This is a genomic window from Lancefieldella parvula, from assembly GCF_963547875.1.
Classification (GTDB): domain Bacteria; phylum Actinomycetota; class Coriobacteriia; order Coriobacteriales; family Atopobiaceae; genus Lancefieldella; species Lancefieldella parvula_D.
This window is the reverse complement of the sequence record NZ_CAUUSI010000008.1, coordinates 1-57671: the sequence shown is the minus strand read 5'-3', so window position 1 is coordinate 57671 and position 57671 is coordinate 1. Positions and strand designations below refer to the sequence as shown.

Below are 57671 nucleotides of genomic sequence, written 5' to 3'. Positions count from 1 at the left end.
CGAACACATCAGAAAGTTCAATTACTAAGCGCTCTGCCTTCTTTTTACCAAGGCCAGAGACACTCTTAAGACGATTTCCGTCATTGGTAGCCACAATTACCGCAAGTTGCTGTGGCGTAAACGTAGAAAGCACAGAAAGAGCCAATTTAGGACCTACTCCAGAAATTGCACGTAAGCGATCAAAGAGCGCGCGCTCTTCTCGCGAAGCAAAACCAAAGAGTTCCATTGAATCTTCTCTGACCACCATACGAGTTAAAACGGTAACGCCTGCTTCACCCGCTTGTGGAAGCGCAGCAGCTGTTGAAGCTGATATACCCAGCTCATACCCAACGCCATTAACGTCGAGAACAGCAACTGAAGGAGTAACGGATACAAGTGTGCCCGTAAGCTGGACAATCATAGTTGTATTCTTCCCTTTCCAAGCGAGGTGGTTCTTACAAGATTAGCGTGACAAACTGCAGCAGCTAAAGCGTCAGCCGCGTGATCTGGATGAGGCTGATGGTCCAAGCACAATATGTTTTGAACCATATACATAACCTGCTGTTTATCAGCAGCTCCTGTACCAACAACAGCTTGCTTTATCTGCATTGGAGTATATTCTCCAACCGTAAGACCTGCTTTAGAACAAGCGACAATAGCAGCACCGCGAGCATGTGCAGTAGGAATAGCAGATTTAACGTTTTGTCCAAAGTAAATGCTCTCAATAGAAAGAGCTTCTGGTGAAAACTTATCTATAACCTCAACAATCTGGTTATAGATTCTTCCCAAGCGCATATCTATTGGTTCATCTGCGGTTGTAGTTATGCATCCATAGGCGCGTGCACGGCATTCAGAACCCCTTGTCTCTACAATTCCCCATCCAGTGTGAGCAAGACCAGGGTCTATTCCAAGAATTACCATTGCACCTCCTAATATAGAACGTTCGTTCTATATTATCACAGAGTATGCGCAAACGATGCAACTAATTTTCTGAGAAAGGGCCTCTCCACATTTTGGGGTCAACCATGCCAATTTGTGCATCAGATTCTTGTGCCAGCTCTTTTAAAAGCTCCAGCATATCCTTAAAGCCCTCCTGAGCCTCTGTTGGATCAACTGACAACTCAGGTAGATGCATAGAAGCTCCTTGAATTTCTCGCAAAGAATTTCGCAAGGACTCTACCAGGTCAGATTCGGAAGCCTTTGTATCTCTAATTTTGTCTTGCCAGACTGATGCGTGTGGAATTTGGGCATTTGTGAGGCTTTTTGAAGACATTTCCAGAACCTCAGTGGTGTTTCTGCGGTCTTTTTGGCGAGCGTGAAGCCTAGAAATAATTGCTTTGACCTCGTCAACCTTTCCCATTTCTTCCACAATGGCAGAAATGCTTTTATTCCACTCAAGATAGCTGGTAAGCACATAATCAACAAACTCAATGCGTTCTTGAGGCGTTGGCGCGGCATTTTCTAGCCCATCAGTTACAACCTCAGAGATATTCTCGAGAACTGCATGGTCAATAGCTGGTGAGAAGGTATTTCTTACCCTAGCAAGGTCAACAATGTCTGCATGATACATATCACCAAGAGGCCACAGAGAATGCGCACTAGAAATCTCTGTTCCCTTGAGCGCAAGAATGGTTTTATCGGCAGTCTCAAGCGTTAAATAATTGTGCTGGTCAGCGTATGCATAGCCGTATGCACTCACCAATTTTGTATCGGTCAATGTCGAGAAAACCGTGCTATTCACAGCAACTTTATTAACTCGAAGTCTTGCGGTAAGCAACTCTGCAGCACTTGTTTCTCGAGAATCTTTGTTTGGAAGCAACAGTACGTGGACGCGCATAGGACCTAAAGCGTCTGAGGCAAGCGCAACGGTGACAAGAGAATTGAGCGAACCGTCAACTGCAATAAACACGCCGTCAAAGCCCGACTTTACCGTGTAGTCTCGCACTCCTGTAGCTAATACACCCCAGGTAGTAAGCGCACTGTTATAGACACCCGCAGTATCTTCTCTATCAAAGTTTTCAATAGTATCTTGGTCAACCTCGCAGACAACCATGTCTTCTGAGAATGAGGCTGCTTGTTTGACTAAATCTCCTGAAGGAGACAAGAAGAAGCTTGAACCACAAAACACCTGGTTACCATAGGCGCCAACAGCGTTTGCAGCGATAAGCCAGCTATCAAACTCCTCAACATCTCCCAGATAGCGGCTTTCTGCCACCGCCATGCCCATGGCGGACGACGAATCATCAACAGCAAAACCAAAATACGGCAGGTAAATGACGGCATCTAACGAGTCGTCGACATCTTGCCACGCGTCAAGATCGTCGTAGGTAAAAGCAACGCCAAACGTAAGGCCGCCTGCTTCAAATTTTGCGAGCTCAAAGGTATTCTCGCCAGATGTTTGTGCAGAGCTAGCAGAACGAGCAAGAGCGCTCATGTGCGCTATCTGGGCAGTCAATTTCAGCGGGGTTACGGCTCCATTTCTAACGAGAAGGGCCTCGCTCGCTGCACTTCCATCAAACTCTGTTACAACAGGAATAAGGGCCGCAATTGGAAGCTTTTCCGAAAGCGAATTGATAATCTCCGAGAGGTCTGCAAAAAGTCCTTCTATGTCAGCCTCTGGCACGCTTAGCAGCCCTGTAAGAGTTGGCGCAGGATAAATGACTAGCTCAGCACCTTGCTGTTGAGCTCTCTGAGCATATTCCAGCATGGTCTGAGCGGTAAACTCGAAGTCTCCGGCCTGAGTATTCATTTGTGCAACTGCTATGCGCATACCATTCCTATCATAAAGTGCTTAATTTGTTTTTACCCAAAAACAAACAGGTGTAGTAAGAAAAAACGGAGCTGCAGGTAGCAGCTCCGTTCAGATTCACAGATTAGTCTTGCTTGTTGAATAAGCAACCAGTCTTAGAGAGAAGCCTTCCAAAGACCATGAAGGTTGCAATACTCATAAGCCTCTGCCTCAACACCCTCTTCAAGAGTGAAGGTAGCAACTGGCTCCTGGCCAGGTTTAAGCTGTGCAAACTGAGCGCCGTTCTCAGAAACAAGAGCAATGAACTCAATGTAGTGCTCTTCGAGCATTGGATGAGCAACCTCACCAACACGGACGGTAACGGTGTTGCCCTCACGAGTAACAAATGGAACGTGCTTCTCAGCTGCACCGTCAGTAACGCCAGCCTGGAGAAGCTCAAGGTCTGCTGCCTCTACGTTGCCTGCGACACCGTAAACAACAGCGCCTGTCTCCTTGTTACGATAAAACTTTGCGTCGATCATTTTTTCTCCTCTCACGACATCCGAAGATGTCAGAATTTCTTAGCAAGTGCTACTTAAATAGTAACAGTTATTACTTAAGAGTAACCTGCAAATTTTGAATCGACAAAATCTAAACAATCTGTGCGTATCCGCTTTGACCAATAAAATCTTTAAGCTCGGTCAAAAGAACCATGCTACGTCCATCAATCCTGGTAGGAATCTCCATGCGCATAACATCGCCCATGTCTGTTTCTACCCTAATCTCAATACAGTCCATGCCGGGATAGCGCGAGAAGATCTGTCCAAGTGTCTCGATAGCCTGTCTTTGAAGTTGAGAAGCAGGCATATGAATAACGAGTGTCTTTGGTGTGTTGTTAGCACTGTTAAGCTCAATAGGATTAACCTCTTGAGCAATAACCTGGTCTCCTCTATCAGAGCGCTCAAGCTTTCCAAGAACAGAAATGAAGATGTCGCTCTGGCTCTCACCAGTCTCTGGGTCAACATCTCCAGCAAGAAGTCTTGCAGCCTTCTTGTAGAGCTTAGGGAACATGACAATAGTGATGCTACCCTCCATGTCTTCAAGCGTAACAATTGCCATTGGGTCGCCGTTTTTAGTAGTGCGCTTCATAACATTAGTAACCATGCCCGCAAAGCGAATAGGTTTGCCTTCTGGAACTTTAAACTGCTGAGACATAGCACCGTTAGGAAGCTGAACCTCTATATTCTCTTCAATTTCTGCAAGGGCATAATCTCTGCTCTTAGCGAGGGCATACTCGTATGGACGAAGCGGATGATCAGAGACATAAATACCTAAGACTTCGTACTCTTTAGTAAGCTTGAATCGCCTATCCCACTCAACACCATCTGGCTCTGGGACACTATCACTAAAACCGGAACCCTCTACTTCTGCAAACATATCAAACATAGAGAACTGGCCAACAGCCTTATCTTTTTGACGCTTAGTAGCAGCATCAATAATGTTTTGTGGGTTGTTCTTATCCACAAAACTCATCATCTGCATACGGGTATAGCCTGTTGAGTCAAAAGCTCCTGCTTTGATAAGAGCTTCAACAACATTGCGCTTTGCCTGACTTGCATCAACACGATCGACAAAATCATGAATGTTGGCAAAAGGACCACCTTTTTGGCGCTCAAGCATAATGGCTTCACCAACACCAGCTCCTACGCCGCGGATTCCCGCAAAGCCAAAACGAATACCCTCTTTAGTAGCCGTAAAGTCTTTACCGGACTCGTTGATATCTGGTGGAAGAATCTTGATGCCCTCATGACGGCAAGCGCTTACGTAGTGAACAATCTTATCCGTCTTGCCCATGTACGAGGTAAGAACTGCTGCCATAAACTCATGTGGATAATGCGCTTTAATCCATGCGGTCTGCATAACAAGAATTGCATAGCCAGCAGAGTGAGACTTGTTGAATGCATAAGATGCGAACTCAAGAACATCGTCCCAAATGCTTTCTGCAACCGAACGATCAAATCCATTACGAACTGCGCCGTTTTTCCAGTGAGCCTCCATGGTCTCATCAGTACCGTCATCCCAGTGCTGGACAACTTCCTGCATGAGTTTGATCTTCTTTTTTGCTACTGCTTTTCTGACCTTGTCAGACTCGCCTGCGGTAAAACCAGACATCTTCATAGAAATCTGCATAACCTGCTCTTGGTAGACCATGGTTCCGTAGGTTTCTTCCAAGATATCGTGAAGACGTGGATCGTAATCTTTGACTTCTTCTCTACCGTTCATACGGTTGATATAGCTGGTAACCATACCTGCGTTAAGAGGACCAGGACGATAAAGAGCGATAAGTGCGACGATGTGCTTATATTCTGTTGGTCTCATGCCCTTAATGGTTGCAGTCATACCTGCAGACTCAACCTGGAAAACACCAGCAGTTCTGCCTTCTCTAAGAAGTCTATAAATTTCTGGATCAGTAAACGGAATGTTATCTACATCGATATCAATACCGTAGTTATCCTTCACGTTTTTGATTGCACGAGAAATAACCGTTAGGGTTCTCAGTCCCAAGAAGTCCATCTTAAGAAGGCCCATGTCTGCGACAGAGTGGCCCTCGTACTGCGTAATTTCTACGCCGCCCTTGGTATCTACCTTGGTGGGAACGTGGTCATTTACAGGCGTAGGAGCAATCAAGACCGCACAAGCATGCACACCCTCACCACGATGCAAGCCCTCAATAGACAGAGCTGCATCAATGATTCTTCTAGCATCAGGGTCATTCTCGTACGCATCTTCAAAATCAGCAGAATACTGATCAGCGCCTTTTTGGCCTTCTTGAGCCTTATGAAGAACAAACTTAAGGTGAGCGTTAGGATCTCCTGGAATCATCTTAGAGAGGCGCTGACCCATATAAACGGGGTAACCCAGAACGCGGCACGCGTCATTTATTGCCTGTTTTGCCTTGATGGTCGAGTACGTAATAACGTGAGAAACACGCTCAGATCCATAAATCTGACGGACGTGCTCAACAACCTCAAGACGACGCTCATCGTCGAAGTCCATATCAATATCTGGCATCTCTGAACGCTGTGGAGACAAGAACCTCTCAAACATGAGGCCATTCTCAAGAGGGTCAAACGAGGTAATATCCATAGCGTATGCAACAATAGCGCCTGCTGCAGAACCACGACCAGGGCCTACGCCAATACCATTCTCTTTTGCCCAGCGAACATACTCCTGAACAATTAAGAAGTAATCTGCAAAGCCCTTTTTGCAGATGATGTCATATTCATACTCAAAACGGTCTTTAACGTTAATCTCGTTGATGACAACGTTTTGCCAATCATCTCCATAACGTCTTGCAAGACCAAGCTCACACTCTTTTCTAAAGCGTTCCTCTGAGGTCTCTCCCTCTGCCAAGTCTGGGAACTTTGGCAGATACATGTGAGTCCAGTCCAGCTCATAGTTGCACTTATTTGCAACCTCAATGGTGTTCTCGATAGCTTCTGGACACCACGAGAAGATCTGGCGCATTTCTTGCTCACTCTTAAGGTAAAACTCGCTGCCTGTCATGCGTTTGCGGTTCTCATCATCAACGCGAGCGCCTGAACCAATGCAGGAAGCAATATCTTGAACGCTTGCATCCTCTTTAGTGAGATAGTGGTTATCGTTGGTAGCAACAACCTTAATACCAAGGTCATGGCCCATCTTAACAATGCGCTCAGCAAGGGTTCTATCGGTATAGCCGCCCCAGCTTGGATCAGACAAACCGTGGTCTTGAATCTCTAGGTAGAAATCATCCCCAAAGATATCTTGGTAGATTTTTGCCCAACGCTCTGCTTCTTCTGGACGGCCTTCAAACAACATACGAGGAATGATGCCAGAAACACAAGCTGAAGTGCAGATAATGCCCTCATGGTAGCGCTTGAGCATCTCAAGCGTAGTGCGCGGCTTGTAATAGAACATATCTTTTGAGCCCGCCTCTGACATCATCTTCATCAGATTGACATAGCCGGTCTCATTTTTAGCAAGCAGAATAAGGTGATAACGTACCTGCTTAGTGCCCTTCTCAATACAATCATCAAGAATGAAATAAGCTTCACAGCCAAAAATTGGCTTAATAAGTGGAGAAGGTTTATTGGCTTTTACGGCCTCAATATTATGTGTTTGATTCCAAATTTGAACGTCAGAAGCCCACTGCGCATGAACCTTATCATGCTCACCAGCATTGGGATCATCTACAGGAGGTTCTTCTAAATCCCAACCCTTTTCAAAACATTCCACATCATGGCACCACTGGCCAAAGTCTTTAAGCGCCTCATTGTACTTACGGCATGCAAGGTCAAAATCTGGAATTCCAAAGAGATACCCATGATCAGTAAGAGCAAGTGCTGGCATACCAAACTCTACAGCTTTACTAACCATATCTGGGACACGGCTAGCTCCATCAAGAATGGAAAAATCTGAGTGGTTGTGGAGGTGAACAAATGCCATCTTTTTCTACGCTCTTCTCTTTGTGCTTCAAAATTTGTTCTTTTACCAAGGGCTCTTAATTTCTTTGTATAGTGTAGCCGATTCGCCGGACAATAACTACTAATACAAACATATGTTCTATGTGCTAATACTTCTATTGACGCTGGTAAATTGGATGAAAATATTTTCTCGCCAATTTCATAACATCGCAAAATCTCTCTTAGTTGGCGTAGGCCATCCGTTCAAAAATTTCTCAAAATAAAAGTTTCAAACTGGTAACTCTTAGACTAGGGACACCTTAATTGGGAATATAGTTTTTGTATTACCTATTCCAGTTAAGGAGATCACATGGATCAGATGAAAAGCATTTCCTTTGACGACATTACAGCGGCTCAGAAGAACTTTGAGTCCGACCGCGCTCACACAGTAGCTAAGAATGCTGCTACCAGCGCTGGTGTTAGAAAAGCAGCTCGTGTACCAGAAGGTGTTGCCCTTAATCCTCTTACTTTTGATGTTGAGGTAAAGCAGGGTGACCGCACTAATCAGAAGCGCTCTGGTCGTTGTTGGATGTTTGCATCACTTAATACGTTTAGATATCGCATCATCAAGAAATACAACCTCTCTACCTTTGAGCTTTCCCAGGCATACCCACTGTTCTGGGACAAGATGGAGAAGTCCAACTGGTTCCTTGAGAACATTCTGGATACCCTTGATGAGCCTCTGAATGGTCGTCTTGTATCCTTCCTGCTCACCGATCCAATTGGCGACGGTGGCCAGTGGGATATGTTTAAGAGCCTTGTAAAGAAGTACGGCGTTGTGCCAAAGAGCGCTATGCCAGAGACTGCTAACTCTTGCAACACCCACGAGATGGACGCGTATCTCACACGTTATCTTCGTAGTGCTGCAAAGCGTCTTCGTGAGACCGCAACAGCTGGTGAATCTCTTGAGTCTCTGCGCGAGATGAAGAAAGAGATGATGGAGGACGTCTATACACTGCTGGTAACTTGCTTGGGTCAGCCTCCTGTATCTTTTGAGGCACGCCTGCGCGATAAGGACGATAACCTCGTTCTTTCTGGCACTTTTACTCCTCAGGAGTTCTTCGCTGAGACTGTTGACATGAATCTTGATGATTACATCTCAATCATCTCTGCGCCAACCGCAGATAAGCCTTTCAACCACACCTACACCGTTTCCCGCTTGGGCAACGTTGTTGAGGGTGGCGGCGTTCGTTACCTCAACCTTGAGATTCCTGAGCTCAAGCGCCTCGCTGTGGCTCAGCTTAAGGACAACCTGCCTGTCTGGTTTGGTTGCGACGTTGCTCAGTCCTACCTTCGTGAAGAGGGCATCATGGACACCCGTGCGCTTGACGTTGACGGCCTCTTTGGCTTCCCTGTTGAGGGCGCACTTGACCGTGCTGAGCGCCTTGACTACGGCGAGTCTCTGATGACTCACGCAATGGTTCTTGAGGGCGTTAACTTTGACGCAGAGGGCAATACCACTCTCTGGAAGGTTGAGAACAGCTGGGGTAAAGACCACGGCCGCGATGGCTTTGACACCATCTCCGACCCTTGGTTTGACGAGTACGTCTACCAGATTGTTGTTGACAAGAAGTACCTCACTCCTGAGCAGCTCAAGACCTTTGAGATCGAGGAAGCAACTGTCCTCGAGCCATGGGACCCAATGGGCTCTCTTGCAACACTTCGCTAAGGTACAAACCATCTGGCGAGAAGATCGGTCTTCTCGCCAGGTTTTTCTAAACGCTACTAACAAAAGGAGCCGTAATGGCTGATCAGACCGTAAATCCACAATGGGCAAACGAGGAAACTGCTGCTTTTAGCGCAGACCGTGCTAACCGCGTTGCCCGCAACTCCGTAACCTCTATGGGCGTTTCCGCAGCCGCTCGCGATATCACCACCATGCGCACCTACGCTGACACCTACGGTGTTGCTGTTGCAAAGACCGGCGACGTCACCAATCAGCGTCAGAGCGGTCGCTGCTGGATGTTCTCTTCTTTCAACGTACTTCGCCAGGAGGCAATCAAGAAGCTTGACGTTGATACCTTTGAGTTCAGCCAGGCATATGGCATGTTCTATGACAAGCTTGAGAAGGCAAACTCTGCACTTGAGTACATCATTCAGACCGCTGACCAGCCAACCGATTCTCGTGTTGTCAACACGCTTCTGACTGAGGGTATTGGCGATGGCGGTTACTACTCATTTGCCATGAGCTTGGTTGAGAAGTATGGCCTGGTTCCTAAGGATGCTATGCCAGAGACTGCTTGCTCCAAGAACTCCACTCAGATGGATGAGCGCATTGACCGCCTGTTCAGAAAGAGTGCTGGCGAGCTCCGCGCAGCATACGCAGCTGGCAAGTCTCAAGACGAGCTTCGTGCGCTTAAGCAGGAGCAGCTCAAGGGTTTCCACCAGATCCTATCCGTCTGCCTTGGCGAGCCACCTCTGACCTTTGACTTTGAGTGCAAGGTTGGCAAAAACGCACAGGTAGATAAGGCAAAGCTCTCCCCTGTTGAGCCAAGTAAGGCTTCTGACAACAAGGACAAGAAGAACGGCGAGAAGGACGAGGAGAGCACCCAGATTCTTCGCGACTTTGGCATTACTCCTCTTGAGTTTGCTGAGCGCTATTGTGGCGTTGATCCTCGTGGCTATGTCCAGCTCATCTCTGTTCCAAGCAAGAAATACCCTTACGGCAAGGTGTATCACCCAACCTTCATCGATACCGTTTTGGGCGGCATTAAGACTCGCTTCTTAAACGTTGAGCCAGAGGTTCTTGAGGCAGCTACCATTGCTTCTTTGAAGGACGGCAACCCTGTCTGCATGGCCTGCGACGTTATGCAGGAGTTCCCTCGCCACAATGAGGACTTCAACTACGTCCTCTCAACCGACACCATGGATTACAACGGCCTTTTTGGCGTTGATTTTGACATGGATCGCGCCTCAATGATTGAGAACTATGAGACTTCCCTTACCCACGCAATGACCTTCCAGGGCGTTGAGCTTGATAAGGACGGCAAGGCTAAGCAGTGGCGCATTGAGAACAGCTGGGGTAAGGACTCCGGTAAGGACGGCTACCTCATCATGAGCGCAGACTGGTTCCGCCTCTACGGCGGCGAGGCTGATGTTCGTCGTCAGTACGTTCCAGAGGACCTGCTCAAGGTTTGGGACGAGGGCGAAGATGTCCAGATTGATTTCTGGGAGAACCTTGGCTACTCCCTTGGTGGCCGTAACCGCAAGTAAGGTACACGCAACCACAGCCTACTAAGCACGCACATAAAAGCACCTATGGCCGGTACAGAATTTTCTGTGCCGGCCTTGTTAGTGTATACTGAAATAAGAAAAACCTTATTTTATTTTAGGAGGTTTTAATGAAATATTTTTCAAAGGAACGTATAATTTTACGGTTTATTGTTATATTTCTTTTCCTCTTGATCTGGTATTGCGATTCCAGAGGCATGCTTCCAGAAAATGGCTACGCAATCCTTACTATTCTTTTATTCGGTATTTTTTGGTTTATTGAAGCTAGATTTATTAAACCAACTAAAACAGATCAAAACGCGCCGCGGAGACCTTAGCTGTAATCTTTCCAGCGCTGACCTCTGTCAACGCGGCCGTAAACGCCGCTTCTTCTCCGCACCTAAAGTCTATGGCGAGAAAAACGTCCGCTCCAAACTCTGCCGTTATAACCTTGCCGCCGGTATCTGAGATCAGGCGCTGAATCTGCTCATACAGGTTATACGGGGCCGACAACTCCACCCTCACAACCTGCAGCATTTCCTGAACAGCAGATGCTTCCTCAGCAGCAGCCAAAGCCTCCTGAGTTGCTGCCGTATACGCACGAACAAGTCCGCCAGGTCCCAAAAGCGTTCCGCCAAAGTAGCGCGTGACAACGCAGCAGACGTTCTTAAGCCCCGCTCCGCGCAATACCTCCAGCGCCGGCATTCCCGCCGTTCTGGAAGGCTCTCCGTCGTCGGAAGCACGCTCTGTACCGTCCTCCAAGATCCATGCAGGAACGTTGTGGCGAGCGTTATAGTGCTTCGCCCTCACTGTGGCGAGAAACTCTTGCGCTTCTGACTCTGTTTCTACATGACAAAGCTGGGCTATGAAGCGGCTTTTTCTGTCTTCAAAAAGACCTTCCGCAACAAAGTCCAGCTTGAGTGTCTTGTAGGATGTGTCAGACATGGAGCAACTGCAGCGCCGCAGTTATGCGAGCACACAGACCTTCTCGCCAGCAGAAACCAGCTGGTCTGCAGAGGCAAGAATCTCTACATTGCTGTACTCGCTAGAGTTAGTAATAGCAAGAATGACTACTTCAGGATGACCCGCATCCTTGACCTTATCCAGGTCAAACGTCATGAGTGGCTGACCAACCTCAACGCGCTGATCCTGCTCGACAAGAGCAGTGAAGCCGTCACCCTTCATCTCAACGGTATCAACGCCCACGTGAATCAAGACCTCTTCTCCAGAATCGGCCGTGATGCCAAATGCGTGAACAGTTGGAGTAGTTGCGGTAATAGTGCCCGAGACTGGCGCGTACACAACGCCCTCAGAGGGCCAGATACCCAGACCCTGACCAAGCATGCCACCTGCAAAAACAGGATCAGGAACGTTCTCTAGCGCAACAACTTTTCCGCTTGCTGGTGCATAAATTGTTTTAGCAGTGTAATCAGAAACTACAAGAGCCTCTGGCGTGGCTGTCTTGGAGGATTTCTTGAAAAGATCAAAGAGTCCCATGCTAGTCCTTTCGTATGTAAGCCTGTCCATCATAGCAGCATTCAAAGAGGCAGCTGTTGCTTTTCATGAACACGACGTACCAAAATCACACCCTTCTCGCCACTCAGCATCTGGCGAGAAACCCACGTCCTCGCAACGTTTCATTTACTTGGAGATTGTTTGACTTCGGAGCTTCTGGCCTTATGAACGTGATACAATCGCCCATGCAAAGTGGACCAGACAACCGCGGAGTGCCCGTCCAGCTAATTGGAAGGGTGCTATGAGGAAAGTCCGGGCTCCACAGGGCAGGATGCTGGCTAACGGCCAGGCGGGGTGACCCGACGGAAAGTGCCGCAGAAAAGAAGACTCTCACCTGCGCATTCGCGTAAAGAGAAAAGCTGAAACGGTAGTGTAAGAGACTACCAGCATGCTGGCAACAGCATGGCTTGGTAAACCCCATCCGGAGCAAACGCAAATAGGAGCGCTATGGTGTGGCCCGCACTGCGCTCGGGTTGCGCGCTAGAGACCAGCAGCAATGCTGGTAGTAGATAAATGGTTGTCCGCGACAGAACCCGGCTTATACGTCCACTTTGCCTATTGAATGCAAATCCCCCGTACGATTTCTGTGCGGGGGATTATGGTTCTACAGCGTGTTAGCGTCGGCTTTTAGGCCTGACCCACAAAATAGCGCAGCTTTGGTAGGTTCTGCTGAAGAATCGATATGTTCTTAATCAAGATAGCAGGCAGCTAGGCGGTTGCACTACCTGATATGCATCTCTATGCATAAACTTCATCTAATATGCTTATACATGAATAGACTTATATAAGAAATTTAACTATAGATAAATTCTGTATCTACGGAACACACTTAAGTCGGATATTCTGCTCAGATGAGGGCATTTTACACATCTAATGACGATAATCTGCATGCTTTAGGTATTTTCAGCGTAATGTATACGTCTTTTTAACAGATTATCCGACATAGGTGTGTTTTGAACTGCCTCCTATTTCTCGTGTCCAAGAAATGGGAGGTAGTTCAATTTCTGTGCGGGGGATTTTGTTGTACGAGGGCATTTTTAGCAAGATATTGTCGCGACGCCTACAGACGTTGCAAAATCACATAGCGATTAAGGTTGTTGTCTTTACCATCCGCACTAAACTGCGCGCAAACGCGCACGTCAGAGCCAAGGCTTCCAAGAAGCTCATCAAGCTCATCTTGCGAGAAATGATGACAATAGCGCCAGGTATCGGCCTTATCTTGCCAGCCAATCAGATAGTCATGCTCCTCAAGTTCTGATGCATCTATACCCAGCGCATGCAGCCCTTGAGCAGTGGTTTTTTGAGCTTTAGCAGCAAGTTTTTGGCTGTTCATAAACTGCCAGAAAGAAATGCACACAAATCTGCCAGGTTTTGTTTTCTCTAACAGAGTGCGCAGAAGTTGGATTCTCTTTTGTGCACCTGGCACATGATGCAAAAATCCAAACGCAACCACTAAATCACAGGCCGGAACAGTAAGACGCGAAGAAAGCGTGTTATCAAGCAGACTCTTTATCACATCTAATTCAATAAATATCAGCTCAGAGATATGAGTGCCTACCTCACCACTCTCTACCAGTGGCTTGCAATTATCTACAGCAAAATACTTTGCCGGAACAATCCCTACTTCATCACAAAGAAAGCGAGCAAAACGTAGGTTTCCACAACCTACGTCAAGTACAGAGAGTTTCTCGCCAGCTGAAAGCTGAGGCATGGCATCTAGGCACTGCTGCCACCCCTGCCAAGGCATCTGTCGTGTAGCCGAGAAACTCTGCGCCTGCTGAGTGTAAAACTCAGAAGTTACGTAGCTCAGCTGCTCAGCGGTAGATGCACTGATAGATTGCGTATATGTTTTGTTTGAAGAAGTTTCCATACAGAGATTTTACGTCACCGTCTTACTCCTAAAGGCCAGAAGCTCGCCTTATGCCTATACTGTTTGTATGGATGAACTCATTTTGGACATATTGCAGCAGCTCAGAGATGGCTCGCAAGGCGCTCTTGATACGCATCAGCTCGAGATGCTCATTAACTCGCATAACAGCGGAATTGACTCTAGCGCCCACAGTACAGAGCGCGAGAAACTCATTCCTAAACGAGCAATTCTCCCCTATTTTTTACAGGTCAAGCAGAAAAACGAGGAGCTCTGGCAATCGTGGAACGTGACTCCTGAGCTGGAAGAAAGATTTATCCGCTCCGTGCGGATGAAGCCTCGTCGCACCGCTTCTGGCGTAGCAACCATTACGGTTATCACGAGGCCTCACACCTGTTCAAGCAATTGCATCTATTGTCCCTGTGATTTGCGTATGCCTAAGAGCTATCTTGCTAACGAGCCTGCTTGTCAGCGCGCTGAGCTTACGTTTTTTGATCCATACGTACAAGTTGCTGCTCGCCTTCAGGCACTCCATCAGATGGGTCATTCAACCGACAAAGTGGAGCTTATTGTGCTTGGTGGTACCTGGAGCGATTATCCAGAAGGTTACCAGTACTGGTTTATCAAGGAGCTCTTCCGTGCGCTCAATGACTGGCCCAACTCTCCTAGCTACATTCAGGAGCGCCTTGATTGGTACACCTCATTTGGGCTGCAGAACACAGAAGAGGCTCTCTCCTCCTTTGTTGCTGAACAGCAAGCGGCAGTCTTTGAAGATACTGCCACGTATAACCAGGCTTTTCATAAGCTCTACGACACCAGCCAGCCTCACCAAAGCGCCTGGTCTCAGATGCAAAGTACCTATGATGAGCTGGTGGAGCAACAACACGTTAATGAAACAGCTGCTGCTCGCGTGGTTGGCCTTGTAATAGAAACCAGACCCGACACTATTACGCCAGAAAACCTACGCATGTTTAGGCAGCTTGGGTGCACCAAAATTCAAATTGGCATTCAGAGCACACGCCAAGAAATCCTTGAAGCAAACCAGCGTCAGATGAGTGTTGCCCAGATTAAACGAGCGTTCTCGCTGATTCGCTTGTGCGGATTTAAAATCCACTCTCACCTGATGGTTAACCTGTTGGGCGCAACTCCTGAGGCAGATAAACAGGACTTCAAGACGTTTGTTACAGATCCAGGTTTTCTTCCCGACGAGATTAAGCTCTACCCCTGTGCCTTAGTATCTGGAACGCAGCTAGTGCAGAAGTATCGTGAAGGCGCGTGGCAACCATATGCCAAAGATGAGCTGATAGATGTACTTGTTCAAGATGTGCTTAACACTCCTCCATACGTGCGCATTTCTCGCATGATTAGAGATATTAGCGCCACCGACATTCTGGTGGGAAACAAACACGCCAACCTCCGCCAGATGGTGGAGCAAGAACTTGCCGCTGAAGACGTTGCAATTCGCGTGCAGGAGATTCGCTTTAGAGAGATTAACCAGCAGCAGGTACGCGCCGCGGAGTTAACCCTCCAAGACTTTGCCTACACCACCGCAGTCAGCGACGAGCACTTCCTGCAATGGGTAACTGCTGACAACAAAATTGCAGGTTTCTGTAGGCTTTCACTTCCCCACTGGGATAAGCTGACCTCTGGCGCGTGTGATGTTTCTGCCAATGAACTGCTGGTACAGCCAGGCCAAGCCATGATCAGAGAGCTCCACGTGTACGGACAGGCGCTCTCGCTGGGCTCGGAAGGAATGTCTGCTCAGCACCAGGGCTTGGGTCAAAAGCTTCTTACCAAAGCCTCCTCTATCGCAGCTGAGGCGGGTTATACCAGCCTTAACGTCATCAGCTCAATTGGAACGCGAGCCTACTATCGCGCTCAAGGCTTTACTGATGCAGGCCTCTACCAGCAAAAAGCTCTGTAAAGGTAACGTGGCCTTGCGCCTCTACACAAGCTTCACACACTTACTTCTTACGTCACAAAAAATGCCGAGAAGACCGTTGATCTTCTCGGCATATTCATTAGCGTCTCCCTCTCCTTGACGCGAATGGATCTTAAGGAATCAGCGACAGAATCTGAGAGAGGTTCTTCTTGCCAAAGTCAACCTTTTGACCATCGTTGATAACCAAGCATGGAACGCTCATGACATCGTAGGTGTCTTTGAGCTCCTTGAAGTGGTTGATGTCGTAGACGTCGCAGGTGACCTGAGGATTATCTGCAGCAATACGCTGAGCAGCTACAACAACATCTGGGCACATGGTACAAGAAAGTCCTACCAAGACTTGCAGATGTGTCTTTGACTCAATAGCCGCAATAGACGCCTTATCCTCGTCACTAATTGGCTGGCCAGGACCTGCGGCGTTGTAGAGTCCAAGTACAAACGAAGTGAACTCATGGCCGCCAGGAACACCATGGAACGCAAGACCTGTTGGAGTGCCATCCTGTGCGCAAACACGAACAACAGGAAGGTTCTTCTCGCCCGTGCCTGAAACCGTCTGAACGCTCAGCTTGTCGGTCATAGAAGAAAGTTCTTCCATGTAAGCTACAAGCTCCTCAGAAACAGGTCTTTGGTCAAGCTCCAACTGAAGCACAAGCGGACGAGCCATGCGCTCAAAGACAGCGTTAAGCTGCGCTTTCATGTCGTCGGTGAAAAGCTCTCCAGAATCAGAGACAGTCTTGGCCGCTGGAGCTTCAGGGGCCTCCTTCTTGGACGAGATGCGCGTAACGTTCATCTGTGGAACAAAGCCGGTCTTTTCCTGTACGCGTTTGATGTAGCGCTCCATCTCGGTTGCGGTAGTTGCCGCCTGACCAATAGCCGTTGCAACCTGACGCAATGGCTTCTGGCACACATCACCAGCACCAAAAAGGCCCTCACAGGTTGTTTCTTGATGCTCGTTGGTGATCAGATAGCCGTAGTCATCTGTCTGAGCCAGTTCTTTTACCAAGTCAGTCTCAGGCGCGTAACCCGCGAAGACAAAGACACCAATGGAATCGCCATCTTCTGGAGCAAAGGTGGTCTTCTCGCCTGTTTTCAGATTCTTGTATGTAATAGACCTGAGCGCAGAATCTCCAGCAACGGATTCAACCTGTGTGTTATAGAGAACCGTAATATTTGGATTGGTGCGAGCAGCTTCAGACGACGCAGGAGCGCAGGTAAACGCCTCCTCACGTACAAGAACGGTAACGTGCTTTGCATACTTGGTCAAAAACACGCTTTCCTCTGCAGCCGCAAAGCCTCCACCGATTACAAAGACTTCTTTGCCGGTGAAGAACTCGCCATCGCAAGTGGCGCAGTAAGCAACTCCATGGCCCTGATAGTCCTCTTCTCCCACAAAGCCGATATGACGTGGATGTGCTCCTGTGGCGAGAAGAACGGAGAGGCAGGGACGCTCACCTTTGGTGGTGTGAACTACCTTGACATCTCCGGACATGTCCAGGTCAGTAACTTCTGCCAGCAAAAACTCTGCGCCAAAGGCCTCAGCCTGCTTACGCATGGTTTCTGAGAGTTCAGAGCCACTAGTAGAGAAAACTCCCGGGTAATTAACAACCTCATTAGTAATAGTGATCTGTCCGCCAAAATGGTCCTTCTCGACAACTAGAACACGGTAGCGAGCGCGGGCCAGATAGAGGGCGGCGGTGAGCCCAGCTGGCCCACCGCCGATAATCACCGCGTCGTAGAGGTCTTTGACGTCGGTCATTGTAAGCTCCCTAAATCTTAGAGCTGACCAACAAGGTCAAGGCTTGGCTTTAGGGTCTCAGCACCTGGCTGCCACTTAGCTGGGCAGACCTGATCGCCGTGCTCTGCAACAAACTGTGCAGCCTGGAGAAGGCGGAGAAGCTCCTCAGCGTTACGGCCAATGCCACCAGCGGTGACAAGCTCAACCTGGATGACGCCCTCGGGGTCAACAATGAAGGCGCCACGCTCAGCAAGGCCGGCATCCTCAATAAGGACCTCAAAGTTCCTTGCAAGAACGTGAGCAGGGTCAGCAAGCATTGGGTAGGTTACCTTAGAGATACGCTCGGACTCCTCATGCCATGCCTTGTGAACAAACTCAGTGTCGCAGGAAACAGAGTAAACCTCTGCGCCAGCAGCCTGGAACTTGTCATAGTTGTTAGCAAGATCCTCAAGCTCAGTTGGGCAGACAAAGGTAAAGTCAGCTGGATAGAAGAAGAACAGGCTCCACTTACCCAGTGTGGACTCCTTGCTTACCTCGGTGATGTCACCGTTGTGGAATGCGTTTACCTTAAAATCACCAATTTGCTTACCAATAAGAGACATAGTCAGTTCCTTTCTGTAAGTAAAACAACTTATAAAACGTGCTAGTTAGAAGTTTACCTTCTTTAACTCATTTGTCAATAACAATAATGATTACTATTTATATTCACAAAAAAGAAACAGGCCAGATTACTCTGACCTGTGAACAGTTGGTGGGCGTTATAAGATTTGAACTTATGACCTCTTCCGTGTCAGGGAAGCGCTCGTCCCCCTGAGCTAAACGCCCGAATATGTTTGCTGCTGGGGATGCAGCAAGGGATATATTACGAGAAACCCGCCCCTCTTGCAACCGTCAAACTCAACTTTTTTTGAAATCTGCAAAAGATCGTCTCGTCAATGCATTGACGGCTATTTAAATACCGCGGGCTATCAAATGAATGACCGCCTTTTAAACCCGTACGTCTTCTGCACCTCAATTATTAAAAGATAGGCAACTGGATTGTAAAAGCATACGGTCAGAAGTATCATGGCAAGTCGTTCGATTGAGGGAGAAACTTATGAACTTTCTGGAATATAACAAAGACGAGAAGCTATGCTTTAATTATAAGAAATCATGCGGTCTCTGGTTAATTGTTGTAGCTCTCATCATTTTTGCAGCTACCGTAATAGGTGGAAAGCAGATTATCAATATGTCCGTATTTAGCTTTGGATATGTTGCAGCCTTCTTATCTATAAACACAAATAAGAAAGTTCTCAATAAGTTTTCCGATGGTCCTTCAAGTAAGTTCCAGAACAAAATGTCTCTATACGCCGTAATTTTCTTATTCATTTTGATGTTTTTATTAGGTGGACCATTTTTTGCAACTGAAAACTGGAGACTTATTTGGTTGGGTGCGTTAATGGCCACGGCGCTGCACTTTTTCCTCTATTACTTTGTGCACGGAAAATCGATGATTTATTTGGCAATACTCTGTGCCATCAATGTTGCTATAGGTTATATTTTTCCAGACATCCCACTGACAACAACTGCCTATATTGATGCAGCAATTAAACTTGGCTTTGGAATATACCTGTTCTTTTTCTCAAAGCCAACACAACAAAAATAGCCTTCGCCTAGAGTCCGTGCGCGTCAAACGTGTCCTTAACCAGTGCAACAAGCATTGGTATAAACACAGCCACGCCTGCTAAAAGCATTGGATTGTCACGTACTTCCGGAATGTCCTGTAAGAAATTCTGAAGATCATAGACAAGACCAACGGCAACGGCAATAAGAATAGGTGCCAGAATAATCAAAATAGGATTTGGTGGTTTACGCATAAGGATGCTTTCTTTTACAAGTACTGCACACGCAGCGGTCCAATAGAGCAAAGATACGTATCAAGCCACATTCTGGCTTTTCTTCCTTACTTCTTCCCTACTTCTTACGCTTAACCTTAATTTGAATGCCAGAGGTCTCTGGACGAGACGATGTAGAAGCAACAGCGGGTTTCTCGCCATTTACAAAAGCCGAGAAACGCTGACGGAAACGATTCCACTTGTGATAGATAGGCTCGTGGTCGTGAGATCTGAGGCCCAAAAGCATGCTTGCTGCCAGAGTTGGAAGCAGATACTCAATAGCGCGCCAAAGTACAAAACCTGCAGCAATTTCTTCACCAAACATATGGCCAAACAGGAAGGCAAAGCCACCCTCTGCACCACCAGTACCACCAGGAAGTGGAATGGCCGAGGTCAAGAGCTCAAGCATTGAACCAGATGCAAGGCAGGTCAGAAGGTCTGCGGGTTGACCGAGTGCACGCAGAACAAAGTATGGAAGTGCATAGAGGCAGCCAAGCTGGACCAAGGTAACCAGCAGAACAACGCACATCTCTGGGATGTTTTTTGCAGCAGTCTTAAAGCCGTTTGAGAACTCATCTACCTGCGTGTTAATGATGCCATGCCAGTGGTCATACTGCTTTACGATACGAAGACGTGAAAGCAGCCTTAAGCCCCAGTTGCCCACGGTCTTAACCATTTTAGGAAGCAGGCAAATGGCCAAGATAACTGCAACCATCACTATCTTTGCGCCAAACAAGATAACGCCAATGACGGTAACGTCACCAAATTGCTCGTAGAAGTAATTTGCTCTAAAAATAAGCATGAGAGCTGCAAAGATACCCTCACCCGCCTCGTACATAACAAAGCGGGTGAACTGCAGAGCTCCAGCCTGGCCTACAGAAATTCCTGCGCGAGTCAGACGATAAATCTGAGCAGGAGCAGCACCAGCACCGTTTGGCGTGAGGTTCATGAAGAAGATGCCCGACGCCTCAACGCTCATCAGGTCTCGCACGCCAACAGGACTCTCGGGGTCTGTAATGACTGAAATTACATACGCGAGAATACCCAGGAAATAGTAAACAAAGTAACAAAGAGCGCCAGCAATGAGCCAACCTGTATCTACGTCTGCTAGAGCAACAACAAACTCATCAAACTGACCAGAGAAAACGATATAGAGTGCGTAAAGTATTACAACCGCAAAGAGGAAGAGAATGCTCTTTCTAACTTGGCCAAAGCTCTCTTTTGCCTCTTCTACCTGCTCAGATGAAGAAGTTGGAGCAACACTAATCTTAGGCTTTTTGGTTGAAACACCCTTAACGGTTGTAGATCCAATCTTCACCGTTACCTTCGGTGTAGATGAGGGGTGCTTAGTTTCAGACGCGCCATCTGGGCGATCCATGGGCACCTCCTTGGACTCTGGATCACAATACGTGTACAGAAACACACTCTACGCAGGTAAACGATGCAACCTCAAAGGGTTTCTCGCCAACTACCTGCTTTTCATTTTACATGAACTGCTCAAGTATACTCTTGTCGGCTTCAATAATGCCACCGCCACAAACTTCCTGGCCATCGTACAAAACTGCCGATTGACCTGCTGCAACAGTTTTTACCGGCTGATCAAATTCAATAAATCCACATTGATTGTCTGTGAGCGTAAACGTTACGGGAACCAGCGTGCCTGTGTGACGAGTTCTGACCACATACCTACCGTTAGCTGTAGGTTCTCCAGAAATCCAGTGCATGTCCGAGAGCTCCATGCGACGAGTCCAGAGCGCAGGACAGTTGAGGTCAGAGGTTACATACACCACATTCTTAAGCGTGTCGGTTGCTACTACATAGCGAGCAGGGCCTCCACCGATGTTCAGGCCTTTTCTTTGGCCAACAGTGAAGAGGAATGCTCCGTCATGGGTGCCAAGAACCTTGCCTGTCTCCCACTCAACGACATCGCCCTGCTTTTTCTGAAAAGTGTCCAACAAAAACGTGCGCAAGCCAACGGGGCCAATAAAACAAATGCCGTCGGAGTCTGGCTTAGTTTCTATGCCCAGACCTCGCTCTGCACACAGAGCCCTAACCTCTGCCTTGGTGGCAATGTGTCCAATAGGAAAAAGCGTGCGTTCAAACAAATGACCTGGTACACGCCACAGGAAATACGTCTGATCCTTGTGAGCATCTGCGGCACGCAAAAGTTTTTTGGTGCCCGGGACGTTCTGTGCATAGTGACCTGTTGCAACAAAATCAGCACCCTCTGCAAAAGCACGTTCTGCAAAGGTGCCAAACTTGACCGTCTGGTTGCACATAACGTCTGGATTAGGCGTACGGCCGTGCTTATAGGCATCAAGCAGGTAATCCACAACGGTAGCCTTATACTCGGCCTCACAGTCCCACACGTCCAAATCAATGCCCAGCGTTACGCAGACGCGCTCGGCATCAGCCAGGTCATCTGCCCAGGGACACTTAAAGCCTGGCAAGTCCTTTGACCAGTTACGCATATATATAGCCTTGACGTTATAGCCTGCCTCAAGAAGCAAGGCCGCGGACAGCGCCGAATCAACGCCGCCACTCATGCCAAGGTAAACTAATTCTCCCATGTCACTCCTACACGAGCAGACTCCTGCTTGACAGCCTCAGCGATTGCCCAAGCTGCGTACAAGATGTCGTCTTCTGTGGTAGTTCTTCCAAGCGTTAACCTGAGGCTTCCCGCAGCTACTTCTCGCGGTGCTCCAATTGCCTCAAGCACGTGAGATATTTGCATCTTTGATGCGGCGCAGGCAGAGCCCGTTCCCACCGACACACCTAGACGCTCAAGCAAAATAACCAGACGACGAGCTTCAAGTCCCGGGAAAGAAACGTGCAGCAAATTAGGAAGCCTCAGCTTGGCGTTCTTTGGCCCCGAGACAATCATCTGCGGAAACTCTGTGCAAAGCAGCTCCTGTAACTGATCTCTGAGGCGAGAAACCCGTTTTGCCTCGTCAGTGCGAGTCTCATCAGCAAGCGCCAAAGCACACGCAAAGCCAATGACTCCTGCGACGTTTTCCGTACCTGAACGAATACCGCCTTCTTGTCCGCCGCCGAGTACCAGCGGCCTTAAGCACACATCGTCGGAAGCCCATAAGAGACCCACCTGCTTTGGACCAGAAAGCTTTGCTGCAGAAAGCGTCAACATATCTACACCCAGCGACGACACGTTAACGCTCAAGTATGCTGCTGCCTGAGAGGCGTCTACGTGCAAATGCAGCGGACGAGTCTCCCCTGCTGCAAGCCTGCGTGAGCGCTCCTTGGCAAGTACCTGCGAAATCTCTCGGATAGGCTGAATGGTGCCTATCTCGCCGTTTGCAAGCTCAATGGAAACCAGCTCGGTCTCTGGCTTGAGCGCTTTTGCAACGCGCTCTGGATCCACACGACCGTCTGCTTCTACACGAAGTGTCTTGTGCGAGAAAATCCCTGCACACGCAAGGACGCTCTCATGTTCAATGGCGTCAACGATAACGTGCGCGTCTTCAGAGACCGTTGCAAACGCCAGGTTGTTGGCCTCTGTAGCACCTGCTGTGAGCACCACGTTTCCTGGACGAGCACCAATGGCATGTGCCAAGACAGCGCGGGCACGTTCTACCTCGTCACGAACCTGGCGAGACAGAGCATACGGTGCTGAAGGGTTGTAGAACTTCTCCGTGAAGTATGGAATCATTGCATCAACTACACGTGGATCCATAGGTGTAGCTGCGGCAAAGTCCAGGTACACGTTGCCTGTTGGATGTTCTGGTTTTGCAGAAGGCATGTGCATTACAAATCCTTTGGGTTTCTCGCGGTCTTGCGGGCTTACGGACGTGCGGCGTTGCGTACTTGCGGTGTACGTCTTGCGGACGTGCGGTCTTGCGGGTTTACGTGCGTGCGGCCTTGTGTGGACACACAAGCTACGACTTGTCAGCCGAGCCTGGCGGTGTAAAGGTCATGTTCTGGAAACGAGTAGATACAAAGCTGTCGTCGTAGTGAGTATCTACCCACATCTCAAACGCGTTTGTCGGAGAAATACCAGCGTCTCGCTGAGCTTTTCTCGCCAGACACGCCACCGTCATAGTGATGTCGGCGACAAGATACACCGTAAGCAGGGTAACAAAAATTGCTTGCCTTTTTGATGTTGGCTCACCTATCTTGTAGAGCGCGCGAGGCATAATAACCCGATACCAAATCAGACCCAAAATGCCCCAAAATCCCAAGAATCGCCAGGCCACCCACTGCGTAATGGCATCCGGAAGGTGGGCGTACGTCCACGATTCCGAGTGGAAAATCTCTTGCATTCCCCAACCGGTAAGTTGCTCCAGCGTGCCACCAACAACAACCGAGACCAAGAAAATAACAAGGTTATTGGCATGATGCTTGTGCAGCTGGTAACAAATAACAGTCAGAAACACGGCGCCGGTTCCGTAAAGCGGAGAGAATGGTCCCCAGATGAGGCCAACCCTGCTCTCGGTCAGGCCAGCGGTAATGAGCATCCAAATCTCTTCAATAAGAAGACCGGCCATGCAGCCCACTATGAAGAGGATGACCACCTGGTACCAGCCAAGATGCATCGTGTCCAAATACGCCGAGAGCTCAGTTTGCGTTGGTTTTGGCTTGGAGAACGGAGCGGCTGGTGCAGGTGACACGATGTCTGATGCGACACCGGCCGCGCCGTCAGGTGCGTCCGATGCAACGCCAGGAGCATCGCCTGCGAGCCCATCGATCTTCTCGCCAGACGAGAGCCAGCCCCAAAAATAGCGCACCACGCGAACAAAACCGCTTGCGACAAGATACGCAAGCGTCAAAAGAGCTATGAGCGACGCGACAATAAAGAACATACAACCTCATTCAAAAGTTCTTGTTCTATGATACGGCAAGCAGTCACACTTGGCAATCTACCTGCTCTTATTTACAAGTTTTGCAAGAAAAATCCACCACTTGAGCGCCACGGGATTCGTGACTTTTCTAAAAAAAGTTTGACGATTTTGAAATTTACACTTGCGCTCAGCCGTGAACTTGCGTATATTATTCCTCGCGTTCGCGGGCTTAGCGCAGTTGGTAGCGCGCAACCTTGCCAAGGTTGAGGTCGCGGGTTCGAACCCCGTAGCCCGCTCCATGATTTTTCGGCCGGATTCGTTTCGGCCTTTTTCATATGGCGAGATGGCCAAGTGGTAAGGCAGAGGCCTGCAAAGCCTTTATCCCCGGTTCGAATCCGGGTCTCGCCTCCAGTGAATTGACAACCCCAGCTTCGGCTGGGGTTTCTTTTTGTCGCGCGTAACCGAGCTAGTTTGGGGTTTAGATTGCGAGCCTATTTCGAGCCTGAAAAACGCGTCATGTCTGAGTAAAACAGCTCAGACAAGGTGAGAAAAACCGGCAAATAGCTCAGATATGGTGCGCTTTTCAGGCAAATCGTTCAGACTTGGCGAGAAAATCAGGCTCGATGAAAGCGCCCATGACACCACACTGGATCCAAAAGGTACGTCACGAAAGGCCTGCCTGAAAAGTGCAAAGAATCTGTATTTGCGGCACCGATTCTTTAACAAAATCAGGCAAATCTACAGATTCTTTAATGCTTTTAGGCAAAAGTTACAGATTCTTTGAAGAAATCAGGCGCGCACAAGCGTACGCCCAACTCCCGTCGTCCACCTGGCGAGAAACCCGTCCACTTCCAGCATTTGCGCACAAGAAACCCGGTATCCACACGAAGTAGATACCGGGTTGAAATCGACTTACGACCTGTACTCGCGCCCGCCCGTGCTCGCGCTCGCACAACCTAGCGCATCATCTTGACCAGGCGGACGACGGTGCCGTTACCGGAAGGTTTCTCCTGGATAGACACGGCATCCATAAGCAGGCGCATCAGCTTGACGCCGCGTCCACGCTCGGCAAACTGGCCGGTCTCGGGAGGTTCCTCCTCATCGGAGATGCTAAAGCCACTACCACAATCCGAGACGTCAATGACCACCCTGTCTGGATACGCAGAAACCGTGGTCAGCACGCCCTTCTCGCACGCGTGATCAACGGCGTTACCAATAGCCTCGCCAACTGCGAGTTCGATATCAAATTTTTGATCCGAGGTAAACGGAAGCGTCTTTAGCAGCGCAACTGCCCTCGAGCGAGCGTCGCACATTTTGTTGGGATCAACTCTAAACGTTGTCTGGAACGACGGATGCGTACCCGGCGCAAGCGGAGTCACGCGCGACTTTGCGGCACAGGTACTTATAGGCATGAAATCGATAAGACCCATGCGCACCAAGGCCTTAAACGCCGTCGGTTGCACGTTGGTCAAGCTCATAAGGCCGCCGAGCGTCTTCATACGTCGAACGGCGCACACGATAAAGCCCATGCCACAAGAATCGATGTACGAAACCTCCGACATGTTCAGCACAATTCTTCTGCAACCACTCTCAATGAGCTGCTCAATCTGAGCCTTCACGCGCGGGACTCCCCTCACGTCAAGGTCAGTATTGACTGAAACAACTGCTATGTTTGGCTGCGTATACATACGTTTCTTGTTCCCGTGCAGCAACAAGAATTTCAGATATCTACACTTTTTAGCGAGAAAATCGTCTCGTTGACGAGAAGACCGTCTAGTTGCTCTTCTCGCCAGAATTGGCACTGCCAAGCACACCAGAGTCGCCGCTGCCAAGCTCGTCAAAGCGTAGGGCCACCATAGCAACGTCGTCGTCAAGCCTTCGGCCGGTATAGCGATCAAGCGTGCTCAAGAACCTATTGAGCAGGCCATCAAAGCCACGAGGAACCTCGTTCATAATCATGTCGCGCAGTCCAGTCTCGCCAAAGAACGCGCCTTCAGGACTGCGAGCCTCTGTGGTTCCGTCAGTGTAAAGCAGCAGGATATCGCCCTCATGCAAGCGAACCGTGCCGTTTTTGTACTCCATGTCGTGGAACGCTCCAACAACGCCCGACTGAACGTCCATAAGCTCAGCCTCGCCCGATTGAGCGGACACCAAAATCGCAGGTGGATGACCAGCGGAACAGTAGGTCAGCGATGAAGTAACAAGATCTACAATGCCAACAAAGAGCGTTGCAAATGTTTCTACTCTCGAGAAGCCCAGCAGGAACTCATTCAGCGTTGCCACCATGCGAGCAGGAGTTCTTCCCTCCCACGCATAGGCAGAAAGTGCCGTTTTAACTGCGGATGAAATAGATGCTGCCTCAATACCCTTGCCAGAAACGTCACCCATAATGATGCACGCACGACGGCCTGGCAGCTTAATCATGCTGTAAAAATCGCCACCAACAAACGCGTCGGCGGTTGCGGACGAATAAATTCCCTCGGCAGAAATTCCTTCTACCTTCTGCAGGTCATTTTTCATGCCCGACTGCAGTGCCTGCGAGATATGCTTGTTTTGCTGACTTTCCTCGGCACCAACCGCCAATGAATGAACCAGAAGCATCACGCGGTCCAAGAAATCAAGCTCAATGTCGCTCAGGGGCTCAACGTTTTCTTCTCGCAAGAAAAGCCAGGTATGCTGCTCGCCAGCAAACTTGCCCAAGAAAAGCACAGCTCCCTTGCAGGGCAAACCTTGTGCAGCAAGCGCGCGACTCAGCTCAGATTCAAGCTCAACCTCTTTGACTGACGCCTCGCCCTCTCCTGTCTTGAGCCCCTCAACCGTCGATGGAAGCGCAATCTGGTTGCCGCCATCCTGTGCGCCACCGGCCTCTGCTGCAACCTGCGCGCCGTCCTGAGCGTCGCCAAACGCTTGCTCAGCGCCAAGCGCATGGAGCGTAATGTTACCTGTAACCTCACAGCAATCTACCGAGAAAACCTGTGCATTCAGATCGGTACCCACCGACCTCATAACCTGCTGTAATCGCTCGCCAGAGATCTTCTCGCCCTCTGCAGCGCTATGAAGCAATCCTTGGCGCACGCGAGCTAATGCCTCGCGAAGCGTGTCTCTACGCTGCGTTCTCATGGCCGACAACGCGCCTACAAGCTGCACCGAGAGGTAATTTGCAATGGAGTCCAGAAGTCTTGCGTCTTCAACCAAAAGCGCGCGCTTACGCTCCCAGCCCACCTCAATCAAGGCAACAATGTGGCCGCCAAACCACACGGGCACCACAAGAAAGCTGGTAAACGGAGGCAAATGACTTGCGTCAACGGTTATGACCTCACGTGTTTCCTCGTTGACAAGGTTACGTTTTTTAACTCTTCCCTGCTTGAGCGTGCTTGAGTTCAAAGGCATGGTGTGCAAGCGAAGTGCATGCTCTGAGTAAAACGTCAAACGCTCCAGAGAGCTGTTAAATGCAAAATAACGAGGAATCACACCGTACGAAGCGCTCTTCAGTGACTCCGTTGCACCATGAAGGTGATAGCCATCTTGCTCAGCAAGATAGATAAGCGCACCATCAGCCTCGACAGTCTCTGAGAGCTCTTCTAACACGCGTTCAATAAGCTGACCCATATCTTCCGAGTCAAGGGTGTCCAAGACAATCTGAAGCGCTCCTGAGAGCCTCTTATTGGCTCGGCGAAGGTCCAACACCATTCGTTCATCATCGTGCATAGGACTAGCCAAGTCACGAAGCTTAGATGCCGTCAAAACAATGGCCTGCGTAGGCGCGCCAACATAGTCTGCGCGCACACTTAATACCTGCGACGTACCGTCTTGCGCAGGAGCAGCTACCATGGACGTAGAGCCATCAATCGCAAACGGCAACGACTCTACAGAAAACGGCTTCTGCAAGTTTTCTTGGTTTGCCGGGGTAAACAAAAAGCGAACATCCAGGCCGGCAATAGTGCCGTCTTCCTTAGCAAATAAGCTTTCTGCCTCCTCATTGGCGAGAAGAACTGTGCCCTCCATATTAAAAACGATAACTGCATCGCTGGTCAGGCGCAGCAACTGAGACAGAGTTGCAGCAACGGTTCCGTCGACAACTCCCTCAACACGGCGAACGCTCAGCTTGTTATCTGCCACAGTCACTCCTTACCAGCGAGGAAAAACAAATCACATTGCCTAAGTATACGAAAAAGGCGGACCTCCGAAGAGATCCGCCGAAATTCCGTGGTGTCGGAGGCGGGACTTGAACCCGCACAACCGTTAGTAGGTCACTAGCACCTCAAGCTAGCGCGTCTGCCAATTCCGCCACTCCGACTTGCTTTGCAGCGAGGGATATACTAACACATCTTCAAGCAACTTTACTGAGAAAAATTAAAAACTTTTCTCAAAAGAACTTTGCGAGAAGATCGCCTTGTCCCTTGCTTACTTCTGCCAACCAACAATGGTTGCAGGTACGCTCTGGAAGAGTGATGGACCAAAGTTGGCAAGACCCTTCTTAACAACGTAGCAGTCTGGACCAGTGTAGACAGGAAGATAAGCGTAAGTCTGCATCATCTTCTTCTCTGCCTCATTCATGAGCTTCATGCGCTCATCAAAGTCCTTGGTAGAGACAACCTTTGCAAACATCTCATCGGTCTCTGCAGAGCCCTGCTGACCAAAGTTGGATCCGGACTCAGAACCATAGAGCTGACCACCGTTGTTGTAAGAAGTTGAGGAACCAACCCAACCAAAGAGGCAGACATCCCAAGAACCAGAGGTAAGAACATCAGAGAACTCAGAAGATGGGTGAGAATCAAGAGTAAGGTTAATACCAGCATCCTTGCACATCTTCTGGATTGCAGCGGCACGGTTCTTAACAGTAGTACCGTCACCAAACAGAGTGTAAGCAAAGGTTACCTGCTGGCCATCCTTCTCATAGTAATCGCCGTTAAGCTTGTAGCCTGCATCCTCAAGAGTCTTCTTTGCAGCAGCCTTGCGCTCGTCAACAGACTTGAGGTTCTTGAGATCGTCTGGGAGGTTGTTGTCATAGCCAGCTGCCCAGTAAGGCCAAAGCATGGAGCCTGGTGCGTCCTCTTTCCAGTTAACACCCTGGAAGACGATGGAAACGATAGTTGCAGGGTCAACGATCTGACAGAACGCCTTACGAACTGCAACATCCTGAAGAACGCCGCGAGTAGAGTTGATCTCGATAACAGCAATAGACATACCAAGACCACGACGAATCTGTGCCTTATCACCAAGACCGGTGAAGTTAGAGAGAAGCTCAGCGGAACCAGATACGGAAGAACCAGTAGTGTCAGTCTCTTCGTTCTTGAATGCGTTAATAGAAGCCTGGGTATCCATCTGCTTGTAGACAAGGGTATCAAGCTTAGGAGCGTCACCCCACCACTTTGGATTTGGCTTGAAGGTTACAGCAGAGTCATCGAAAGAATCAACGATGTAAGGGCCAGCGCCAAGCTCATTGTTTGGCTGATTGACGTAGCCATTGTTAAAGAAGTCTGGATCCTGAAGCTTTGGGTGCAGAGCATAGCTCAAGATGCTCTCGATTGGATAGACTGCTTCCTTCATGGTAATGACAGCGGTCTTAGCAGTATCGCCCTGCTCAACAGACTCATACTTGTTATAACCATCAGTCGAAGAAACCGCAAACTTTTTATTCTGACCACTCATAGTGATGAATGCGGTCTGAATTGCGGTCCAATCAATAGCGGTACCATCGTTGAAGGTAGCCTGATCAGTGAAGGTCAGGGTAGCAACCTGCTTGCCGTCCTTCTCCTCTACCTTAAAGTCCTTGATGTAATCCTTGTTTGGCTCAAACTTATCACCATCAGCATTGTTAAGGAACAGGTCACGAGGGTTGATAAGACCGTGAAGGATGTTCATGTAAGAGGTATTACCAGCAAGTTGGTAGTAATTCCACTGTGGACCAATCTCGTTGATTGGCTGAGTCAGAGTACCGCCATCCTTAACCTCATCGCGGGTCTTAGGATTGTTGTACGTCTTGCCCTTCTCTGGGATTGGGAGCTGATCCAGAGGAGTGTTTGCAGGGGAGCCGTCCTGTGGCTCAGTACCAGTGGTGGTGGAGTCGCCCTTAGGATTTGATGGAGCACAACCGGCAAGGCCAAGGCCTGCGGCGGTGATACCAGTCAGAGCAAAGAACGAACGACGGGAAAAACTGTCAGCCATATGATCACCCATTTCGTTAAAGGCCTACAGATATTCACTTAACTATACGAAATTGCCTGAAAATACTCCATAGCAGAAACATTCCCGTAACAACCTGGTTCACTATTTGTAACAAACAAAAACCCGCACCTAGTTTTAAGTGCGGGTTTTCAGAAAATTTATTGAATCTTTGTTACTCGTTAGAGATATGAGTAGCAGGAACCAGCTTACCGTCCTGATAAATCATACGCTCACGAGTACGCTCAATCTTTGGATCAGGAATTGGAATAGCCGAGAGAAGCGCCTTGGTGTAAGGGTCTTGTGGATTAGTGAAGACGTCTTCAGTCTCACCGTACTCAACAATCTTGCCCAGGTGCATAACAGCAACCGTGTCAGAAATATGACGAATAACAGCAAGATCGTGAGCAACAAAGAGATAAGAAATCTTCAACTGAACCTGAAGATCCTCAAGGAGGTTAATAATACCTGCCTGAATGGAAACGTCCAGAGATGCAATTGGCTCGTCCAAGAGAAGAATCTTTGGACTTGTTGCAAGAGCACGAGCAATAGCAATACGCTGACGCTGACCACCAGAGAACTGGGATGGGAAGCGGTCAACATAGTCTGGGTTGATACCAACCAGACGCATAAGCTCGCCAATACGAGTATTAATATCCTCTTTGTTCCAACCCTGCGCCTGAAGTGGCTCAGCCAAAACGTCATAGACAGGCATACGTGGGTCCAGAGAACTCATTGGATCCTGGAAGATAACCTGAAGATCTTTACGAAGCTCTCTACGCTGTGCAGCATTCTTAAGCTCAGCAACATCTTTGCCAAGGACCGTAATACGACCATCCTCAGGCTTCAGCAGATCCATAATCTGCATCAGAGTTGTTGATTTACCAGAACCAGACTCACCAACAAGCGCAAGGGTTTCTCCCTCATGGATCTCAAAGCTTGCACGGTCCACAGCAGTCATAGTGCCCTTGCTGCGCCTAATAAAGCCCTTACCCTGAACAGGGAAAGTCTTAGTAAGATTCTCAACCTTAAGTACAACAGGACGCTCGTTACGAGGAACATCAACCCACTTTGGAAGGATTGGCTCAAAGTCTGGATATACCTCAGCGTAAGTGAGCTTCTTCTCGCAAATCTCCTGAAGGTGGTGGCAAGATGCCAAGTGACCCTCAGCAGCATTTGCAGGAAGCAGCACTGGCTCTTTCTTGGAGCATTCCTCGGTAGCCATAGGACAACGTGGGTTAAAAGGACAACCAGTTGGAATGGCAGCAAGTGATGGTGGATTACCCTTAATAGGAACAAGCCTATGCTCTGCCTGAAGGTGAGGTTTTGGAACAGCGCCCAGAAGACCCATGGTATAAGGGTGACGAGGCTCAGCAAAAAGTGTATCAACACTTGCGCGCTCTACGCCACGGCCTGCATACATAACCATAATGTCATCAGCGGTACCTGCAACAACACCAAGGTCGTGAGTAATCAGAACAACTGCCGCGCCAGTCTCTTTCTGTGCAACCTTCAAGACGTCAAGAATCTGAGCCTGAATAGTTACATCAAGAGCGGTGGTTGGCTCGTCTGCGATGATGATGTCAGGGTTGTTTGCAATAGCAATTGCAATAACAACACGCTGACGCATACCACCAGAGAACTCATGTGGGAAAGAATCCAGACGATTCTCTGGATCAGTAATACCAACAATGGAGAGAAGCTCAATACAACGCTTACGAACGTCTGCCTTGCTCATGTGAGGATTATGGGTAAGCAGAGCCTCTGCAAGCTGATCTCCAATAGAGAACATTGGAGTCAAAGCAGACAGTGGATCCTGGAATATCATAGAAATCTTAGTGCCACGAAGCTCTGACATCTCTTCATCGGTCTTGCCAATGAGCTCCTCATTACCAAGCTTAATAGAGCCAGTAACGTGAGCATTGTCATCAAGAAGACCAATAAGAGACAGGGCGGTTACTGACTTACCAGAACCAGACTCGCCTACGATACCAAGGGTACGGCCGCCCCAAAGGTCAAAGTTAACACCGCGAACTGCATCTACACGACCAGCCTCAGTATTAAAGGATACCTTGAGATCACGAACGGAAAGAACTGGATCTCCTGTTGGGGCACCCTTTGGACCGTTTGATTCAAGCAGCTCGTAGCGAAGGACATCGTCCATCTCTACACTTCCCTGCTTTGTTGAAGTAGTAGTAGTGTCAGACATTATGCACGCTCCGTAGTTTCTTCAGAAACGATGCTACCCTCAAGATCACCGAGCTGAGCGTCATCCTTGGAAGAATCCTCTTCCTGATCTTTAACGCTACCAGCAGCGCGTGAATAAGGGTCAAAGGCATCGCGAAGGCCGTCGCCGATGAGCTGCAGGCCAACACAAACAACAATCAGAAATGCCGATGGAATCAGAATCATCCATGGAGTAGTAAGCATTGCAGAAGAACCAGCACTTAAGAGATAACCAAGAGAGGTATCTGGTGCCTTGATACCAAGACCCAAGAAGCTGAATGCGGTCTCAGAGTTAATGCCACCAATAACAGCCAAGACCAAATCAATAATAAGAATTGAGCCAAGGTTTGGAATAAGGTGACGAACAATGATGGTAAATGGTGGAACGCCCATGTACTTAGCGGCCTTGACGTAATCTCTCTCACGCAAAGACAGAGCCATGGTACGGATAGTACGTGCGCGACCAATCCAACCAAAAGCAGTTAGACCAAAGATAAGCATGAGCCAACCAGACTCACCGCCTGATGCGCGAACAATCATAGCAACCAGCAAGAAGCTAGGGATGACCATGAGCATATCAAGAAGCCACATACCAATCTTCTCTGGAATGCCGCGGACATAAGCAATGGCAGTACCAATAATTGCAGAAATGATAGTAGTCAAGATTGCATAGCTGATACCAATGGTCAAAGAACGACCAAGACCGTGGACAACACAGGCATACAGGTCAATACCAGCACCATCAGTACCAAACCAATGCTTTGCATTAGGAGCCATGTTAATTGCAGTAAAGTCAGCATCTGTGTAATTAAATGGGGTGGCATATGGTCCAAAAACTGCAATAAGAACCATAATTCCAAGAATAATCAAACCGATTACTGCAGAACGCTGGCGGAAGAAACGCCTTGTAATCAAGCCAGCATAGCTAATTCTTTTAACTTCTTTGTTGTCAGACTTAGCATCTGCCTGAAGCTCACGTTCAGCATTAGTAAGACCTGCATCAATGGAGACGTTTTTCTCGTCTTTATTCTGAAGTTCTTCTTTAGACATGTCCGCCTCCTTAGCTCATCTTAATTCGTGGATCAAGAGCAGCAGCAAAGAGGTCAGCCAGAAGAGCGCCAATAAGAGTCATTGCGCCAGAGAAAGCTGCAACTGCAACTGCACCGTGAATATTGTTGTTGTTAATACAGTTAATGAAGTACTCACCAAGACCGTGAATTGCAAAGACCTTCTCGGTCATAACAGCACCTGTGAAGATACCTGCAAGAGAGAAAGCAACTGAAACAGCGGTTGGAATCAAAGAAACACGAAGAGCGTGCTTACGAATTGCCTTCTTGCGAGTGAGACCCTTGGCGCGAGCAGTACGAACATAATCTGCGTGCATCTCGTCAAGTAGGTAGGTACGCTGAGAGAGGTGGTAACCAACGGAGCTTACGATAGTAAGAACAATGGTTGGAAGAATAATGTGCTGTAGGAAGTCAATAAGCCAAGTGAAGAAGTTTCCGGTATCTCCACTAGAAAGATCGGTAACGTAGAAAATACGAGAACCAGCACGTGCGTTAATCTCGATTGCTGCAAAAACAATCAAGATTGCCATAACAACAGTTGGGATAACAAGCAGAACCGAAGCAACACCACTTAAGAAGCGGTCCTGCCACTGATACTGGCGCTGGGCAGTATAAACGCCCAGGCTAACACCAATAACAACTGACAAAATAGTTGCTGGAGTCATAAGCAGAATAGAAGACATGAACCTAGAGCTCATCTCACGGTTAACATTATCGCCTGTTGGGGTCATACCAAGGTCAAACTTAGTAAGCAGATTGGTAATCCAGACCTGATAACGCTCGATAACCGGGGTCTTATCATTCAGATTAGTCCTATACAGGTTTTCCTCAATAGACTCCTGTGGAGGACGTGGAGTACGCTGCTCAAAGTTGGAGCGTGGGTTCATAAACGATGATGCGAGGAAGAATGTGAGCGAAGTTGCAACAAAAATCATCACAATGTAGCTCAAAATCCTCTTTGTAACGTACCAAACAAACCGTGCCATTGACTCTCCTCACCGCCTTGCGCTTATTCACCTGATAAGCGAGGTTTTCTCGGTATGGCAACCTAGCATTCCTACAACAAACATGCCGTGAATACACAGCAAAGTGCAATTTTACCATGGATAAGCTGCTTAACCCAAAAAATATCTCTTAGATATCCAAGATTATGCATACCAATCCCAGTAAAACGTATCCACATATAATGACTGTTTGAGTCCAGCGCTCTGGTCACAATCAAATTTGTTTACATATGAGAAACGTTATTGAAAATTCTGTTAAGAAGTAAAAGAAAACTACTATCTGTCGTGTCCAACCATTTTGCCGTTATTCTCAACAGCAAATTTTCCCGTGTTCCCAGCAGGCTACGAATAAAAAATGCCGAAAAACTCGGGTTTCTCGGCAGGTAATTCAAATATGCAAGCGACTGCTTAGCCAATAGCGCCAACAGGGAACGTCAAAGCCATAACAATAGCGCAAACCAGGAAAATGGTTGTAGTGATGACGGTAAGGCGATCAAGGTTCTTCTCCATAATGCCTGAACCAGCGCTTGCGTTATACATAGATGCAGCAATCATGTCAGAAACGCCGGTGCCCTTTCCGGAGTGTGCCAAAACAAGCAGCACCGTCAAAATGCCAGAAAGTACAAACAGCACTAAAAGAATTGTATTCAGAACGCCCACGAGGTTCCCCCTCTTGCTGGCGAGAAGATCCAGCCCTAGTTATTTTCACGTACAACAGAAAAGAATAGCACACGCCACTCCCCTTTGGGAATGACGTGTGCCAAGTTGCAAAACAAACAAGAACTTAACAAATGAGCCAAGCGCCTCACCGGCGGTAAGGAACTTTGTCAGAGTTTAGTTCATTGCGCTCTTTACCATTGCAACGAAGGAATCAGCCTTGAGCGATGCGCCGCCAACAAGTGCGCCGTCAACGTCCTCTTTCTCGAGGAAGCCGCCAACGTTCTCTGGCTTTGCAGAGCCACCGTAAAGAATACGGATACCGTCTGCAATTTCTGCGCCAAAGATCTCTACCAGGGTCTTACGGATTGCACCACAAACTTCCTGAGCGTCATCAGCAGTTGCAGTCATACCAGTACCAATTGCCCAGATTGGCTCATAAGCAATAACGTACTTGGAAGGATCTGTAATCTCTAGACCCTTGGTATCTTCCTTAATCTGGTCAACAACAAACTGAACATGAGTACCAGCGTTGCGGACCTCAAGTGACTCACCGCAGCAAGAAATAGGAACGATGTCATGAGCCATCAGTGCCTTTGCCTTGCGGTTAATGTCCTCGTCGGTCTCGCCAAAGTAGCCACGACGCTCGGAGTGACCAATGATGCAGTAAGTTGCACCAACAGAGGTCAGCATTGCTGGAGAGGTCTCACCAGTAAAGGCACCAGACTCCTCCCAGTACACATTCTGTGCAGAAAGAGCAACAGAAGAGTTGGCCTGAGAAAGAACCTCAGAGACACCCTTAAGGTCTACAAGAGGTGGAGCAATAACAACATCAACGTTTCCGGTACCGGAAGCAAGCTGATCAACAATTCCCTGAGCAAGCTCAACGCCCTCAGCGAAAGTCTCATTCATCTTCCAGTTACCTGCGATCATACGATTACGCATCGAGAAGCGCCTCCACTCCTGGAAGTGCCTTACCCTCAACGAGCTCCATGGAAGCACCGCCGCCAGTGGAAATCCAGCTCATCTTGTCAGCAAGGTGGAACTTGTTAACTGCTGCAACGGAATCGCCGCCGCCGATAATGGAAGTGCAATCAGCATCTGCAACAGCACGAGCAACAGCCTCGGTGCCCTTTGCAAACTGATCAAACTCAAAGACGCCCATAGGACCATTCCAGAAGACGGTCTTTGCGCCCTTGATAGCCTCAGAGTAAAGCTCAACGGTCTTAGGACCAATGTCCATACCCATGCGGTCTGCAGGAATCTGATCGGAAGGAACTACCTCACCAACAGCGTCCTCACCAAAGTGATCGGTAACAACGTTGTCAACAGGAAGCAGAATCTTAACGCCCTTCTCCTCAGCCTTCTTGAGCATCTCGCCTGCGCGCTCAATCCAGTCTGGCTCCTGAAGAGAAGTACCAACGGTATAACCCTTAGCCAGGAAGAAGGTGTATGCCATACCGCCGCCGATGATAAGGGTATCAGCGGAGTCGATAAGGTGATCAAGAACACCAATCTTAGAAGAAACTTTGGAGCCACCGACGATAGCTACAAGTGGGCGCTCTGGGTTAGAGAAGATAGAGGTAAGAGTGTCAACCTCTTTCTCAAGCAGGAAGCCAGCATATGCAGGAAGATAAGCTGCTGGTCCAACAACAGAACCCTGTGCACGGTGAGCAGTACCAAAGGCATCAAGAACAAAGATGTCACCATAAGATGCAAGGGTCTTTGCAATCTCTGGATCGTTCTTCTTCTCACGCTTGTCAAAACGGACGTTCTCAAGAACAAGAACCTCGCCGTCCTTGAGTGCGTCTACAGCCTCACGGGCCTTCTCGCCATAGGTGTCCTCAACAAACTTAACCTCGTGGCCAAGAAGCTCAGCAAGCTTCTCTGCAGCTGGGCGCAGGGAAAGCTCTGGCTGGAAGCCGGTGCCATCTGGACGGCCAAGGTGGCTCATCAGGATGACCTTTGCGTTGTGGTCGAGAAGATACTGGATGGTTGGAAGTGCAGCGCGAACGCGGGTGTCGTCAGTAACAACGCCGTCCTTCAGAGGCACGTTGAAGTCAACGCGCATAAGAACGCGCTTACCATCAACATCTGCATCGCGGACAGTCTTCTTTGTAAAAGCCATGTCACTCCTTTGAATACGTTTCCAACAAAAGAAGGCGCGATCGCGGCAGATGCTGCGACCGCGCCTAAGGCGTCTATGTAACTAGAACTTAAGCAACGAACTTCTCGAAGTACTTGATGGTACGGACCATCTGAGAAGTGTAGGAGTTCTCGTTGTCATACCAAGAGGTGACCTGAACAAGAGTGGTGCCATCGCCAAGGTCAGAGCACATGGTCTGAGTTGCGTCGAAGATGGAACCGTGGGTCTCACCGACGATGTCGCGGGAAACAATGTCATCCTCGTTGTAACCAAAGGTCTCTGGAATGGTCTCTGCGTAAGCCTTCATTGCAGCGTTGACCTCGTCAACGGTGACCTTCTTGTCAACAACAGCATAGAGGTTGGTGAGGGAGCCAGTTGGCGTAGGAACGCGCTGAGCAGCACCAATAAGCTTGCCGTTGAGCTCAGGAAGAACAAGGCCGATAGCCTTAGCAGCACCAGTGGAGTTAGGAACGATGTTCTCTGCACCAGCACGGGAACGACGGAAGTTACCCTTGCGCTGTGGGCCGTCGAGGATCATCTGGTCACCAGTGTATGCGTGAATGGTGGTCATGATACCGGACTTGATAGTTGCGAAGTCGTTGAGGCCCTTTGCCATAGGAGCAAGGCAGTTGGTGGTGCAGGAAGCTGCGGAGATGATGTTGTCATCTGCAGTGAGGGTCTCATGGTTAACGTTGAAGACGATGGTTGGGAGGTCGTTGCCTGCAGGAGCAGAAATGACAACCTTCTTAGCACCAGCGTTGATGTGAGCCTGTGCCTTGTCCTTAGAAGTGTAGAAACCGGTGCACTCAAGAACAACGTCAACGTTGAGATCGCCCCAAGGCAGGTTGTTAGCGTCTGCCTCCTTGTAAATAACAATCTCGTGACCGTCAACGATGATGGAGTGGTCAGTTGCCTCTACCTTGTGATCGCGGGAATAGTTGCCCTGAGTAGAGTCATACTTCAGAAGATATGCAAGCATCTCTGGAGAAGTAAGGTCGTTGATTGCAACAATCTCAGAACCCTCGTGACCAAACATCTGCCTAAATGCAAGGCGACCAATGCGGCCAAAACCGTTAATAGCAACCTTTACTGCCATACGTAATGCTCCTTTCGGTGACCCAGAGCCATTCTCCGGATTCATTAACATTAAAACCGTACACCGTGTATTTTACCGCACTCGCCGATAACTTATGCATCTTTTTCTAAATCCTGAACGATTTTTTCCAAACGCAGCAATCGGTGATACATAGCGGACTTGGATACGGGTGGTACAAACGACTCCCCTAGTGCAGATAATGACAGCTCAGGGTTATCTTTTCGTGCAAGACAAAAATCTCTGACCGCTGGCGGCAGAGCTCTGAGTCCAATGAGTTTCTCGGCCTTTTCTATAAGCGCTAACTGGTCTGCCGCTGCATTTGAAGACCGCGTTTGATTTGCCATCTCTGCGTTGACAACTCGGTTGACGTTGTTGCGATAATGCTTTTGCACACGCGTAAACGCAATAGCGCGCGCCATAGTGGGCGCACCAATCTCTCGCAAAAACTTGATGATGTCATCAGAGCTCTTAAGGTAGACAGCATAAATTTCTCTGGTTCGCATGAGCGCATTGGTATGGCGGTTACGATGATTAAGACGCGCCTTTACACCAATGGATCCCATAAGTTTTACCAGCTCAGTGGCAAATCTTTCTCCCGAGACAGCAATCTCTAAGTGAAAATCTTTTAAGGGATCGGCCAAAAATCCGCCCGCCATAAACGCTCCGCGCAAAAAAGCTCGCTGCGCCTGCTTGGTGCGGATAACGCTTTTAGGAATGCCACTTACCAGGCCTTCTCCCGGTATATAAATGCCAAGAGCGGAAAGTGCTTCTGCAAGTGAATCCTGATTAGAAATCTCAAGCAAATAGTTGCGTTTTTTATGCATGATAGAGCGACGGTACTCAACGGAAGTACCCAGATCAAACAGACGGCGAGAAGAACTAATAACTGTTCGGGCTACCGTGCCTGTCTCGGTAACAATGCGAACGGCAAATTTACCAGGACCGTGCATCGACAACGTTCCAGAAACACGAATAAGCGCAGAAAGCTGGGCTAATTCACAGTCTGTCTGAATTTCTGGTACGCTGACCAGCTCATTTTTAACCAAGGCAGTATAGGACATGACAGACTAACTTCTACTCAGCCTGCTGAGACTTTTTCTGAGCCGCATCAAGATCGCGATGGAACAGCGTTACACGATAGCCCTGGCTGGTAAGATGCTCTGCCGTAGCACGTGCGATTGCAACGCTTCTATGTTGGCCACCCGTGCAACCTACCGCAATAGAGAGCAAGCTTTTGCCTTCCTGCACATAGCCAGGCATTACTACATCAAGCAGCTCAAACCAAGACTTAAGGAATTTCTTAGTAGTGCCATGCTGAAGGACAAACTGAGCTACTGGCTCATCAAGACCTGTAAGTGGTCTGAGCTCTGGATCATAGTAAGGATTAGGCAGGAATCGCACGTCAATCATAAGGTCAGCCTCAACGGGCAAACCATTTTTGAAGCCAAAGGAAAACACGCTAACATCCATAAGCTGCTGTTCGGCAAGCTCTGAAAATGCGCGACGAAGACGACTCTTGAGCGTATTAGTACGCATAGACGAGGTATCTAGGACCACATCTGCCAGCGCTTTTATGTCTTGAAGCTGTGCGCGCTCCCTAGAAATTGCAGATAAGAGATTTTCTCCCTCCTGCGCTAAAGGATGACGACGGCGATTCTCGCTATAGCGACGCATAAGCACTTCGTCTGAGGAGTCTAGATAAACAATCTTGTACGTGAGCTCGTGATCTGCAAGAGACTTCAGAGCTTCAGAGATGTCATCAAAAAGACCTTGCGAGCGCAAATCGCAGGTAACAGCCAAGTGGCGACCAACACCCGTATTAATGCCCACAAGGTTAGAAAGTTGCAAAATAAGAGCTGGTGGCAGGTTATCAATACAGAAATAACCCATGTCCTCAAACACATGAAGCGCCTGCGTACGACCCGATCCAGACATACCCGTAATAATGACAATGTCGGGAATAACTGAAGGTGTAGGATCGTTTTTCTTCACAGGCGCTCCTTAAATACGTGACGAGAAAACCTTACCGCTCCAAGCGTTAATCCTCAAGTGCTGCAGCAAACCAAGAGGTAATTGAAGTTGGATGTGTAATGGCTGTACCTGAAACAACTGCCCAAGCGCCTGCATCCAGAGCATCTTTTGCGTCTTGTGGTGTGTGGACGTGACCCTCGCAAATAATGGCAATACCTGGGAATTCAGTGGTTGCCTGCTTGAGAAGGGCAATATCAGGACCATCGTCAAGCGTTGTATCAATAGCAGCCTTGTTGTGAGAGAGCGTAGTTGAAACGAGGTCACAACCAGCGGCAACAGCGCGACGGATGTCATCCATAGTCATGCAGTCAGCCATAATCAGCACGTCAGACTCTGCGCGCAGAGCTGCAACGGTCTCTTCAAAGGTTCTACCATCTGGCCTTGGACGGTCTGTTGCATCCAGGGCAACAACATCTGCGCCAGCGTGAATACAAGCACGCGCATGACGAAGCGTAGGAGTAATGTAGACGCCTTCGTGACCCTCTTTCCAGAGGCCAATAACAGGAATTTCAACCCTACCCTTAATGGCAGAGATATCAGACAAGCCCTGGCACCTAATAGCTGCAGCGCCGCCAAGCTCACAGGCGCGCGCAATCTGAGCCATGGTCTCTGGATGCCTCATAGGCTCACCAGGATACGCCTGGACGCTGACAATGAGCTTTCCTTTAAGTGACTCAACAAGCTCTGAATATGCCACGGTATTCTCCTCACAAGAATGTACGTACGTTAAAGATGCGTGTCTTTGCGGCGTGTCTGGTCAGCAAATAATTTACCTGCTGACCTTCTTTTTCCTAAAGACGTGTCTCTAAATAGCCAGGTAGAACAAGGTTTTCTGCAGCTCCAATAAGAGGAGCTTCTCCACCAAGCGTGCCCTTCACAAGAGGCGTTGCCTGAACGGGAGGCATTGCCTGCAGCTTAAATGCAGCTTCAAGTGCCTCGTGCCAGTACTTGCCGCACTCTGCAACGGAGCCAGACAGAATGATGACAGAAGGGTCAAGCATGTTGCACATGCTGCCCAAGACCTCACCAAGCGCGCGGCCTGAGCGCTCCTCTGCAGCCTGCGCGATCTTCTCGCCAGCAAGAGCCCTGCGATCAATCTCAGCACCATCAAGAGCAGAACCGTCTTCAAGCGTGTCGGAGCCGCCAAGGCGGACGTACTCGCGAATAATGCCAGGACCTGCAGAAACAGGCTCAAGGTGAGAAGTTCCACCACAGGGGCAATCAACGCCTGCAGCTGCTGGAGTTGCAACGTGACCAATGTGACCAGCCTCGTCGTGAGCACCCAGCATCAAGATGCCGTGGTTCACAAAGGCGCCACCAATGCCCGTGCCGACTGCTACGGTAAGAACGCTATCTTTGCCGTGACCAGCACCGTGGCGAGCCTCGCCCAGAGCGTGAGCATGAACGTCATTAAGAACGCTGCACGGAAGGCCAAACTCACTGGTAACTGCAGAGCCAAGAGCAGTTCCGCCCCAGCCTGGCATAAGCTCGTTTGCGTAGGTGATGTCTCCGGTGCGAGGGTCTACAACGCCAGCAGAAGAAATGCCCACGCCAGAGATAGTAAGACCTAGCTCCTCTGCGCGAGAAAGGGCCTCTCTAATTGCCTGCAGAACGGTAGCAAGAACTTGCTTGCCACCCTCTTTTGCGTTAGTAGGAACCTTCTTTACGGACCGAACGTTTGGAGCGTCAGTGCCGTTAAGAGTGACTATGCCGCAGGCGATTTTTGTGCCGCCAATATCAACGGCACAAACATGTGTGGGAGAAACAAACTTAGAGTCCATGGTGTCCCCTCTTGTTTAGAGAAGGCCGTTTGCAATAAGAACCTGCTTGATTGCCTCACGGTTCTGGCCATCAAGTGGCTTAACAGGACGAGGCATCTGATCAGAATCAAAGATTCCCATGAGGTTAAGTGCACACTTGAATGCACCAACGCCAGCGCCATAGCCTTGAACGCCTGAAGTGACATCAAAGATGTGGGAAATCTCGTTGAGTCGATCCTGCTCACGCTTGACCTCTGCCCAGTTACCTTCCTGAGCTGCCTTCCACATGCGGACGTAGCCCTCTGGCTCAACATTTGCAAGACCAGGAACAGAACCGTCTGCACCAGAAAGAAGAGCGCCGTCAACAACAATCTCGTGACCAGTCAGAAGAGTGAGAGGATGACCGTTCTTCTCGTTCTCCTGAACAAGATACCTGAAGGAAACGTCATCGCCAGAAGAATCCTTAACGCCTGCAAGAACGCCCTCTGCGCCCAGACGAGCAAGCATCTTCCAAGGAAGCTTAGTGTGAACGCAGACAGGAATATCGTACGCAAACAGAGGTGCGTCCAGCTCCTGGTGGAGGATGCGGAAGTGCTCCTCAATATCAGCTGGACCACCAAGTGCGTAGAAAGGAGCGGTTGCTACAAGAGCATCTGCACCCAGTGCGAGGGCACGGCGACCGTGCTCCAGGACGCGCTCGGTCTCGGTATCAATGATGCCCACAAGGACCGGAACGCGGTGGTCAACAATGCGGACAGCCTCGCGAACAATCTGATCACGACGCTCATCAGTTGCAAAAACAACCTCGCCAGAAGAGCCAAGGAAGAAGAGACCGTCTACGCCAGCCTCAATGAGACGGTTAATGGAGCGCTCAAACGACACAACATCAAGCTGATGGTCTGGGGTATCTGGGGTTACAACTGGTGGAACAACACCGCTAAATGGTACGTTACTGGACATGCTTTATCCTTTCACACGTTGGAAAATCCAACTGGTTTCATACAACAATGTACTGAAGTAGCCGACCAAAGCATTGATCAAAAGCAACTTCAAAGAACCTACGTAATTATAGTCCGCTTAGTTATGACAAAGTTCTGATATAACCTCGCAGAGATAGTTGATTTGCTCGTTCTCAAACTGATTGATGCGCTCGTGTCCAAACTTGGAATACACGCGCATCTCTTTCTGCTCCGGCAGGCGATTGTACAGCGCAAACGTTCCCTCAGTTGGCGCGCTCTGGTCCAGCAGGGCCGTGCCAATAAGCGCAGGTACACGCACAAGCTCGGCCGCGCACGCACTGTCGAGAAGACCGATCGCGTCGATAGCTGCATCTGAGTGCGGGGTGTCTCCGCACCCGACAACCGTGCGCAGGGTTGTTGCGTTGTCGGCAAAGAGCGGATTCAGCGCCATGGTAGCGCTCACTTCCTTGGGCAGAAGCGCAGCCGCAAACAAAGCCTGCGAGCCCCCTAGACCTTCTCCCCAGGTGACGGTTGTGCGTCCCAGGAAGCGTGAGGCAACCGAGGCAGCTACCAGCGCGTCATCGATGAGCTGCTTGAGCGTGGAGGATGCAGCGTCATCTGGGTTGATGAGCGCGCGGGCAAGCTCCTCTGCCGTCAACGCTCCCCTCCAAGCGTCTTTGAGTGACGCTTGGCACGGGCGAGCCTCTAGGGCTACAACGGGCATGCCAAGCGCCGAGAAACGCAATAGGTGCAGCCAGCTACGCACTCCCCGACCAAGATCGGAGAAGAGCACCACCGCGGGCAGCTTTGCCGATGCGGGCAGCTCTGCTGGAGCTAGCGGTTCTGCCACCGACACACCTGCTGGAAGAATGACGCGAGCGCGCAGCTGCGTCTGGTCAGTTGAGGTGAATGTGATGCGCTTAAACGTTGCCACCTGGGTAGCAGACGGAAGCTCAACCACACTTTTTACCTGCGCATTTTGTGCAAACGTTACCGACGTCTCCCAAAATGATTCAAAGTTTGATGGTCTAAGCCACGCACCGCGATAAGAACGGGCATCTTCAAGCCTTTGTGTTAAGCCTCTCATGCTTTCACCTCGCCTTCTGCTTGAGCAGGAAATGACGAGTCCAACTCTTCAAGAGCTTGCTCTCCCTTGTCTGAGCAGAAGAAATCAATGATCTTATCGTCAAAATCGCCAATCTCTTCATGCGCATATCCGGGATAAAGAAGATGTCTCTTTGGGCAGGTCAAGGCATTGTAAGCCGCAAACTGAGCCTCGGGAGGAACTACCGGATCATCAAGTCCGGTGCCAAAAAGCACAGGACAGGTAACCAGGCGTGCAAAATTAGCTGAATCAATATAGGCAAGCTTTGCAAAAACCTCATCAACGCGAGAACCATCTGCGTCAAACCAGCGGGAATAATAACGGATGCCCTCGTAGGCAACCTCGTCAGCATTAAGCTCCCATACGCACCTAAAATCGGTAAGGAAGGGATAAAGAATTGCTGCTCTATTGATAAGGTCTGGATTAAGTGCACAGGTAGCAAGACCAATGCCGCCACCCTGCGATGCGCCGTTCACAAAAATGCGGTCTGTATCAATGCCTTCAAGCTGGCAAACAATTCTGCAGAGCAAGCGAATGTTCTGATACAGATGAACAAAGTAAAGGTCCTCTACAGGTCCATCTAGTCCAAGTACCAAGTGACCAGAGACAGTAGTGCTCTTGTACGAGCTTCCGTCCAAGCTGTGGCCACCTTGTCCAGGATTATCAAGTGCAATCAGCGAGCAGCCCAAGCCCAAAAATGAGCTCTGCTCAAACCAACTGCGAGAAGCCCCTGGATAACCGTGGAACTGTAGAACAAGCGGAGTTTGTACGCCTGAAGCAGTCTGTGGGCGCAGATACTTTGCGTAAACTTCCGCGCCATCAATTCCCACAAACGTCAAATCAAAAAAATGAGCTGAAGCAGTTGACGTGACCTCTGTTGAAGGAACAATCTGCCAGCTTAGAGGGGCGTTATCTGCTTCCTCCATACGTGCCTTCCAAAACGCCTCAAAATCTGAAGGATAGGGCGTCAAAGCATGAGCTGCCTTCAATTCTGCAAACTCAAGCGTTTCTTGGTGCATTGATCCACCTAACAAGCTAAAAGAGCGCAGCCTAAGCTGCGCTCTAGTCAAACAAAAACGTAAGCGCTACTCACCCAGTTTAGGATGAAGCAAAGATGGTGCAGCACCCAAAAGCGTCTTAGTGTAAGGATCTGTTGGATGCTCAAAGACCTGCTTAGCAGGACCATCTTCCATGATCTGGCCGTGATTCATAACGATGATGCGGTCAGAAACATAGCGGACAGTTTGAATATCGTGCGAAATAAAAATCATCGAGAGACCCAGCTCAGACTTGAGGTCAGTGAGCAGGTTCAAGATCTGCGCGCGAACAGAAACGTCCAGTGCGGAAGTAGGCTCATCAGCAATGATTGCCGATGGGTTCAGAGAAAGCGCGCGTGCAATTGCAACACGCTGACGCTGACCACCAGAGAGCTGACCAGGAAGGGCGCGAAGTGCGGAATGTGGAAGTCCTACCAGACCGACAAGCTCATTAATACGGGCTTCTCGCTCCGCCTCTGTGCCTACCTTATGCACGAGCAGTGGATCCATGAGCTGGTCTTTAACAATCATACGAGGGTTAAGAGCAGTTGCTGGGTCCTGGAAGACAACAGAGACAACGCGGCCAATCTGCTTTCTAAGCTCTGGAGTACGCTTGGTAACATCCATTCCCTTGAAGTACACATGACCGGACGTCGGTGACTGAAGGCCACACATGACATTTGCAGTAGTGGACTTTCCGCAGCCAGACTCACCAACAATACCAATGGTCTCGCCAGGCATAAGCTTGAGAGAAACATTCTGTACTGCGTGAACCTTATTAGGCTTAAAGATTGAACCCGTACGTGTTTTAAACGTAACCGATATATCATCGAGGAAGATAATTGGCTGCTCTTCAGTTGTTGTAGCCATTTACCTCACCTCCTTTTGAGAACGCTCAAGGTAAGGCACAAGACCATGCTCCTTCAGATACTCATCAGGCAGCTCGGAGAAACGATGGTGCTTACCAGGAATCTCCTTGATAACAGGGTGAACCTCAAGACCCAGATCTGGGTGACTTGAACGAGGAGCAAACCTATCGCCTGTTGGGAAGTCTTCTGGAGAAGGAACAGAACCTGGTACCTGGTGAAGCCTAGTACCATCCTGTGCGCCTTCCTCAATGGAAAGAACAGAGCCGAGAAGACCGCGGGTGTACTCGTGAACAGGATTGGTCAGAAGCTCAGTAGTAGCTGCCTGCTCAATAACCTGACCTGCGTACATAACGGTAATCTCAGAAGCAACCTCTGCGACAAGTGCAAGGTCGTGGCTAACAAAGATCATTGCGAAGCCAAGACGACGCTGGAGGTCATTCAAGAGCTTGATGACCTGCTTCTGAACAGTAACGTCCAGAGCGGTTGTTGGCTCGTCGCAAATAACCAGTGAAGGATCGCGGGTTAATGCCATAGCAATCAGAACACGCTGACGCTGACCACCAGAAAGCTCATGTGGATAAGACTCAAGCGTACGCTTTGGATCCAGGCCTACAAGCTCTAGAAGCTCCTCTGCGGAACGAGTGCCTCCCCTGCTGGTAAGTTGCTTCATCTGAGAAGAGATAAGCATGGAAGGGTTCAGCGAAGACAAAGCATCCTGGTACACCATTGCAAGCTCGTGACCAAGCAGCTTGCGGTGCTCTTCTTTGGAGAGCTTCAGGAGGTCTTGGTCTTTGTAGAGAACCTGACCAGTAATGGTCTCTTTTGGATCAGTCAGACCCATGATGACCTTGGTGGTAATTGACTTGCCGCAGCCAGACTCGCCGACCAGTGCCATGCACTGACCAGGACGAACATCAAAGCTTACATGGTCAACAACCTTAACGTCTCCATGAGACTCAAAGCTGATGCAAAGATCTTTAACACTGAGCAATGGAGCAACATCAAAGTCTGGCTTACGTCTGTCTGTTCTAGACAGCTCAACCTCTTTGAGTGCATTAAGTCTGCGCTCAAGGGACTCTGCCTGCTCTGCATATGCACGAACTGGATCAGACGCAAGAATGTCATCTGCACGCCTGGAGTCAGAGTTCTCTGTATCGACAGGAGCGCCAGGTGCTGCTGCCATAGCATCAGTAAGACCCTCGGAGAGGATGTTCAGTGCCAGGCAGGTCATCATAATAGCCAGGCCTGGGAAGAATGCCTGCCACCAACGACCAGCAAGAACGCCAGCACGAGCATCAGCCAGAATATTACCCCATGTTGGAGTTGGCTCTGCAATACCTGCACCAATGAAGGTCAAAGATGCCTCAAAGATAATTGCATCTGCTACCAGCGTAACGGTAAAGACCATGATGGGAGCAATGCAATTACGAAGAACGTGCTTCCACAAAATCCAAGGTGCACGAGCGCCAGAAACAATGGTTGCCCTTACGTAATCCTCGCCGTACTCACTTACGATGTTTGCACGAACAATACGCGCAATCTGTGGCGTGTACATAAAGCCAATGGCAAAGATGATTGAAGGAACGCTGTTACCAAGAATAGAAACAAAGACCGCTGCAAGTGCAATGCCTGGGAACGACATGATGATGTCGAGCACGCGCATGATGACCTCAGAGACAGCCTTTCTAGAAACAGCGGCAATAGCACCAATAATGGAGCCACACAGTAGCGCCATACCCGTAGCACCAAAACCAATGACCAGTGAATACTGACCACCATAGAGCATACGAGAAAGAATATCGCGGCCCTTATCGTCAGTACCAAAAATAAATCCATTACCTGGAGCCTGACGAGCATTAAAAATCTCAAGTGGGTTATGTGGAGCAATAAAATTTGCAAAGACAGAAGCAAGAACAACAAAGACAAGAATGACAAGAGCAATCTTGGAAGCTGTCTTCATCTTCTTAAAGCCACCAAAGGTTGAACCCTTTGCAGCAGCTTCTTCGAGCTTCTCGACTTGTTTTTTTCTCATTTGTACCATCGCACTACACCGTCCTAATGCGTGGGTTAATCAAGATGTACAACATATCAACAACAATGTTGATGATGATGAAGGACAGTGCAACGACAACAACAACTCCCTGAACAAGCATTGCCTCGTTACCCTGAATGCCCTCAAGAATTGCGGTACCCATGCCAGGAAGGTTAAAAATAACCTCAATAACAACGGCGCCACCCATGAGGTAACCAATCTTCAGGCCAAGTGTGGTTACAGGGGTAATAAGAGCGTTGCGAAGTACGTTTCTTGCGATGACGATTCTCTCTGGAATACCAGCGCCGCGAGCAGTGCGGACGTAGTCCTTATCCAGCTCCTCAACCATTGCGGTACGAACAATACGGGTCATCTGACCAGACATTGGAACCGCAAGTGCAAATGCCGGCATAATCATACGAGCAAAGTAGCCGCCAAGATTTACCGTAGGATCTGGTAGTGCTCCAGAGGCTGGTAGCAGTTTAAGCGTAGACGCAAAGACCAGAATCAAAAGAACTGCCAACCAAAATGATGGCGTTGCAAGACCGGCAATTGAGAATACGCGGATGATTTGATCGGGCCATTGATCTCTATAGAGAGCCGCAATAACGCCCAACGTAAACGAAACTATTGCGCCAATAAAGAGACCCATAAAGGTCAACTGCATAGTTACTGGCAGAGCCTTTGAAATTCTTTCAGCAACTGAATAGTGAGAAGTGCCGTAGGTACCCAAGTTTCCATGAGCAACATCACCGATATAGCGTACATATCTCACAGGCCATGGATCATCAAGGCCATTCTCAATGTGATACTGCTGGATGGCTTCTTCAGAAGCAGACTCGCCTAAGGCATTGTATGCAGGATCTACATGCGAGAAAGACATTAGGAAGAATACGAGAAAGGTGACGCCTAGAGCCATAATCGGCAGCGCAATAAGACGGCGTCCGATAAGACGTAATAGGTTGTTCACTATCTCCCCCTCTCTCTTTAAAACAAACCGTACAAATAAAATTTGATGAGACTTTGTGCACCTCAGGACGAAATTTTGCGCACAAGAGCCCGAGCGTTATAGGTAAAACGCTCGGGCCCCAATGTATGAGATGCTAAGCGCGTGATGGCAACAAATTAGCTAGCAGTAACTGTGTTGACATCAATGAAGGACAGACCGGTGGTTCCGATACCCTTGAAGCCCTTGAGAGCAACGCCGTTGCTGTTTGGCTTCTCGCTCCAGGAAGCGGTGAAGGTCTTAGCAAAGAGAACTGGGTACAGAGGTACGTTCTCAGCGATGATATCGAAGCACTCGTTCCAAGTGGACTGCTGATCAGCGCCAGACTGGCCAAGAGCCTTGCTCATGAGCTCGTGAAGCTTATTCCACTCAGCAGACTCCTTCCATGGGCAACGCTTGGTCATCCAGACATTATCGCCATACCACCAGTTGAGCAGCAGGTCGACGTCTGCACCGAAGCAGGAAGGATCGCCAGGGGCAAGCAGGATGTCCCAAGAGCCGTCAGCTGCGTCAATTGCAGCATAGGTTGCTGGAGAAGTATCGGAAACGATGCTTACGTTAAAGCCAAGTGCGTCGAGGTCGTTCTTGACCTGAGTTGCCATGGACTTAACCTGCTCGTTATCGGTGGTGCGAAGAACGACATCACCAGGAGTGATACCAGACTCAGAAATGAGCTTCTTAGCCTTATCAACATCGTGTGCATAGACAGTGGATGCCTTGTGATAGTTAGCAAAGGAAGAAGGAAGGTAGCTGGTGGCAACCTCAGCCTGACCAGAGAATGCGTTTGCAAGCATCTTGTCTGTATCAAGTGCATAGAGGCATGCCTGGCGAACCTTAACGTTGTCCCAAGGAGCCTTGCCAAGGTTGAACATTGCAAAACGGACACCAAAACCCTGAACAGCGTCAACAGTGCAGCCTGCGCCCTTGAGCTGTTCTACAGCATCTGCAGGAACCATTTCCATAGCAAGGGTGGTTCCGTCCTGCTGAGCGGTCAGACGAGCAGTTGGATCCTTAAGGACGTCATAGTGGAGCTTATCGTCCTTAGCAGGAGTTGCACCGTTGTAGTTTTTGTTAGGAACAAGGTCAAGAGTGTTGTCAGAGATGGACTCAAACTGCCATGGACCAGAACCAACTGGCTGCTTCTTCATCTCATCCTGAGAGCTGCTTGCTGGAACAACGCGAACAATGGACAGACGCTCCTTGAGGAGGGAGAAGTTAGCAATAGTGGTCTTAACGGTGACAGTCTTGTCATCCTTCTTCTCTACGGAAGCAATTGGAGCAAGCATTGGAACGTAAACGCTACCCTTTGCAGAAGAACGGTTGAAGGACTCAACAACGTCATCTGCCTTTACCTCGTTACCATCAGAGAACTTTGCGCCGTCACGGATGGTAATCTCAAAGGTGTTATCGTCTACCTTCTTAGGATCAGCAGTAGCAAGCTCATTGAATGTTGAGTAGTCATGGAAGTTAAGACCGTAGAGGCCCTCAACTACCTGCCAGTTAACACCAAGAGCAAGTGCTGATGAAGTAGTAGATGGATCATAGTTCTGGGTTGAATAAGCGGTACCAGCAGTAATTGTGCCGCCGCCTTCCTTTCCAGATGGAGCTTCAGCTGCCTTCTGCTGTCCGCCACCGCAAGCGGTGAGGCCAAGGCCAGCTGCTACAGTTGCTCCGCCAAGGAAGCCGCGACGCGAAAGTGGACGGTTAATAAACTCGCTCATTTCTGCCTCTTTCTAAAAACTCTCCTTGCCACAACGTGGCACCAATGCCACTTGTGTGGCTTACATCTACATAACTATATGAAGAAAAGATATTTGTTCTGAAGACAGTTCGCCCAACGGTATTAATTTCTCGCTCATTGGCTGCTCAAAATATGAAAACGTGTTTTGTTGTATTATTTACTGCATATAAATCTTAATAGCAGCTAAGAAGGCCCGCAGTTAGCGGGCTTTACTATTATTTTACCTTGTATAATATATAAATTATTTAACTAACTACATAAATAGTAATCATTGTCAACTACCGTTTACCGATGATTTACTACCGTTTGCCTTTAGAAATTACGGATATGTTGTGAAGATTAAACAAGAGTCAGTCCAAAATGAACTGACTCTTGTCTTAGAACAGCAAAAACTCCGCAAAATTACTTAACTAAATCTACAACACGCTCAGGGTTCGCCATAAAATCTAGATATTCTTCCCCTAAATGAGATTCGATTATCTCTGATACTTGTTCGTCATTTTTTTCAATGTCAAAATTTCCATCTGCTGGGCTATAACGTCCTAAATAGCCATCAGCTAGATAAGGTGGCGGCCATCCACTTAACCCTACGCCACAAAAATTTCTAACTAGGCATCTATAATTTCTATTATGCATTTCTTGTAGCAGTCCAGCGTTCCTTGTTTGAATCCACATTTTTGGAGTTCCAAAATAAGACCCAATGGCAAATAGCCCTAAATCTTGCTCAACTGTTCCAACAACCTTTTCTTGAGAGCTTATTACCCAATATAAATCTATATTCAATAAAAGTTGGTTAGCCTGACTGACTCCTAAAAATGGCCCAGAGATAGTAGCGGTCTCTAAGTCAATATTTTCTGCGGATCCAAAATCAGACTTAAGACCATTTCTCTTATTCTCATATTGTTGCACAACATACTGAGCTGCCTGCTTTTTTAATTCTGGCAGCCTCATAGTATTCAGCTTAAAAAACCAATTATTTATTAGCAAACCACAAACAACAAGAACTACTAATAATGACAGATCTTTTACAAACCTTTTTCTACGCTTCATCTGCTGTCACCTCATTAGAACTGCTTGTAGCAACTGAAGTAAAAGTAATAACTAGGTAGCTCTAATAATATTCTGTTCGAGTATGCTTTAACAGCTAATCTGTCGGCCAATGGCTATATTTCAGCGTTGAATGAAAAAATAAGAATGGCATAACAACACTTCATAGCTGCCATTCTTATTACAAATAACTCAATTGTTTGATTTGGTTTTAGAGATTGTGCTTCTTCATCCTTTGCTCAAAGAGCTCGTTGATAATCTTTGCCATCTCTTCAACTTGTTGAGCACTGGGTTCATCCTCAAATGCAGCGTAAAGCTCTGGATACTCCTGAGCAATATACTCACAAGACTTTCCCGTTGCGTGACCACGAACAAAGAACGGAATACGCTTAATGTATTCTGGATTCACGAGTGCCAAGATCTTCTCGTCTGCTGTTTTACTCATGAGTTCCTCCCCTTGCATCTAACTTCTCATGTACAGTCGTGGAAGATTCTTCCCAAGCTTTGAGCTCTTCATAAATAGTTTCTGCCAAGTTCACAGAAACACCTTTTACCTGAGAGATGTCCTCAACACTTGCAGCCTTTAAGCGCTTAAAAGAGCCAAAATGGCGCATGATATCTTTTTTGCGTTTAGGTCCTACACCAGGGATTTCGTCCAGAATAGAGACGGTCATTGCCTTATCTCTAAGCTCACGATGGAACGTAATTGCAAAACGGTGAGACTCATCACGGACTTGCTTGATGAGATACAGAGAAGCTGACCCCGTAGGCAACACAATTGGTGTGTCGTCCCAAGGTACAAAGACTTCCTCATCAGACTTAGCAAGGCCACAGACGGGAATATCCAACCCCAGCTCATTAAGCTGATTAATTGCGGCGGTCAGCTGAGGTTTGCCGCCATCAACCACCAGCAAATCAGGTCGTGAGCCAAAGCGCTCATCTGCCATGCGTTCCGGGCTATACCTTCTGCCCAGGACCTCTGTCATTGAGACAAAGTCGTTAGCTTCATCAAGTTCAGCGCGAATCTTAAAGCGGCGATACTGGCTTTTATCAGCCTTTCCGTTAGTAAAGACCACCATCGAGGCAACGGTAAAATTACCGTGAAGCGTAGAGATATCAAAGCACTCAATGCGCAGTGGCGGCGCATCAAGCGCAAGCGCGCTTTCCAGCTGAAGAAGTGCCTGGTTAGTGCGGTCGTCGGCATAGCCCGTGCGAATCATGTGGCGCATTAATGCATGACGAGCGTTAGCGGAAGCCATCTGGAGAAGACGGAACTTCTCGCCACGTTGTGGGTGGTGAAGCACACAGTTGTGGCCTCGTTTTTGCGTCAGCCACTCGGACAAAACCTCTGCGTCGAGAAGATCGATGGGCAGGTTAACCTCTGCGGGAATGTCAGCGGTTTCATCGTAGTAGCGCTTTAGGAAGCCCGAAACCAGCTCTTCCTCGGAAACGTCCAAGCCTTTGTCCAGGATAAACTCAACCGAGCGGATGGTACGGCCTTCTCGCACAACAAACACGCAGGCAGCGGAGATGGTTTCTTCTCGATAAATGCCAATGAGGTCAATGTTTACCGAGGTAGGAAACGTGACTTGCTGGCGGTCATCGAGATCAGAGAGTGAAGTCAGACGGGACTTGAGCCTAGCCGCCTTCTCAAAATCCAGATCAGCGGCAGCTTCTTGCATCTGATCTTTGAGCTCAGAGACAATCTCAGAGCGATTTCCACGGAGGAAGTTCTCTACCTGCCTAACATTCTTTGCGTAGGAAACGGTGTCAATAGCGCCTACGCACACGCCAGGACCCTTGCCTACGTGGTAGTCAAAACAGGGACGACCCTTCTTTGCAAGCAGCAGGTTGGCAACGGCTGCGCCGTCAGGGTCTTTTTCTAGCAGACGTTTAGCACGCTTCCACTCTACGCACGTAGCGGAGCAGATAGGTACTACTTTTCTGAGTGTCTCGATAGTCTGGCGCGCAGCGTAGGAATCAGTGTAGGGACCAAAATAGCGCGTCCCCTTCTTGTGTTTCTCGCGCGTGTATTTAATTGCTGGGAAGGTATCTGACTCGGTAATGGCAATGTAGGGATAACTCTTATCGTCTTTAAAGTCTACGTTGAAGTACGGGCGATACTGAGCAATAAGATTGCGCTCCAACACCAGCGCTTCGTGCTCGTTTTCTACCACAATGTAATCAAAACTACGTACAACCTGCATCATCAGAGGAATCTTGGCACGGTCATCTTGAAGCGTAACGTACTGCCTCATGCGAGCACGCAGGTTTTTAGCTTTGCCTACATAGATAACCTTGCCGGAACCATCTTTCCAGAGGTAACAACCTGGATTAGTAGGAACCTGATCAACCTGTTCTCTAATAGACACCAGGTCATCTGAGGGTTCAGAAGAAAACGACGGCGCAAGACCTGGTGCCCCCGAAGGCACATAGTTGGGGTCAAGATTGTTTTGAGAGTTATCTTTGCCGCCTCTGGCACCGCTTTTGGCCATGCTATGACCTTACGCGAGAAACCAGTGAACGAAGCATGGCGGACTCTGGTGATTTAAAGAGGATTGCCAAGCCATAGGTAACCAAAACAGCTGGAATACCTGCAAAGATGCAATACAGTACGCCATAAAGTGCTCGGCCGTCTGGTACGCCAATAACAGCGCGCAGGCCCACCATAATCAGAAGTGCTGCTGCTGATCCTGCAAGGCCAAAAGCAACCGAGCGTACAAACGCAAACACCATTGATTTGAGCCCGATCTGACCAAGGTGCTTACGAAGACTAATTAACATAATGGTATCGATAACCACGTAGAAGATGGCCGAGGTAGTTGCTACAAACATCATGCCAAAGTGAGAAGTACCCACCAGCAGCACCAAAACCTGCACAACAGAACCAAGTGTTGCCGAAACAGCATAGAGTGTCATACGACGCATAGCAGAACAGACTTTTTGCAGGTACATACCAATGCCATACAGAGGCAGAGCTAAAGACTGGCCAATCAAGAATTGCTGGGTTAACAGCAGCTGATCCTCAGTGAACTTGCTTGCTCCAATAATAGAAACAAGAGGCATCGAGAAGATCATGAGGTACATCGTGAACGGCACGGTAAAGAAAAGAATCTGGTTAATACCGTGCTTAAAGTCTTTCTTGAACTGATCCATATTCTCTTTTGCCCAGCTATCAGACAGCTCGGTAAAGAGGGCTGTGGTAATAGGTACCGTCAAAATGGAATATGGCAGCGTATACCAAAGGCGAGCGTACGCCGCAATGGAAGCGCCAGATGCGGAAACGCTGAGCTGCGAACTTGTCTGAACCGACATAGTTACAAACGTGGCAACCACAACAATCAGAGCAGGCGCGCCAATCTTAAGCGTCTCTTTAAGCGCGGGGTCTTTGAGGTTAATTCTCCACGAGAGCTTAATCCCCTTGCGCTTGAGTGACGGTACCTGAATCAGAACCTGAATCAGAACGCCCAGAGGATTTCCCAGTGCAAGAATAAGTAGACCCAGCTCAGGATTAGTGTTAACCAAGAAGGCATACGCAAAGAACGAGGCTGTAGTCACAAAGTTATTAAAAATAGGAGCCGCTGCTGGCCAGAGGTAGTCTCGCTCTGCATTTAAAACACCAGAGAAAATGGTGGAGAAACAATACAGCATAACCTCGATGACAAAGAACCTAAAGAAGTACACTGCCAGCGTTGGGTCAAAATCAGCACCTGCCGAGAAGGACTGTGTATACACCACCTCTGCGGCAAAGAAGAAACCTAAAACGGCAACAAGACCTGTTGCGACAACAACAATGGAAAGCAGGTTGGAGGTATAGGCATTTGCCTCATCCTGTCCAACCTTCTTCTTAATAGAGAGATATACCGGCAAGAAAGCTGTAGTGAGCATTCCTGCACCAACAAGCTCATAGAGCTGGTCAGGAAGGGTGTTTGCAATGGAATAGCAGCTTGCAAGAACAGTTGCACCCATAGCAAATGCCTGAGCCCAGGTTCTTAAGAAGCCCGTGATACGACTAATCAGAACAAGCACGCTCATCATAGAGGTAGAACGGCTCAAGTCTTTCTGCTTAGAAACGTCCTCTTCCTCAGAAGCTTCTTCACTATAAGGATTACCTGCGTCGAAGTTGCCGTCTGACACAGAGCTGTTATCTGTCTCAGAGTTATCCTCTTCAGCAGCGGCCTCTTCGAGTTTCTGACTCACAATCTGCTCAAACGCCTCATCCTCAATTGGTTGATGAAACGTCTCTGGAACAACAATGTTATCCACTACAGGAGGCTCATCAAAGGTCTGATCAAGAGCCTTGCTCAGAGTTTCTTCAGATAAGGTTCCATCAGAAGACTCTGCTGAAAGTCGCATATGTTTGGGCTGATATGCCACTAGTGCACCTCGCGAACAATATCTGCAAACGTAGCCGATACAAATGAAGACAAATCTTCTGGAGAAAGCGTCAAACTGAGTCCGCGTTTTCCGCCAGAGATATGAATAAGCTCAAAAAGCTGAGCAGTCTCGTCAATTATAGTGGGAAACTGCTTCTTCATACCAACGGGAGTACAACCACCACGCACATAGCCCGTTAAACCCTCAAGCTCTTTAACGGGCAGCATGGAAAGGTTCTTTTGACCGGATGCAGCTGCTGCTTTTTTAAGATCAAGCTCTTGATCTACAGGAATGCAGCACACCACATGCTCTCCGCTTGAAGACACGCAGACAAGCGTTTTGAACGCAGCGTCTGGATCTTCTCCAAGCATCTCTGCAATATGAGTTCCCAACTCACCAGAAGGAACGTCTTCGTCTACCTCGTAAGATTGGAACTCGTAAGCAATGCCGGCAGCATCAAGCTCCCTCATGGCATTTGTCTTTTGAACCTTTGCCGTTTTTCTCGCCATGTTATGCGCGCTTCTTCTGAGCTTTTTTCCCTGCAGCTAGACGTGCGTTATCGCGGTCAAGAATCTCTTTAAGGAACTTACCGGTGTGGCTTTCTGGAGTTGCCGCAACCTTTTCTGGCGTACCGGAAACAACTACCGTTCCTCCGCCGTCGCCACCCTCTGGACCCATATCAATAATACGGTCAGCCATCTTAATGACATCCAGGTTGTGCTCAATAACAAGAACGGTGTTACCTGCATCAACAAGACGCTCAAGAACAACAATAAGCTGTCTGACATCCTCAAAATGAAGGCCAGTTGTTGGCTCGTCCAGAATATAAAGAGTTTTACCAGTCTGCTGACGGTGGAGCTCTTTTGCAAGCTTAACACGCTGCGCCTCGCCACCAGAAAGCGTAGTTGCAGGCTGGCCAAGGTGAATGTAGCCAAGGCCTACATCGTGGAGAGTCTGCAGCTTGTTCTTAATACGAGGAATGTTTGCAAAAAACGCTAGTGCCTCATGAACCGTCATATCAAGCACGTCAGAGACGGACTTGCCGTGGTAGAGAATCTCGAGCGTCTCGCGGTTGTAACGCTTACCGTGGCAGACCTCGCAAGGAACGTAGACGTCAGGCAAGAAGTTCATCTCAATCTTGATCTGGCCGTCGCCCTTACAAGCCTCGCAGCGGCCTCCCTGGACGTTAAACGAG

46 protein-coding genes, 4 tRNA genes and 1 other RNA gene (1 of these 51 running past the window's edge) are annotated in these 57671 nt (G+C 48.8%); 7 read left to right on the top strand and 44 right to left on the bottom strand.

Annotation, left to right across the window (positions count from 1 at the left end):
- The 5 genes from ruvA to dnaE all read right to left on the bottom strand — a co-directional run.
- Nucleotides 1-400 carry the 5' portion of a Holliday junction branch migration protein RuvA gene (gene ruvA, locus RWJ96_RS04505; protein ID WP_311409391.1) on the bottom strand. Its footprint begins 233 nt before the window's first position, so the window shows 400 of its 633 coding nt (coding positions 1-400); it begins with the start codon at nt 398-400; its stop codon lies beyond the left edge, outside the window.
- A complete protein-coding gene (ruvC, locus tag RWJ96_RS04500; protein WP_035428717.1) occupies nt 397-900 on the bottom strand; it encodes a crossover junction endodeoxyribonuclease RuvC in 504 nt (167 codons plus the stop codon). The genes ruvA and ruvC overlap by 4 nt, the downstream gene beginning before the upstream one ends.
- Nucleotides 901-961: 61 nt before the next feature.
- Nucleotides 962-2749 (bottom strand): nitrilase-related carbon-nitrogen hydrolase, encoded by a 1788-nt coding sequence (locus RWJ96_RS04495; RefSeq protein WP_314019181.1) that lies wholly within the window; start codon nt 2747-2749, stop codon nt 962-964.
- A gap of 134 nt (nt 2750-2883) precedes the next feature.
- Complete coding sequence (locus RWJ96_RS04490; RefSeq protein WP_035435483.1) at nt 2884-3249, bottom strand: desulfoferrodoxin family protein; 366 nt, start codon at nt 3247-3249, stop codon at nt 2884-2886.
- A 109-nt stretch (nt 3250-3358) separates the two neighbouring features.
- Nucleotides 3359-7195: a DNA polymerase III subunit alpha gene (gene dnaE / locus RWJ96_RS04485; RefSeq protein WP_314019179.1), complete on the bottom strand. Its 3837-nt coding sequence runs from the start codon at nt 7193-7195 to the stop codon at nt 3359-3361.
- 327 nt (nt 7196-7522) lie between these two features.
- Here dnaE and RWJ96_RS04480 point away from each other — a divergent pair, with 327 nt between their 5' ends.
- A complete protein-coding gene (locus RWJ96_RS04480) occupies nt 7523-8881 on the top strand; it encodes a C1 family peptidase (protein WP_314019177.1) in 1359 nt (452 codons plus the stop codon).
- Between the two features lie 74 nt (nt 8882-8955).
- The gene (locus RWJ96_RS04475) at nt 8956-10425 is read left to right on the top strand and encodes a C1 family peptidase (RefSeq protein WP_314019176.1); all 1470 of its coding nucleotides are present in this window, start codon (nt 8956-8958) and stop codon (nt 10423-10425) included.
- A 300-nt stretch (nt 10426-10725) separates the two neighbouring features.
- Here the strand turns inward: RWJ96_RS04475 and RWJ96_RS04470 are convergent, their stop codons facing one another.
- Nucleotides 10726-11367 carry a YigZ family protein gene (locus RWJ96_RS04470; protein ID WP_314019174.1) on the bottom strand — a complete coding sequence of 214 codons (642 nt, stop codon included), beginning with the start codon at nt 11365-11367 and terminating at the stop codon, nt 10726-10728.
- 21 nt (nt 11368-11388) lie between these two features.
- Nucleotides 11389-11919, bottom strand: coding sequence for a PTS glucose transporter subunit IIA (locus tag RWJ96_RS04465; RefSeq protein ID WP_314019173.1), 531 nt, complete (start codon nt 11917-11919; stop codon nt 11389-11391).
- 207 nt (nt 11920-12126) lie between these two features.
- On the opposite strand from RWJ96_RS04465, the gene rnpB reads away from it, so the two are divergent.
- An RNA gene (gene rnpB / locus RWJ96_RS04460) (RNase P RNA component class A) lies at nt 12127-12494 on the top strand.
- A gap of 503 nt (nt 12495-12997) precedes the next feature.
- Here rnpB and RWJ96_RS04455 read toward each other — a convergent pair.
- Nucleotides 12998-13807, bottom strand: a complete 810-nt coding sequence (locus tag RWJ96_RS04455) for a class I SAM-dependent methyltransferase (RefSeq protein ID WP_314019172.1) — start codon at nt 13805-13807, stop codon at nt 12998-13000.
- A 67-nt stretch (nt 13808-13874) separates the two neighbouring features.
- Here RWJ96_RS04455 and RWJ96_RS04450 point away from each other — a divergent pair, with 67 nt between their 5' ends.
- The gene (locus RWJ96_RS04450) at nt 13875-15728 is read left to right on the top strand and encodes a tRNA uridine(34) 5-carboxymethylaminomethyl modification radical SAM/GNAT enzyme Elp3 (protein ID WP_314019170.1); all 1854 of its coding nucleotides are present in this window, start codon (nt 13875-13877) and stop codon (nt 15726-15728) included.
- Nucleotides 15729-15858: 130 nt separating this feature from the next.
- On the opposite strand, the gene RWJ96_RS04445 is transcribed toward RWJ96_RS04450, so the two are convergent.
- The 3 genes from RWJ96_RS04445 to RWJ96_RS04435 all read right to left on the bottom strand — a co-directional run bounded on the left by RWJ96_RS04445 (nt 15859) and on the right by RWJ96_RS04435 (nt 18306).
- Nucleotides 15859-17502, bottom strand: a complete 1644-nt coding sequence (locus RWJ96_RS04445; RefSeq protein ID WP_314019169.1) for an FAD-dependent oxidoreductase — start codon at nt 17500-17502, stop codon at nt 15859-15861.
- Between the two features lie 17 nt (nt 17503-17519).
- Nucleotides 17520-18083, bottom strand: a complete 564-nt coding sequence (gene ahpC, locus RWJ96_RS04440; RefSeq protein ID WP_035436861.1) for an alkyl hydroperoxide reductase subunit C — start codon at nt 18081-18083, stop codon at nt 17520-17522.
- Between the two features lie 147 nt (nt 18084-18230).
- Nucleotides 18231-18306: transfer RNA gene (locus RWJ96_RS04435), tRNA-Val, on the bottom strand.
- A gap of 271 nt (nt 18307-18577) precedes the next feature.
- Between RWJ96_RS04435 and RWJ96_RS04430 the strand changes: the two genes are divergently transcribed.
- On the top strand, nt 18578-19126 hold the full coding sequence (locus tag RWJ96_RS04430) for a DUF6609 family protein (protein WP_314019168.1): 549 nt from the start codon (nt 18578-18580) through the stop codon (nt 19124-19126).
- 7 nt (nt 19127-19133) lie between these two features.
- On the opposite strand, the gene RWJ96_RS04425 is transcribed toward RWJ96_RS04430, so the two are convergent.
- The 5 genes from RWJ96_RS04425 to RWJ96_RS04405 all read right to left on the bottom strand — a co-directional run bounded on the left by RWJ96_RS04425 (nt 19134) and on the right by RWJ96_RS04405 (nt 24172).
- Entirely contained in the window at nt 19134-19337 is a 204-nt protein-coding gene (locus tag RWJ96_RS04425) for a hypothetical protein (RefSeq protein ID WP_035436856.1), read from the bottom strand.
- 97 nt (nt 19338-19434) lie between these two features.
- Nucleotides 19435-20733: a lysylphosphatidylglycerol synthase transmembrane domain-containing protein gene (locus RWJ96_RS04420; protein ID WP_314019167.1), complete on the bottom strand. Its 1299-nt coding sequence runs from the start codon at nt 20731-20733 to the stop codon at nt 19435-19437.
- Nucleotides 20734-20839: 106 nt separating this feature from the next.
- Nucleotides 20840-21925, bottom strand: coding sequence for a tRNA 2-thiouridine(34) synthase MnmA (gene mnmA, locus RWJ96_RS04415; protein ID WP_314019166.1), 1086 nt, complete (start codon nt 21923-21925; stop codon nt 20840-20842).
- Entirely contained in the window at nt 21913-23112 is a 1200-nt protein-coding gene (locus RWJ96_RS04410) for a cysteine desulfurase family protein (protein ID WP_314019164.1), read from the bottom strand. The genes mnmA and RWJ96_RS04410 overlap by 13 nt, the downstream gene beginning before the upstream one ends.
- Before the next feature lie 136 nt (nt 23113-23248).
- The gene (locus RWJ96_RS04405) at nt 23249-24172 is read right to left on the bottom strand and encodes a putative ABC transporter permease (protein WP_314019162.1); all 924 of its coding nucleotides are present in this window, start codon (nt 24170-24172) and stop codon (nt 23249-23251) included.
- A gap of 202 nt (nt 24173-24374) precedes the next feature.
- On the opposite strand from RWJ96_RS04405, the gene RWJ96_RS04400 reads away from it, so the two are divergent.
- Together RWJ96_RS04400 and RWJ96_RS04395 are read left to right on the top strand one after the other, a co-directional pair.
- Nucleotides 24375-24450: transfer RNA gene (locus tag RWJ96_RS04400), tRNA-Gly, on the top strand.
- A 38-nt stretch (nt 24451-24488) separates the two neighbouring features.
- Nucleotides 24489-24562 (top strand) — tRNA-Cys (locus RWJ96_RS04395).
- Between the two features lie 545 nt (nt 24563-25107).
- On the opposite strand, the gene RWJ96_RS04390 is transcribed toward RWJ96_RS04395, so the two are convergent.
- From RWJ96_RS04390 to RWJ96_RS04255, 28 genes are all read right to left on the bottom strand, one after another.
- Entirely contained in the window at nt 25108-25839 is a 732-nt protein-coding gene (locus RWJ96_RS04390; protein WP_314019161.1) for an anti-sigma factor antagonist, read from the bottom strand.
- An 85-nt stretch (nt 25840-25924) separates the two neighbouring features.
- Nucleotides 25925-28270, bottom strand: coding sequence for a SpoIIE family protein phosphatase (locus RWJ96_RS04385; RefSeq protein ID WP_314019159.1), 2346 nt, complete (start codon nt 28268-28270; stop codon nt 25925-25927).
- An 88-nt stretch (nt 28271-28358) separates the two neighbouring features.
- A tRNA-Leu gene (locus tag RWJ96_RS04380) sits at nt 28359-28448 on the bottom strand.
- 107 nt (nt 28449-28555) lie between these two features.
- The gene (locus RWJ96_RS04375; protein WP_314019158.1) at nt 28556-30319 is read right to left on the bottom strand and encodes an ABC transporter family substrate-binding protein; all 1764 of its coding nucleotides are present in this window, start codon (nt 30317-30319) and stop codon (nt 28556-28558) included.
- 172 nt (nt 30320-30491) lie between these two features.
- Nucleotides 30492-32525, bottom strand: a complete 2034-nt coding sequence (locus RWJ96_RS04370; protein WP_035432198.1) for an ABC transporter ATP-binding protein — start codon at nt 32523-32525, stop codon at nt 30492-30494.
- On the bottom strand, nt 32525-33592 hold the full coding sequence (locus RWJ96_RS04365) for an ABC transporter permease (RefSeq protein WP_314019155.1): 1068 nt from the start codon (nt 33590-33592) through the stop codon (nt 32525-32527). The genes RWJ96_RS04370 and RWJ96_RS04365 overlap by 1 nt, the downstream gene beginning before the upstream one ends.
- A 10-nt stretch (nt 33593-33602) precedes the next feature.
- Complete coding sequence (locus RWJ96_RS04360) at nt 33603-34595, bottom strand: ABC transporter permease (RefSeq protein ID WP_314019153.1); 993 nt, start codon at nt 34593-34595, stop codon at nt 33603-33605.
- Nucleotides 34596-35021: 426 nt separating this feature from the next.
- Nucleotides 35022-35273, bottom strand: a complete 252-nt coding sequence (gene secG, locus RWJ96_RS04355; protein WP_035427287.1) for a preprotein translocase subunit SecG — start codon at nt 35271-35273, stop codon at nt 35022-35024.
- Nucleotides 35274-35447: 174 nt separating this feature from the next.
- Nucleotides 35448-36215: a triose-phosphate isomerase gene (tpiA, locus tag RWJ96_RS04350; RefSeq protein WP_314019151.1), complete on the bottom strand. Its 768-nt coding sequence runs from the start codon at nt 36213-36215 to the stop codon at nt 35448-35450.
- On the bottom strand, nt 36208-37398 hold the full coding sequence (locus RWJ96_RS04345) for a phosphoglycerate kinase (protein ID WP_035427291.1): 1191 nt from the start codon (nt 37396-37398) through the stop codon (nt 36208-36210). Before RWJ96_RS04345 ends, tpiA begins: the two co-directional genes overlap by 8 nt.
- A gap of 88 nt (nt 37399-37486) precedes the next feature.
- Nucleotides 37487-38512, bottom strand: coding sequence for a type I glyceraldehyde-3-phosphate dehydrogenase (gene gap, locus RWJ96_RS04340; protein WP_012809010.1), 1026 nt, complete (start codon nt 38510-38512; stop codon nt 37487-37489).
- A gap of 92 nt (nt 38513-38604) precedes the next feature.
- A complete protein-coding gene (whiA, locus tag RWJ96_RS04335) occupies nt 38605-39573 on the bottom strand; it encodes a DNA-binding protein WhiA (RefSeq protein WP_314019148.1) in 969 nt (322 codons plus the stop codon).
- 13 nt (nt 39574-39586) lie between these two features.
- Nucleotides 39587-40504, bottom strand: coding sequence for an RNase adapter RapZ (gene rapZ / locus RWJ96_RS04330; RefSeq protein WP_314019147.1), 918 nt, complete (start codon nt 40502-40504; stop codon nt 39587-39589).
- A 46-nt stretch (nt 40505-40550) separates the two neighbouring features.
- Nucleotides 40551-41240, bottom strand: a complete 690-nt coding sequence (locus RWJ96_RS04325; protein ID WP_314019146.1) for an N-acetylmannosamine-6-phosphate 2-epimerase — start codon at nt 41238-41240, stop codon at nt 40551-40553.
- A gap of 94 nt (nt 41241-41334) precedes the next feature.
- Nucleotides 41335-42324: an ROK family protein gene (locus RWJ96_RS04320; protein WP_314019145.1), complete on the bottom strand. Its 990-nt coding sequence runs from the start codon at nt 42322-42324 to the stop codon at nt 41335-41337.
- A gap of 15 nt (nt 42325-42339) precedes the next feature.
- A complete protein-coding gene (locus RWJ96_RS04315; protein ID WP_035432218.1) occupies nt 42340-43263 on the bottom strand; it encodes a dihydrodipicolinate synthase family protein in 924 nt (307 codons plus the stop codon).
- Nucleotides 43264-43380: 117 nt separating this feature from the next.
- On the bottom strand, nt 43381-44349 hold the full coding sequence (locus tag RWJ96_RS04310) for an acetylxylan esterase (protein ID WP_314019143.1): 969 nt from the start codon (nt 44347-44349) through the stop codon (nt 43381-43383).
- Nucleotides 44346-45386 carry an alpha/beta fold hydrolase gene (locus RWJ96_RS04305; protein ID WP_314019141.1) on the bottom strand — a complete coding sequence of 347 codons (1041 nt, stop codon included), beginning with the start codon at nt 45384-45386 and terminating at the stop codon, nt 44346-44348. The genes RWJ96_RS04310 and RWJ96_RS04305 overlap by 4 nt, the downstream gene beginning before the upstream one ends.
- A gap of 66 nt (nt 45387-45452) precedes the next feature.
- The gene (locus RWJ96_RS04300; protein WP_314008559.1) at nt 45453-46274 is read right to left on the bottom strand and encodes an ABC transporter ATP-binding protein; all 822 of its coding nucleotides are present in this window, start codon (nt 46272-46274) and stop codon (nt 45453-45455) included.
- Nucleotides 46275-48314, bottom strand: coding sequence for a dipeptide/oligopeptide/nickel ABC transporter permease/ATP-binding protein (locus RWJ96_RS04295; RefSeq protein WP_314019139.1), 2040 nt, complete (start codon nt 48312-48314; stop codon nt 46275-46277). It abuts the gene before it with no gap.
- 4 nt (nt 48315-48318) lie between these two features.
- Nucleotides 48319-49275 (bottom strand): ABC transporter permease, encoded by a 957-nt coding sequence (locus tag RWJ96_RS04290; protein WP_035427308.1) that lies wholly within the window; start codon nt 49273-49275, stop codon nt 48319-48321.
- Between the two features lie 155 nt (nt 49276-49430).
- Nucleotides 49431-51032, bottom strand: a complete 1602-nt coding sequence (locus tag RWJ96_RS04285) for an ABC transporter substrate-binding protein (RefSeq protein ID WP_314019136.1) — start codon at nt 51030-51032, stop codon at nt 49431-49433.
- A gap of 422 nt (nt 51033-51454) precedes the next feature.
- Nucleotides 51455-52102, bottom strand: coding sequence for a hypothetical protein (locus RWJ96_RS04280; protein WP_314019134.1), 648 nt, complete (start codon nt 52100-52102; stop codon nt 51455-51457).
- Nucleotides 52103-52310: 208 nt separating this feature from the next.
- The gene (locus tag RWJ96_RS04275; protein WP_035432232.1) at nt 52311-52544 is read right to left on the bottom strand and encodes a hypothetical protein; all 234 of its coding nucleotides are present in this window, start codon (nt 52542-52544) and stop codon (nt 52311-52313) included.
- Nucleotides 52537-54594: an excinuclease ABC subunit UvrC gene (uvrC, locus tag RWJ96_RS04270; protein WP_396427210.1), complete on the bottom strand. Its 2058-nt coding sequence runs from the start codon at nt 54592-54594 to the stop codon at nt 52537-52539. The genes RWJ96_RS04275 and uvrC overlap by 8 nt, the downstream gene beginning before the upstream one ends.
- Nucleotide 54595: 1 nt before the next feature.
- Nucleotides 54596-56476 (bottom strand): murein biosynthesis integral membrane protein MurJ, encoded by a 1881-nt coding sequence (gene murJ / locus RWJ96_RS04265; RefSeq protein WP_314019133.1) that lies wholly within the window; start codon nt 56474-56476, stop codon nt 54596-54598.
- On the bottom strand, nt 56476-56985 hold the full coding sequence (gene ybaK / locus RWJ96_RS04260; protein ID WP_314019132.1) for a Cys-tRNA(Pro) deacylase: 510 nt from the start codon (nt 56983-56985) through the stop codon (nt 56476-56478). Before ybaK ends, murJ begins: the two co-directional genes overlap by 1 nt.
- Before the next feature lies 1 nt (nt 56986).
- A partial coding sequence (locus tag RWJ96_RS04255; protein ID WP_314019130.1) for an ATP-binding cassette domain-containing protein occupies nt 56987-57671 on the bottom strand: 685 nt, incomplete at its 5' end.

Excerpts from the sequence above, each read along its gene's own strand:
- ruvC (WP_035428717.1), bottom strand. The coding sequence starts at position 900 with ATGGTAATTCTTGGAATAGACCCTGGTCTTGCTCACACTGGATGGGGA.
- RWJ96_RS04495 (WP_314019181.1), bottom strand. The coding sequence starts at position 2,749 with ATGCGCATAGCAGTTGCACAAATGAATACTCAGGCCGGAGACTTCGAG.
- RWJ96_RS04490 (WP_035435483.1), bottom strand. The coding sequence starts at position 3,249 with ATGATCGACGCAAAGTTTTATCGTAACAAGGAGACAGGCGCTGTTGTT.
- dnaE (WP_314019179.1), bottom strand. The coding sequence starts at position 7,195 with ATGGCATTTGTTCACCTCCACAACCACTCAGATTTTTCCATTCTTGAT.
- RWJ96_RS04480 (WP_314019177.1), top strand. The coding sequence starts at position 7,523 with ATGGATCAGATGAAAAGCATTTCCTTTGACGACATTACAGCGGCTCAG.
- RWJ96_RS04475 (WP_314019176.1), top strand. The coding sequence starts at position 8,956 with ATGGCTGATCAGACCGTAAATCCACAATGGGCAAACGAGGAAACTGCT.
- RWJ96_RS04470 (WP_314019174.1), bottom strand. The coding sequence starts at position 11,367 with ATGTCTGACACATCCTACAAGACACTCAAGCTGGACTTTGTTGCGGAA.
- RWJ96_RS04465 (WP_314019173.1), bottom strand. The coding sequence starts at position 11,919 with ATGGGACTCTTTGATCTTTTCAAGAAATCCTCCAAGACAGCCACGCCA.
- RWJ96_RS04455 (WP_314019172.1), bottom strand. The coding sequence starts at position 13,807 with ATGGAAACTTCTTCAAACAAAACATATACGCAATCTATCAGTGCATCT.
- RWJ96_RS04450 (WP_314019170.1), top strand. The coding sequence starts at position 13,875 with ATGGATGAACTCATTTTGGACATATTGCAGCAGCTCAGAGATGGCTCG.
- RWJ96_RS04445 (WP_314019169.1), bottom strand. The coding sequence starts at position 17,502 with ATGACCGACGTCAAAGACCTCTACGACGCGGTGATTATCGGCGGTGGG.
- ahpC (WP_035436861.1), bottom strand. The coding sequence starts at position 18,083 with ATGTCTCTTATTGGTAAGCAAATTGGTGATTTTAAGGTAAACGCATTC.
- RWJ96_RS04430 (WP_314019168.1), top strand. The coding sequence starts at position 18,578 with ATGAACTTTCTGGAATATAACAAAGACGAGAAGCTATGCTTTAATTAT.
- RWJ96_RS04425 (WP_035436856.1), bottom strand. The coding sequence starts at position 19,337 with ATGCGTAAACCACCAAATCCTATTTTGATTATTCTGGCACCTATTCTT.
- RWJ96_RS04420 (WP_314019167.1), bottom strand. The coding sequence starts at position 20,733 with ATGGATCGCCCAGATGGCGCGTCTGAAACTAAGCACCCCTCATCTACA.
- mnmA (WP_314019166.1), bottom strand. The coding sequence starts at position 21,925 with ATGGGAGAATTAGTTTACCTTGGCATGAGTGGCGGCGTTGATTCGGCG.
- RWJ96_RS04410 (WP_314019164.1), bottom strand. The coding sequence starts at position 23,112 with ATGCCTTCTGCAAAACCAGAACATCCAACAGGCAACGTGTACCTGGAC.
- RWJ96_RS04405 (WP_314019162.1), bottom strand. The coding sequence starts at position 24,172 with ATGTTCTTTATTGTCGCGTCGCTCATAGCTCTTTTGACGCTTGCGTAT.
- RWJ96_RS04390 (WP_314019161.1), bottom strand. The coding sequence starts at position 25,839 with ATGTATACGCAGCCAAACATAGCAGTTGTTTCAGTCAATACTGACCTT.
- RWJ96_RS04375 (WP_314019158.1), bottom strand. The coding sequence starts at position 30,319 with ATGGCTGACAGTTTTTCCCGTCGTTCGTTCTTTGCTCTGACTGGTATC.
- RWJ96_RS04370 (WP_035432198.1), bottom strand. The coding sequence starts at position 32,525 with ATGTCTGACACTACTACTACTTCAACAAAGCAGGGAAGTGTAGAGATG.
- RWJ96_RS04365 (WP_314019155.1), bottom strand. The coding sequence starts at position 33,592 with ATGTCTAAAGAAGAACTTCAGAATAAAGACGAGAAAAACGTCTCCATT.
- RWJ96_RS04360 (WP_314019153.1), bottom strand. The coding sequence starts at position 34,595 with ATGGCACGGTTTGTTTGGTACGTTACAAAGAGGATTTTGAGCTACATT.
- tpiA (WP_314019151.1), bottom strand. The coding sequence starts at position 36,215 with ATGCGTAATCGTATGATCGCAGGTAACTGGAAGATGAATGAGACTTTC.
- RWJ96_RS04345 (WP_035427291.1), bottom strand. The coding sequence starts at position 37,398 with ATGGCTTTTACAAAGAAGACTGTCCGCGATGCAGATGTTGATGGTAAG.
- gap (WP_012809010.1), bottom strand. The coding sequence starts at position 38,512 with ATGGCAGTAAAGGTTGCTATTAACGGTTTTGGCCGCATTGGTCGCCTT.
- whiA (WP_314019148.1), bottom strand. The coding sequence starts at position 39,573 with ATGTCCTATACTGCCTTGGTTAAAAATGAGCTGGTCAGCGTACCAGAA.
- RWJ96_RS04320 (WP_314019145.1), bottom strand. The coding sequence starts at position 42,324 with ATGGACTCTAAGTTTGTTTCTCCCACACATGTTTGTGCCGTTGATATT.
- RWJ96_RS04315 (WP_035432218.1), bottom strand. The coding sequence starts at position 43,263 with ATGTCCAGTAACGTACCATTTAGCGGTGTTGTTCCACCAGTTGTAACC.
- RWJ96_RS04310 (WP_314019143.1), bottom strand. The coding sequence starts at position 44,349 with ATGAGAGGCTTAACACAAAGGCTTGAAGATGCCCGTTCTTATCGCGGT.
- RWJ96_RS04305 (WP_314019141.1), bottom strand. The coding sequence starts at position 45,386 with ATGCACCAAGAAACGCTTGAGTTTGCAGAATTGAAGGCAGCTCATGCT.
- RWJ96_RS04300 (WP_314008559.1), bottom strand. The coding sequence starts at position 46,274 with ATGGCTACAACAACTGAAGAGCAGCCAATTATCTTCCTCGATGATATA.
- RWJ96_RS04295 (WP_314019139.1), bottom strand. The coding sequence starts at position 48,314 with ATGGTACAAATGAGAAAAAAACAAGTCGAGAAGCTCGAAGAAGCTGCT.
- RWJ96_RS04285 (WP_314019136.1), bottom strand. The coding sequence starts at position 51,032 with ATGAGCGAGTTTATTAACCGTCCACTTTCGCGTCGCGGCTTCCTTGGC.
- RWJ96_RS04280 (WP_314019134.1), bottom strand. The coding sequence starts at position 52,102 with ATGAAGCGTAGAAAAAGGTTTGTAAAAGATCTGTCATTATTAGTAGTT.
- RWJ96_RS04275 (WP_035432232.1), bottom strand. The coding sequence starts at position 52,544 with ATGAGTAAAACAGCAGACGAGAAGATCTTGGCACTCGTGAATCCAGAA.
- uvrC (WP_396427210.1), bottom strand. The coding sequence starts at position 54,594 with ATGGCCAAAAGCGGTGCCAGAGGCGGCAAAGATAACTCTCAAAACAAT.
- ybaK (WP_314019132.1), bottom strand. The coding sequence starts at position 56,985 with ATGGCGAGAAAAACGGCAAAGGTTCAAAAGACAAATGCCATGAGGGAG.